The following is a 57,671-nucleotide window of genomic DNA, read 5'->3' as shown; positions in this document are numbered from 1 at the left end:
GAAGCTATCAAAATGGCTCCTCTGGTTGATGCGTTGGCAAAAGACGCGTTTTTTGATGCAAGAGTATGCGTGACCGCGCAGCATCGCGAGATGTTGGATCAGGTGCTGAATTTATTTTCTATCGAGACGGATTATGATTTAAACATCATGAAACCGGGGCAGGGGCTTACGGAAATTACCTGTCGCATTCTCGAAGGATTGAAACCGATACTTGAGTCATTCAAGCCCGATGTTGTTCTGGTTCATGGTGATACTACGACTACAGTTGCCACTAGTCTTGCCGCATTTTATCAGCGGATTCCTGTAGGACATGTTGAAGCAGGTTTGCGCACTGGTGATCTGTATTCTCCGTGGCCGGAAGAGGCGAACAGAACTCTGACCGGGCACCTGGCTATGTATCACTTCGCCCCGACCGAGAATTCTCGACAAAACTTATTACGCGAAAATATCAGCGACAATAAGATTTTCGTCACCGGTAACACTGTGATTGATGCGCTGATTTCTGTTCGCGATCGTGTACTTGCGGATGATGCTTTGCATAGCTCTCTGGCGCAGTGTTATCCGTTTCTGGATAGCAGCAAAAAGCTGATTTTGGTCACTGGCCACCGTCGTGAAAGCTTTGGTGATGGTTTTGAGCGCATTTGCCACGCACTGGCGCAGATTGCCAAAGAAAACAGTGACGTCCAGATTGTTTACCCTGTGCACCTGAACCCGAATGTCAGCGAGCCTGTGACGCGCATTCTTGGCGATGTCAAAAATGTGGTGCTGATTGACCCACAAGAATATTTGCCATTTGTCTATTTGATGAACCATGCGTACCTGATTCTGACTGACTCAGGTGGCATTCAGGAAGAAGCACCGTCACTGGGTAAACCGGTGCTGGTTATGCGTGAAACCACTGAGCGCCCTGAAGCTGTTGATGCAGGCACCGTTCGTCTGGTTGGCACGGATACACAAGAAATTGTTCGCCAGGTTACGCGGTTGTTGAAAGACGAAGATGAATATCAAGTTATGAGTCGGGCGCATAATCCTTATGGTGATGGCAAGGCTTGTGAGCAAATTTTGGCTGCATTGAAAAAGAATCAGGTGACACAACAATGAGTTTTGCAACCATCTCTGTTATTGGTCTTGGTTATATCGGTTTACCAACTGCGGCTGCATTTGCTTCAAAACAGCGAAACGTTGTCGGTATCGATATTAACCAGCATGCTGTAGATACCATTAATCGTGGTTCTATTCATATTGTTGAACCAGACCTGGATAAGGTGGTTAAAACGGCTGTTGAGGGTGGTTTCTTACGCGCCAGTACACAGCCGGTTGAGGCAGATGCTTATTTGATTGCAGTGCCAACGCCTTTTAAAGGCGATCATGAACCTGACATGGTTTTTGTTAAAGCAGCTGCAGAGTCCATCGCGCCTGTGCTAAAAAAAGGCACCCTTGTGATTCTGGAGTCAACTTCCCCTGTCGGCTCCACCGAGCAAATGGCGGGTTGGTTAGCGGATCTGCGTCCTGACCTGACTTTCCCTCACCAGGCTGGTGAAGCGGCAGATATCAATGTTGCCTATTGCCCTGAGCGTGTACTGCCAGGCCAGGTGATGGTTGAGCTTATCAAAAACGATCGCGTAATTGGCGGTATGACCCCAGTTTGCTCTGCTCGTGCCAGCGAACTCTACAAAATCTTCCTTGAAGGCGAGTGCGTGGTGACGAATTCCCGCACTGCTGAAATGTGCAAACTAACCGAGAATAGCTTCCGTGATGTGAATATCGCATTCGCCAACGAGCTATCGCTGATTTGTGCGGCTCAAGAGATCAACGTATGGGAATTGATTCGTCTGGCTAATCGCCATCCGCGAGTCAATATTCTGCAGCCGGGCCCGGGAGTGGGTGGTCACTGTATTGCAGTTGATCCATGGTTTATCGTTGCTCAAAACCCTGAGCAAGCACAGCTGATTCGCACTGCGCGTGAAGTCAACGATGGCAAACCACACTGGGTAGTAAACCAGGTGAAAGCTGCTGTCGCTGATTGTCTTGCTGAAACCGGCAAGCGTGCCAGTGAAATTACCATTGCCTGCTTTGGCCTTGCGTTTAAACCGAATATTGATGACCTGCGTGAAAGCCCAGCCATGGAAATCGCTGAGCTTCTTAGCACCTGGCATAATGGTAAAACGCTGGCTGTTGAGCCAAACATTCACCAGTTGCCGAAAAAACTGGTCGGTAGTTGTGAATTAGCCTCTATTGATGACGCTCTTCAACAGGCTGATGTGTTGGTGATGCTGGTTGATCACCATGCCTTCAAAGCCATTCCTGGTTCGCAGGTTCAGCAAAGCTGGATTGTTGATACCAAAGGGGTCTGGCGCTAGGTTCTGCCCGAGGTTGGTGAAGCCAATGACGACGTGCTCTGTTCCTGTTCACGCAAGAATTGAATCTCTTAACTGGGAGAATCAGTTCTTTGCGGTGAACAGCGCTATCGTTCGTTTTGACGAGGCAGCCTCCTTGCTCACCCCACAAAGCCTTGATGCGTATTCCCGCGTGCAGGCGAAAATCCCCGCTCAACGTACCGATTGGCTTGATGGTTTGCAGCATCTTGGTTTTCAACTGGTTGAAGGGGAAGTCGATCTTGCTCTGCAGCCTGGCATACAAAATGCAGCACCTTCTGTCGAGTTAGCCACAAGCGCTGACATTCCTGTATTGCGGGATTTAGCGGCAAGAATTTTCACACAAAGTCGGTTTCGTGCACCCTGGTATCAACCTGCTGACAGCGGCCGTTTTTACGCACAATGGGTTGAAAACGCTGTGCTAGGCACCTTTGACCATGAATGTCTGTTGTTGAAGAGCAGTGGCGCGATTCAGGGCTTTGTGAGCATGCGCCAACTTAATGAGAGCGAGGCGCGTATTGGTTTGCTGGCAGGACGAGGAGTGGGTGGTCCGTTAATGGATGCCGCACGTTTCTGGTGCCAGCAACGCGGAGTAGAAACGCTGCGCGTGGCTACGCAAACCAGTAATACCGCAGCCCTGCGACGTTATATTCAAAGCGGTGCCAATATTGATAGCACCGCCTTCTGGTTATACAGGTGAAAAAATGATCCCATTTAATGCTCCTCCAGTAGTAGGTACGGAAATCGAATACATGCAGGCTGCGATGGGTAGCGGCAAGCTCTGTGGTGATGGCGGTTTCACCCGTCGTTGCCAGCAATGGATGGAGCATCGCTTTGGCAGCAAAAAAGTACTGCTCACCCCTTCCTGTACTGCATCGCTGGAAATGGCCGCGTTACTGTTGAATATTGAGCCCGGCGATGAAGTGATTATGCCGAGTTATACCTTTGTTTCTACTGCCAACGCCTTTGTGTTGCGTGGTGCAAAAATCGTCTTTGTCGATGTGCGCCCGGACACCATGAATATTGATGAAAAGCTGATTGAAGCGGCAATTACTGAGAAAACTCGCGTGATTGTGCCCGTTCACTACGCCGGTGTAGCCTGCGAAATGGACACCATCATGGCCATTGCGGACAAACATAATCTGTTTGTGGTTGAAGATGCCGCACAAGGCGTGATGTCGACCTACAAAGGCCGCGCACTGGGTTCAATTGGTCATATCGGTTGCTTCAGCTTCCATGAAACCAAAAATTACACGGCAGGTGGTGAAGGTGGCGCGACCCTGATTAACGATCCGTCGTTGATTGAGCGTGCAGAAATCATTCGTGAGAAAGGTACCAATCGTAGCCAGTTCTTCCGTGGTCAGGTGGACAAATATACCTGGCGTGATATCGGTTCAAGTTACTTGATGGCCGATCTCCAGGCTGCTTATCTCTGGGCGCAGTTGGAAGCGGCCGAAAAGATTAACCAGCAGCGTCTGAAGCTGTGGCATACCTATCATGATGCCCTGGCTCCGTTGGCAAAAGCCGGGCGTATCGAACTGCCATCGGTTCCAAAAGACTGCGTGCAGAATGCGCATATGTTTTATATCAAATTGCGTGATATTGAAGATCGCAGCGCTTTGATTGCGTATTTGAAAGAGGCAGAAATTCTGGCAGTGTTCCACTACATCCCACTGCATGACTGCCCAGCTGGTGAGAAGTTTGGTTACTTCCATGGCGAAGATCGTTTCACTACTCAAGAAAGTGAGCGCCTGCTGCGCTTGCCGCTGTTCTATAACTTATCTCCCGCGAACCAACGTACTGTCATTAATACGTTGTTAAGCTTCTTCTCCTGATATGTCGCTCGCTAAAGCCTCAGTGTGGACCGCCGGGTCCACACTGGTAAAAATTGCTGCCGGTTTACTGGTGGTGAAGTTGCTTGCTGTGGCATACGGGCCGAGCGGAGTCGGGCAGGCAGGAAACTTCCGCCAGATGGTTACCGTATTAGGCGTGCTTGCCGGGGCGGGAATCTTCAACGGCGTGACCAAATACGTCGCGCAGTATCACGATCAGCCCGAGCAGTTACGCAAAGTCATCGGTACTTCATCGGCCATGGTATTGGGCTTCTCAACGCTATTGGCGATCATCTTTGTTGTTGCCGCGAAGCCAATCAGTCTGGGCCTGTTCGGGCATGAAAATTACCAGGGATTAGTACGCCTGGTAGCGTTAGTGCAGATGGGCATCGCCTGGGCAAACTTGTCTTTAGCCATCATGAAAGGGTTTCGTGATGCTGCCGGTAATGCGCTGGCACTGATTGGTGGCAGTATCATTGGCGTGATTGCCTATTACCTCTGCTATCGCCTCGGCGGCTATCAAGGCGCGTTGTTGGGTCTGGCATTAGTGCCTGCACTGGTGATCATTCCTGCGGGTGTTATGCTGGTTCGCCGCGAACATGTGCCGCTTAGTTACCTGAAACCGCAGTGGGATAAAGTGTATGCCAGCAGCCTTGGCAAATTCACCATCATGGCGCTAATCACGTCGGTGACACTGCCAGTGGCTTACGTGATGATGCGAAATTTGCTGGCGGCCCACTACAGCTGGGATGATGTCGGTATTTGGCAAGGGGTGAGCAGCATTTCCGATGCTTATCTGCAATTCATCACTGCCTCGTTTAGCGTTTATCTTTTGCCAACGCTTTCGCGCTTAACCAGCAAACATGACATCAGCCGTGAGATTGTTCGCTCCCTGAAGTTCGTTCTACCCGCGGTTGCTCTGGCAAGTTTCACCGTCTGGCTGTTGCGCGACTTCGCGATTTGGCTGCTTTTCTCGCATAAATTTATTGCGATGCGCGATCTCTTCGCCTGGCAGTTGGTAGGCGATGTGCTGAAAGTCGGCTCATATGTGTTTGGTTATCTGGTGATAGCTAAAGCATCACTACGCTTCTATGTTTTGACTGAAATCAGCCAGTTTGCGTTGTTGACTGGTTTTTCACATTGGCTTATACCTGCGCACGGTGCTTTAGGGGCTGCTCAAGCTTATATGGCAACGTATATTATTTATTTCACGCTCTGTTGCAGCGTTTTCCTCATTTATCGTAGACGAGCATGACAACACTGATTCACATTTTGGGATCGGATATCCCGCATCATAACCAAACGGTGCTGCGCTTCTTCAATGATGCTCTGGCTGCCTCAAATCCGCATGCGTGCCAGTTTATGGTGGTTTCGAAGGACGACTCAATTTTGTCCTCTTTTCCGGCGCTTGCCGTGACACTCTATCCAACGAAAAAAGCGTTGGCGCAGGCCGTTGTAGCAGCAGCTCGTGCTAATCGCCAGCAACGCTTTTTCTTCCATGGCCAGTTTAATAGCTCACTGTGGATTGCGTTGCTAACTGGCGGCTTGAAACCGGCTCAGATGAACTGGCACATTTGGGGCGCTGACCTTTATGAGGCCTCAAAAAGCTTCAAATTTCGGGCGTTTTATTTGTTGCGCCGCATTGCGCAGGGGCGAGTGGGGAGAGTGTTTGCTACACGAGGTGACCTGAATTATTTCCATGAGCGCCACCCACAGGTTCCAGGTGAGTTAATTTACTTTCCGACGCGTATGGACCCATCTCTAAATACTCTGGCCAACAGTGAAGAGAAAGTTGGCAAAATGACGTTTCTGGTAGGTAACTCCGGCGATCATAGCAACCAACATATTGCAGCATTAAAAGCGATTCATGCACAGTTTGGTGACTCGGTACGCGTGGTAGTACCGATGGGCTATCCAATCAATAATGACGCTTATATCAATGAAGTTCAGCAGGCTGGACGCGCGCTATTTAGTAAAGAAAATCTCCATATCCTGAAGGAAAGCATGGCCTTTGATGATTATCTGGCTCTTTTGCGTCAGTGCTCGCTGGGCTATTTCATTTTCGACCGCCAGCAAGGTATTGGCACGCTCTGCTTGCTGATTCAGGCAGGTATTCCTTGCGTGCTGAGCCGTAAAAATCCGTTCTGGCAGGATATGACTGAACAGCATATTCCCGTGCTGTTTGCTGGCGATACGTTAAACGAGCAGATCGTTCGCGAAGCGCAGCGTCAACTACGCTTACTGGATAAGCAACAGATTGCTTTCTTTAACCCTAATTATATCGACGGCTGGAAGCGGGCGCTGGACGTAGCATCAGGAGAAGCTGCATGAGTTTGCTAGAGTTTGGCGGTTTATTTGCGGTCTGGTTTTTATCAGTGATGTTCATTGGTATTTTAACGTACCAGGAATTCCGCCGGGTGCGTTTCAATTTTAATGTGTTCTTCTCATTACTATTTCTGCTGACGTTTTTCTTTGGCTTCCCCTTCACCTGTACGCTGGTATTTCGTTTTGGGGTCTCGGTTGTACCGGCAGATGTGCTTCTGCAAGCGCAACTCGCTGCCGTCTGCTTCTATGGTATTTACTATGTCGCCTACAAAACCCGGCTGCGGGAAAAACGAACTACAAAGGTTCGGTGTCAGTTGTTTACTATGAACCGTGTTGAAACTCATCTGACGTGGGTCATGCTGATGGTGGTGGCGTTGGTGAGTGTCGGCATCTTCTTTATGCATAACGGTTTCTTACTGTTTAAGTTGCATTCATATAGTCAGATCTTCTCCAGCGAAGTATCGGGTGTTGCGTTAAAACGTTTCTTCTACTTTTTCATCCCTGCGATGCTGGTTGTCTATTTTCTTAAGCAAGATGGCCGAGCCTGGATGTTTTTCCTGGTGAGCACTGTGGCGTTTGGTTTGCTGACTTACATGATTGTCGGCGGCACGCGCGCCAATATTATCATCGCGTTCGCCATCTTCTTGTTCATCGGTATTATTCGCGGCTGGATCTCGCTGTGGATGCTGGCGGCGGCGGGTGTATTTGGCATCGTCGGTATGTTCTGGCTGGCATTGAAGCGTTATGGGCTTAACGTCAATGGGGAGGAAGCGTTTTACACCTTCTTGTACCTGACTCGCGATACCTTTTCGCCGTGGGAAAATTTGGGATTACTGCTGCAGAATTACGACAAAATTGAGTTCCAGGGTCTGGCACCAATCATACGTGATTTCTATGTCTTTATTCCTACCTGGTTATGGCCTGGCCGTCCGGGGATTGTCCTGAATAGTGCGAACTACTTTACTTGGGAAGTTCTTAACAACCACTCTGGCCTGGCAATTTCACCGACCTTAATCGGTTCACTGGTGGTTATGGGGGGCGTGTGGTTTATCCCATTAGGCGCAGTTGTAGTCGGGCTGATTATTAAATGGTTCGACTGGTTGTATGACCTGGGTAATCGTGAAACCAACAAGTACAAAGCCGCCATTTTTCATAGTTTCTGCTTTGGGGCGATTTTTAACATGATTGTATTGGCACGTGAGGGATTGGACTCTTTTGTCTCCCGTGTGGTGTTTTTCATGGTTATCTTTGGTGTCTGTCTGCTGTTTGCGAAGCTGCTTTACTGGCTATTTGATAGCGCGGGGCTGATACATCAACGTCTACGCCGTTCACCGCAAGTTGTTTCTGGCTCTCAAAATGTATCGCAGGGAATATCATGACAGAACTCACGACTGCCCCTTCTTATACGATTCGTGGCTTGAGCCTACTGGGTTGGCGCGATATGCAGCATGCATTGGATTATCTCTACGCAGGGGGCTCGCTGCGTAGCGGTACGCTGGTAGCGATTAATGCGGAGAAAATCCTTTCTGCAGAACGTGACCAGCAAGTGAGAGTATTAATCGATAACGCAGAATACAAATACGCTGACGGTATTAGTGTGGTGCGCTCGATTCGCAAAAAGTTTGCAGGTGCTGTCGTGTCTCGCGTTCCGGGAGCCGATCTCTGGGAGGCATTAATGCAACGGGCAGGCGGAGAAGGCACTCCCGTTTTCCTGATCGGTGGAAAACCTGAAATACTGGCGCAAACCGAAGCCAAACTGCGTAAGCAGTGGAACGTTAATATTGTTGGTAGCCAGGATGGATACTTCAAAGCCGAGCAACAGCAGGCTCTGTTTGAGCGTATTCGGGAAAGCGGTGCCGCTATTGTCACTGTAGCGATGGGATCGCCGCGGCAGGAGCTCTTTATGCGCGATTGCCGCAAGGTTTACCCTGATGCTCTGTATATGGGTGTGGGTGGAACATACGATGTCTTTACCGGGCATGTGAAACGCGCACCAAAAGTCTGGCAGAATCTGGGTCTTGAGTGGTTGTATCGCTTATTGTCGCAACCGAGCCGCATCACGCGGCAAATAAAGTTGCTGCGTTATCTGGCCTGGCATTACACCGGCCGCCTATAAAACGCCACCAGGTATCTCGTCAAAGTGAGTATTACGGCTGAATTTGGCTGGATAATCATCAGAATGTGCAAAGCGTAACCAAATGCGCATTTTATTTAAATAAGCACTAGACAGCTGACCATGAAGCCCGTAATATCCGACCCCGCAACGGCGCTATGCGCCCGTAGCTCAGCTGGATAGAGCGCTGCCCTCCGGAGGCAGAGGTCTCAGGTTCGAATCCTGTCGGGCGCACCATTGATTGAATGGGGCCAGAGCTGCGGCGGTACTTCTTATTAAGAAGGTGGACCGCGCGAAAAGATTTACAGTGGTGGCTATAGCTCAGTTGGTAGAGCCCTGGATTGTGATTCCAGTTGTCGTGGGTTCGAGTCCCATTAGCCACCCCATTTAATTTAGTGATATTGCGAAGGTGGCGGAATTGGTAGACGCGCTAGCTTCAGGTGTTAGTGTTCTTACGGACGTGAGGGTTCAAGTCCCTCTCTTCGCACCATCTCTAAGTTGAAAGCAGTAAGAAGTGAATGCAGTATTTCGGCGAGTAGCGCAGCTTGGTAGCGCAACTGGTTTGGGACCAGTGGGTCGGAGGTTCGAATCCTCTCTCGCCGACCAAATTTAGAAAAGACCAACCTTCGGGTTGGTCTTTTTGCATCTGTAGTTTATGAGGATGAGAATCTCCGAAGGAGGTTTGAGCCGAGCGAAGCGAGACAACGTTGCTTTAGCAACGGCCCGTAGGGGAATAATCCTCTCTCGCCGACCAATTTCAATAAAGCTCAACCGCAAGGTTGGGCTTTTTTACGTCTGTAGTTTACCGTTTCGTCGATCGGATTAGTTCAGCGAGGCCGACAAAACCGCCAATCTAAAACCTTCGTCTCAAAATCACGACATCGCGATTTTTATTGTCGCTGTTTGGTGACTCTTAACTCATTGATAAAAAATAATAATTCCAAACTTCAATTTAAGTGTCTCTAAAAAGAGACACAACCGAAGAACTACCCTGGTACAAAAATATCCCATCTATTGCTTAAGGAATCTGAGATAACATCATGAATATAAAATGATTCCAGGCTAAGGGTAATTATGAATTCAAACCTGGCATGCATCGTGCAATAATATATCTGTAGATGCTCATTCCACTTCTTATGTTTGCTTCGGCTTCATAAACCAAGGAATGACGCAGAGCCGATTACGGTGCTTATCGTCCACCGACAGATGTCGTCTTTCAGACCTCATCCAACACCATGGACATAACGTTGAGTGAAGCACCACTTAGTTGTCTTAAAGACCTGTTTTGACACCTGCCAATTGGCAGGTGTTTTTTTTTGTGTGAAGGAAATGGGTAAGGGCGACAGTTATCGCCCTTGGGGTGTTATGAATTGGGGTTGTTTTGCAGGGTTAACAGCAGGCCATCACGGCGCATCAAGGCCGCCTCTTCTGGGTTATGCAGACGATCCAGGCAATCAGCCAACCATGCATAATCAAAGGCATCAGGACGCTGTTTGAGTGCTTCACGGAAAGCATCGCTCGCTTGTTGCCATTCGCCGTGTTTCATCAGTAACTGACCGAGTGTGCTATTAAGCAATGGACGATCGCCTTGTGTCTTGATCTGCTGGCGAAGGGCTTTTTCAAGTTGCTCCGGGTTGCCTGATTTCAGACGTGGCATCAGTAATATCAAACGCTCGTCGTACTGGCGTTTCAGGCCATCAAGAATGATTTCCTGTGCCGCATCATGATCGTCACACTCAATAAGATGCTCCGCCATCGCAACCTGTAGCACGGTTTCATGGCGTGTCTTACGGCTTTGATTTTTCCACCAGGCCTTCAGCCCATCGTTACCTTGATCCGCCATTGCTTGATCCATCAAGCCAATCCAGGCCTGTTGTTGCAATGCGGTGCGGTGGACTTCATCACCAACCTGTACTTTGTCCATTGCGGGTAAAGTGTCGAGCAGCGATCCCCATGCACCAGTGCGGACATATGCCATTTCGGCAAGACGTAGCACTTCAGGGTGACGTGGTGCCGTCTCCAGTAACTTATCAACGCCATGGCGGGCAGCATGGTTTTCGTTACGCGCCAGTTGCAGACGCACACGGGTAATTTCAACCGGGAGTTGGTCGCTGTCTGCCAGTTCGGCTGCGCGTTCCAGATGCTGATTGGCACGAATTTCATCGCCACGCTGTTGTGCGGCTTCTGCTGCCAGTAAATAGTTTACGACTGGCTGTTCGGCATGATCGGCATTTTTCAGCATCAGCTTCTCAACTTGCTGATAGTCGCCTTCTGCTAATTTCAGCAGTGCAGCTTTAGTTTGCTTGCGCGCGCGACTGCTTTTACGCCCAACAAACCAGCCACGGGTACGAGCCCCGGTGCGGAAAACACGGCGCAGTATCCATTCAATAGCAAACAGCACTACCATTGTCAGGATCAGGATGATCACCAGGCCAGTGACGCTGGTTTCCACGTTGTAATTATCGGTCTGAATCAACACATAACCCTGATGTCCGGCCAGCATTGGTCCAAGGACGATCCCGGCGATCAACAGTAGGAAGAGTAATAAGACTTTAATCATGCTTATTCTCCCTGAGTTGGTGCAGGCGCTTGTTCAGGCGCGGCAGGTTGTTCAGCAGGAGCGGTTGCGCTCGCTGCAGGCTGGGCAAGCAAATTACGCACCCGGGTCTGCATCAGCTTTTCCAGTAGAGGCTGGCTTTCCAGCGTTTGCGGCACATCCATGTTGATGCTTTGCTGGCTGAGAGAATCCAGCTCATCAAGGAAGGATTTTGTCACGCTGTCGTTGGTGTCGTAATAAGCACGAACCCATGTGGAAACATTCTCCAGCGACTGCTTATACGTTTCGTCCTGGTGGCGAGGAACCGCTTGTGCTGCAACTAACAAACGCGAGCGGATATTTTCACGCAGGTAAACATCCTGGTTTGGTGCCAGAAGCGGAACGGCAGTTTCATCGCGGCGGCGAATAGTAATGAAACTATCCATAAAGTTGTGCCAGCTTTTAGTTAGATTTTGACGCCATTCCGTCACCGTACTGGAAAGCTCGCTGCCGTCGGAATCCATAGGCGTGTCGTCGGTATTGTTGTCTGCCAGACGCAGATTATCGACCTGGTTAGAAAGCTGATTGAGCTTGAGGATAATCCCGTCGTAATCAACCTGAGTAATCGCGGAGAGTGCGGAAATATCGTCTGTCAGCGCACGACGCACGGCAATCAGGCTCGGATCGTTCATATCGGCCAGGCTGGCATCAGCACTCTTCAGCAATGCGGCGGCGGTCGTGACATCCTGATCGCTCCACAATTTCCGCCCGGCCAGTTTCACCAGGAAATCGGATTGTGCTAACAACCAGGTTTTTGCATCGCTGCCGGAAATAGTGGCCACTTTTTGCTGAACTTCGTCAAGCTCGCGCGCCAGATTTGCCTGCTGGCGATCCGACTCCTGGAGTGCAGTTGCCTGCTGCTTGATGGTAGTTTCCAGAGAGGCTTGCTGCTGTTCTTGTTGCTTTTGTAAAGCGGTGAGCTGCGTTGCCAATGCATCGGTGTTGGCATTTTGCGCCGCTGCCTGATGCTTACCATAACTGTAAAGACCGCCACCTAACGCAAGGGCAATAGCAATGGCGATCGCACCCAACGCAATTCCGGCAATACCACTACGATTTTTTTGTGGTGGCTGTTCTGAAAGCGGAGCGCTTTCTACCGCAGGTGTGGTCTCTTCAACCATGGCGGAGTTATTCTGTTGTTCCGTCATTGTGGCGTCCCATATTGTATACCCTTTATTCTTCAAGCTGCGTTGGTGCAACTCGAATTATTTTGGGGGTTGATTTATTGTAACGCGCGAAGCAGCGCGTCATTGTCTGCGTTATCGGCGACCCGAATATCTTGCCAGCCCAAATCCCGGGCAAGGTCTGCCAAACGCTCACTGACAACTAACAGTCGGCAGTGTAGTAACCAGTTTTTTCTATACCATTCCGGAATGAGCGCATAAAGTTGTTGTAGCATTTCACCGCTTGTCACGACCAGCGTTGAAACCCCACGTTCGCGCCAGCGAAAGGCTTCTTCCGTTCCGTCATAAATTCTGGCACTTCTTTGGTAGCATTCGCAGAAAGTCACTTCTGCGCCGCGTTCGGCCAGTGTTTCACCTAACAGTTCACGCCCCCCATTTCCACGTAAAATGAGTGCCCGTTTCCCGGCAACATTCTGTAATTCAGGTAATTGTAGCAAGACTTCCGTTGTTTCCCTGTCTTGCGGATAACGAATCGGCAAATGGCTAACCGTGTGCAACGCTAAGGCAGTCGTACGCCCAATGGCAAACCAGGCAAGATGTGAAGGCCAGGATATGCCGTTTTGGCGTAATTGCGGGTGGGCATAATTTATGACGTGCTGCGATAATACGAACACCAGGTCGCCTTCGTTCAGGCTAGCCAGCATGCCAGGCAGTTTGTCCAACTGCCGGCCGGGGGAAAACTCGATAAGTGGGAAGCTATACGCCACCTGCCCCAGTGCGCGCAGTCTGCTCACTAACTCGTCCCCAGCGGGGGAAGGGCGGGTGACAAGTATTGTCATGCCGGAGCATCTCCGTCATAAACGGCGGCAAGAATCTCACGCGCGCCTTTATCGAGAAGCTCCTCCGCAAGCGAAATGCCCATAACTTCGGCATCTTCTGGCTTACCACGGCGTTCGCCACGCACCAGAATCGAGCCGTCAGGTGCGCCCACTAATGCCCGCAACCATAACTCACCATTATTAAGCTCGGCATAACTGCCAATCGGCACCTGGCATCCGCCCTCAAGGCGCATGTTCATGGCGCGCTCCGCACGAACGCGAATCGCAGTCTCTTCATGATTAAGTGATGCGAGCAGCGCTTGTGTGTGTTCATCATCAAGACGGCATTCGATTCCCACCGCGCCCTGGCCAACTGCTGGCAGAGAAACTTCCGCTGGTAACGCGTAACGGATACGCGATTGTAATTCGAGGCGATTCAACCCGGCGACTGCCAGAATAATCGCGTCGTAGTCACCGTTGTCGAGTTTACCCAGGCGGGTACCGACATTGCCGCGCAAAGAACGAATGACAAGGTCCGGGCGGCGCTCGGCGATCTGACATTGGCGGCGGAGGCTGGAAGTGCCTACTACGCTGCCTGCCGGGAGTGCGTCCAGGCTGTCGAAATGATTGGAGACAAAAGCGTCACGCGGATCGTCACGTTCGCAAATCGTCACTAGCCCTAAGCCTTCAGGAAACTCGACTGGCACATCTTTCATGGAATGTACGGCGATATCCGCACGGCCTTCAAGCAGTGCTAACTCTAATTCTTTGACAAACAATCCCTTGCCGCCGACTTTCGCAAGTGGTGTATCAAGAATGATGTCGCCACGCGTAACCATAGGCACCAGTTCAACCGTGAGCTGGGGATGGCACGCTTCCAGGCGTTGTTTGACATAATGTGCTTGCCAGAGTGCTAATGGACTTTGGCGAGTGGCAATTCTTAATACATTGTCTAACATTGCTAGTTACCGTAATTATCGTCCCTGACCATCCTACCACTCTTCAAGGAAGGCTGTCAGTTTCAACGGGTTTGCGGAAAAGAGGGACATATTTCGTATTATGGAAGATAAAGCCGGTAGGCGGAGCGGAAGTTGGCGCGTAGCGCATCTTTCTTTACGGTCAACCAGCAAGGTGTTAAATTGATCACGTTTCCAGCAATTCTTTGCCTTGTCGTTTATAATAGAGGCAACAACCGGGAAACGGGTTTTTTCGTAATACTGAAACCATCAGGCGATATGTCTTGTACCTCTATATTGAGACTCTTAAACAGAGACTGGATGCCATCAACCAACTGCGTGTAGATCGCGCACTTGCGGCAATGGGCCCTGCTTTTCAACAGGTCTACAGTCTTCTGCCAACATTGTTACATTATCATCACCCGCTGATGCCAGGTTACCTTGAGGGTAACGTTCCACATGGCATTTGCATCTACACGCCTGATGAAACCCAACGCCACTACCTCAACGAACTCGAATTGATGCGCGGCATGCCGCCGCAGAAAACAGAATCTGGTGAATTGCCTATCACGGGCCTCTATACCATGGGCAGCACATCGTCCGTTGGGCAGAGTTGTTCATCCGACCTGGATATTTGGGTTTGTCACCAGTCATGGCTCGATAATGACGAGCGCCAGTTGCTGCAACGTAAATGCAGCGTGCTGGAAAGCTGGGCCGCCTCTTTAGGTGTTGAAGTCAGCTTCTTCCTGATTGACGAAAACCGCTTCCGCCACAACGAAAGTGGCAGTCTGGGTGGCGAAGACTGTGGTTCAACACAACATATCTTGCTGCTCGATGAATTCTACCGCACCGCTGTGCGCCTGGCCGGGAAACGTATTCTGTGGAGTATGGTTCCGGGCGACGAAGAAGATCATTACGACGATTACGTAATGAGCCTCTACTCGCAGGGCGTGCTCACGCCAAACGAATGGCTGGATCTCGGTGGTTTAAGCACCTTGTCGGCAGAAGAGTATTTTGGCGCCAGCCTGTGGCAGCTCTATAAGAGTATCGATTCGCCTTATAAAGCCGTGCTCAAAACGCTGCTGCTGGAAGCCTATTCCTGGGAATATCCGAATACTCGCTTGCTGGCAAAAGACATTAAGCAGCGCCTGCATGATGGCGAGATAGTCTCTTTTGGGCTTGATCCGTACTGCATGATGCTGGAGCGTGTGACGCACTACCTCACGCAAATCGAAGACACTGCGCGTCTGGATTTAGTGCGTCGTTGTTTCTATCTGAAAGTGTGCGAAAAACTGTCCCGTGAGCGTGCTTGTGTAGGCTGGCGTCGTGAAGTCTTAAGCCAGCTGGTAAAGGATTGGGGCTGGGACGAACCGCGTCTGGCGATGCTCGATAACCGTGCTAACTGGAAAATCGACCAGGTTCGTGATGCGCACAACGAACTCCTTGATGCGATGATGCAAAGCTATCGCAACCTGATTCGCTTCGCTCGCCGTAACAACCTAAGCGTCAGTGCAAGCCCGCAAGATATCGGTGTGTTGACCCGTAAATTGTATGCCGCGTTTGAAGCACTGCCGGGTAAAGTCACGCTGGTTAACCCGCAGATCTCTCCAGATTTGTCAGAACCCAATCTGACCTTCATTCATGTGCCGCCGGGCCGTGCCAACCGTTCAGGCTGGTATCTCTACAACCGTGCGCCAAACATGGAATCTATTGTCAGCCATCAACCGCTGGAATATAACCGTTATCTTAATAAGCTGGTGGCATGGGCCTACTTCAACGGCCTGCTGACCTCGCGCACCCGCCTGTTTATTAAGGGCAACGGGATTTGTGATTTGCCAAAATTGCAGGAGATGGTGGCTGACGTTTCGCACCACTTCCCGCTGCGTTTACCTGCGCCAACCGCGAAAGCGTTGTATAGCCCATGTGAAATTCGCCATCTGGCTATCATCGTTAACCTTGAATATGACCCGACTGCTGCATTCCGCAATCAGGTCGTTCATTTCGATTTCCGTAAGCTGGATGTATTCAGTTTCGGGCAGCAACAGCAGTGTCTGGTGGGAAGCGTTGATCTGCTGTATCGCAACTCCTGGAATGAAGTGCGTACCCTGCATTTCAACGGCGAACAATCGATGATTGAGGCGCTGAAAACCATTCTGGGCAAAATGCACCAGGATGCCGCACCGCCAGATAGCGTTGAAGTGTTCTGTTACAGCCAGCATTTGCGTGGGCTTATCCGCACGCGTGTTCAGCAACTGGTTTCCGAATGTATCGACTTCCGCTTGTCGAGCACCCGTCAGGAACCTGGTCGCTTTAAAGCACTGCGTATTTCTGGCCAGACGTGGGGGCTGTTCTTCGAACGCCTGAGCGTTTCAGTGCAAAAACTGGAGAATGCGGTCGAGTTCTACGGGGCGATTTCGCATAACAAACTGCATGGTTTGTCGGTGCAGGTTGAAACTAACCAGCAGGTTCAGTTGCCGCCAGTGGTAGATGGTTTTGCCAGTGAAGGGATCATTCAGTTCTTCTTTGAAGAAGCGAGTGAAGACCACGGTTTCAATATCTATATTCTTGATGAGACCAACCGCGCAGAGGTTTACCACCACTGTGAAGGCAGCAAAGAAGATTTAGTGCGTGATGTCAGCCGTTTCTACTCGTCTTCGCACGACCGTTTCACCTACGGCTCAAGTTTCATTAACTTCAACTTGCCGCAGTTCTATCAGATTGTGAAAGTAGATGGGCGCTCACAGGTGATCCCGTTCCGCACCCAGACTATTACAGCAGCGACACCGACTAATCATGACGATAGCAATGCGCCGCTACTTCAGCAGTACAGCAACAGCTAGCTAAAGCTAACGGGTTCACCCGCTTGCTGTGTGCAAGCTTCTTCAAGTAATGTCCAAAACTCTGCGCCGCTACGGTCACAAATCCATTTGTCGTCTTTCAAGTTAAAATGGTAACCGCCGCTTTTGGTGGCAAGCCATACCTGATGGAGAGGCTCCTGGCGATTGATAATAATCTTGCTGCGATTCTCAAAACTCAGGGTCAGCACGCCGCCGTTGATTTCGCAGTCAATATCGCTATCACCATCCCAGTCATCCAGACGTTCTTCGATTGTTGACCACAGGCCGTCAGCCAGGCGATGAAATTCACTGTCGTTCATATTCGTTTCTCAGTTGTTCTTCTTCACGGCAGTATAGCAACACTCGCGAATAGAAAAGAGTATTGCTTTTCAGGGATCACCTGCGATGATAGAAGGCAGAATAGTGGATTACAGGCATCTCAATAATGAAGAAAATTTTCTGCCCATTAGCACTCGTGCTGGCACTTTTTAGCCTTTCTGGCTGTGGTCTTAAAGGGCCGTTGTACTTCCCTCCTGCGGACGGTAAAACCAAGCCTACATCTCAGGTCACTCCTAAGCCACAGCCGCAATCAACCACGCCAGATCGTAATAATCGTGGTACTGATAACGCACCGACTCAGGTTGTCTACTAGCACATTATTAATAAGTAGCCGCGTATATGGAGCAGAAGATGCAGTTTTCGAAGATGCATGGCCTTGGCAATGACTTTATGGTCGTCGACGCGGTGACTCAAAACGTCTATTTCTCCCCTGAGCTTATCCGCCGTCTGGCCGACAGGCATTTGGGAGTGGGTTTTGATCAGCTGTTGGTGGTTGAACCGCCATACGATCCTGACCTTGATTTCCATTATCGTATTTTTAACGCTGATGGCAGTGAAGTCTCGCAATGCGGTAATGGCGCGCGTTGTTTTGCACGCTTTGTGCGCCTGAAAGGTCTTACCAACAAACGCGATATTCGCGTCAGCACCGCCAATGGCCGCATGGTTCTCAGCGTGACGGAAGATGAGTTGGTAAGCGTGAATATGGGCGAGCCTAATTTCGAGCCTTCTGCTGTGCCGTTCCGCGCAAACAAAGTGGAAAAGACCTATATTATGCGTGCCGCCGAACAAACCATTATGTGTGGCGTCGTGTCGATGGGTAACCCGCATTGCGTGATTCAGGTTGATGATGTGACTACGGCCGCGGTGGAAACGTTGGGGCCAGTGATGGAAAACCATGAGCGTTTTCCTGAGCGTGCAAACATCGGCTTTATGCAGGTTGTAACCAAAGAACACATCCGTCTGCGCGTTTTTGAGCGTGGAGCCGGAGAAACTCAAGCTTGTGGCAGTGGCGCTTGTGGCGCAGTTGCCGTGGGTATCTTGCAGGGAATACTGGCGGAGCAGGTTCGCGTTGAGCTACCGGGTGGCCGCCTTGATATCGCCTGGAAAGGGCCGGGAACGCCGTTGTTTATGACCGGTCCAGCGGCCCACGTCTATGATGGATTTATACATCTATGAAGAATGCCGAGGAACAGCAAGAAGCCGTACTGGAACTGGATGACCGAATGGTGGCGGAGTATCTGCTGCGTCATCCCGATTTCTTTATTCGTAACGCCCAACATGTAGAACAGATGCAAGTGCCGCATCCGGTACGCGGCACTGTTTCGTTGGTTGAGTGGCATATGGCACGTAGCCGTAACCATATCAATTTCCTTGAAGAAAACATGACCTTGCTGATGGAGCAGGCGAGTGCCAACGAAGGTTTGTTCTATCGCTTACTGAAGTTGCAGGGCCGTCTGGCTTCTGCCACTAGTTTGCAGGAAATGCTTAACCGCTTGCACCGTTGGGCGCGCGAAACGGGTCTGGCTGGCGCAAATGTGCGTCTTTTTGCGGACCGTTGGCGGATTGGTGCTCCTTCTGATTTTACCCATTTGGCACTGAATCGGCAGGCTTTCGAGTCGTTGCGTATTCAACGTCTTGGGGATCGTCAGCATTATTTGGGGCCGTTAAATGGCCCTGAATTACTGGTGGTTTTACCTCAGGCGAAAGCCATTGGTTCAGTGGCCGTGTCTCTGATGGGTAGTGACGCAGATTTAGGCGTGCTGGTTTTCAGTAGCCGCGATCCTCAGCATTACCAGGAAGGGCAAGGCACACAATTACTTCACGAACTGGCCCTGATGTTGCCAGACTTGCTGGAGCGCTGGGTCGAGCGAGTATGACGGCCTTCCCACTGCAACCTTTAGTCGATGGCTTTCTGCGCTACCTGAAAGTAGAGCGCCAGTTAAGCCCGCTGACACTGCTCAACTATGGCCGCCAACTGACCGCAATAATCACCCTGGCGGGCGAGATGAACATGAGCACCTGGCAGCAGTGTGATGCCGCCGCGGTTCGTTCAATCACGGTTCGCAGCCGCAAAGCGGGCCTCGGGTCATCAAGCCTGGCATTACGTCTTTCCGCGCTCCGTAGTTTCTTCGACTGGTGTGTCAGCCAGGGTGAGCTCAAAGCTAATCCCGCAAAAGGCATTACTACGCCGAAAGCAGGCCGCCACCTGCCAAAAAATATCGACGTCGATGATGTTAGTCGCCTGCTGGATATCGACATCAACGACCCACTTGCCGTGCGTGATCGCGCGATGCTGGAGGTGATGTACGGTGCTGGGCTGCGTCTTTCAGAGCTGGTTAATATGGATTGCCGCCACATTGATCTGACGACAGGTGAAGTGTGGGTGATAGGTAAAGGTAGCAAAGAGCGCCGGGTGCCCGTGGGGAAATCTGCTGTTACCTGGGTTGAGCACTGGCTTGATCTGCGCGAGCTTTTTGGTCCGGACGACGATGCGTTATTTCTCTCCAAACAGGGGAAGCGTATCTCGACACGTAACGTCCAAAAACGTTTTAGCGAGTGGGGGATAAAACAGGGGCTAAACAGCCATGTGCATCCTCATAAACTGCGCCATTCATTTGCCACGCATATGCTGGAATCGAGCGGGGATCTGCGCGGTGTGCAGGAGTTATTAGGCCACGCCAACCTTTCCACGACGCAAATCTATACCCATCTCGACTTCCAACACTTAGCCTCAGTGTATGATGCTGCGCATCCACGCGCTAAACGAGGGAAATCGTAATGCATTTTTATCGCCCACTTGGGCCTATTGCCGCGCTCACTTTTGATCTCGACGACACGCTCTACGACAACCGCGAAGTGATTATGCGCACCGAGCGCGAATCAATGAGCTTTGTGCAGAACTACCATCCGAAGCTAAACCATCTGCAACGCCCTGATTTTTTGCACATTCGCCATGCGTTGCGCCTCGCAGAACCGGATATTTACCACGATGTCACCGAATGGCGTCGTCGTGCTGTAGAGCAAGCCATGTTAGATGTCGGATTATCAGCGGAAGAAGCCGCCGCAGGCGCACAAGCTTCGATGGAGAACTTTGCCCATTGGCGCAGCCAAATCGACGTGCCGCAAGAAACGCACGACACGTTAGCGAAACTCGCCGAAAAATGGCCGCTGGTGGCGATTACCAACGGTAACGCTGAGCCACATCTTTTCGGCCTCGATCAATACTTTAAGTTTGTGCTGCGCGCCGGCCCTCATGGGCGATCCAAACCATTTAATGATATGTATCATCTCGCAGCAGAAAAGCTCAATGTTCCGCTCGGCCATATTCTGCACGTAGGTGATGACCTGACTACTGATGTTGCAGGGGCTGTTCGCTGTGGTATGCAGGCTTGTTGGATAAATCTGCGCGATGGCGACCTAATGCAGATTGATGACAGCCGCTTATTGCCACATCTGGAAATTTCGCAGTTGGCATCCCTCACCGCGCTGATATAATCTGATTAATTCTGTATAAAATCACAGTATATTTTTATCTCCTCAACGGCGGTGCCAATGGACGTTTCTTACCTGCTCGACAGCCTCAATGACAAACAGCGCGAAGCCGTCGCGGCCACGCGTAGCAACATGCTGGTACTGGCTGGTGCAGGAAGCGGTAAGACGCGTGTATTGGTGCACCGTATTGCGTGGTTAATTAGCGTGGAAAACTGCTCGCCATATTCGATTATGGCGGTGACGTTTACCAACAAAGCGGCGGCTGAAATGCGCCACCGTATCAGTCAGTTGATGGGAACCAGCCAGGGCGGCATGTGGGTAGGTACTTTCCATGGTCTCGCGCACCGCTTGCTGCGTGCACATCACATGGACGCCAACCTGCCGCAGGATTTCCAAATACTGGACAGCGAAGATCAGCTGCGTTTGTTAAAGCGCCTGATTAAAGCCATGAATCTCGACGATAAACAGTGGCCTGCACGGCAGGCAATGTGGTTTATCAACGGCAAAAAAGATGAAGGCCTACGCCCACATCACATTGAAAGTTATGGTAACCCGGTCGAGCAAACCTGGCAAAAAGTGTATCAGGCGTATCAGGAAGCCTGCGATCGCGCTGGGCTTCTGGACTTTGCCGAACTATTGCTGCGTGCTCATGAACTCTGGCTGAACAAGCCACACATTCTTAATCACTACCGCGAACGCTTCACCAATATTCTGGTGGACGAATTCCAGGATACCAACAGCATCCAGTACGCATGGATTCGCATGTTGGCAGGTGATACAGGCAAAGTGATGATTGTTGGTGATGATGACCAGTCAATCTACGGCTGGCGCGGCGCGCAAGTTGAGAATATCCAACGCTTCCTGACCGATTTCCCTGGCGCACAAACCATCCGCCTTGAGCAAAACTACCGCTCAACCAATAACATTCTGAATGCCGCCAACGCCCTGATTGCGAACAACTCAGGTCGTTTAGGCAAAGAGCTGTGGACGGATGGCAGCGACGGCGAGCCAATCTCACTGTATTGCGCATTTAACGAATTAGATGAAGCGCGTTTCGTGGTTAACCGCATCAAAACGTGGCAGGAAGCTGGTGGAGCGCTCGAGCAATGCGCCATTCTCTATCGCAGCAACGCCCAATCGCGTGTGCTGGAAGAGGCGTTATTGCAGGTCGGCATGCCGTACCGCATCTATGGCGGCATGCGCTTCTTCGAACGTCAGGAAATCAAAGATGCGCTCTCGTATCTGCGCCTGATTGCTAACCGCAATGATGACGCAGCGTTTGAGCGCGTGGTTAACACGCCAACGCGTGGCATCGGCGACCGCACATTAGACGTGGTGCGCCAGACATCGCGCGACCAGCAACTGACAATGTGGCAAGCCTGCCGCTTGTTGCTTCAGGAAAAAGCGTTAGCAGGCCGTGCCGCTTCTGCGTTGCAACGCTTCATGGAACTTATCGACGCGCTGGCACATGAAACCATCGACATGCCGCTGCACGTACAAACTGACCGGGTTATCAAAGATTCGGGCTTGATGGTGATGTACGAGCAGGAAAAGGGCGAGAAGGGCCAGACGCGAATCGAAAACTTAGAAGAACTGGTCACGGCAACGCGGCAGTTCAGCTATCAGGATGAAGACGAAGATCTGATGCCATTGCAGGCGTTCTTGTCGCACGCAGCGCTCGAAGCCGGTGAAGGGCAAGCCGACACCTGGCAAGATGCGGTGCAATTAATGACACTGCACTCGGCGAAAGGTTTGGAATTCCCGCAGGTGTTTATCGTCGGCATGGAAGAGGGGATGTTCCCAAGCCAGATGTCGCTCGATGAAGGTGGCCGCCTGGAAGAAGAACGCCGCCTGGCCTACGTTGGCGTAACACGTGCGATGCAAAAACTGACACTGACCTACGCTGAAACCCGCCGTCTGTATGGCAAAGAAGTTTATCACCGCCCGTCACGTTTCATTGGTGAACTGCCAGAAAACTGCGTGGAAGAAGTTCGACTGCGTGCCAGTATCAGCCGCCCGGTCAGCCACCAACGCATGGGCACGCCAATCTCTGAGAATGATTCAGGCTTTAAACTCGGGCAGCGTGTACGCCATGCAAAATTTGGTGAAGGCACGGTCGTTAACCTGGAAGGGAGCGGTGAACACAGCCGTATTCAAGTGGCATTCCCGGGGCAGGGAATTAAGTGGTTAGTTGCTGCTTATGCACGCCTTGAATCAGTATAAATTAGCGAGTTAACTCATCGTTTTTCACGCTTTTGCTACCTTATAAATATCACCATAGTTTATTACTCCATGGTGTCCCGTTGCGTGTTGACGCCATATTTATGGTGGCGTAACATGCGCGCACGATTACGCTAAGAGGACACTCGCCTTGGACACACCCAGTAAATACTGGCTCAATAACCTGTCATCCAGGTACAACTTCTAAGGCTATCCTCGAATGCTGATAGCCTTAGTGGTTGTCGGCGACCTTATATCTCGTATATCCCGTCGCAATGAGTCAGACTTTTTAATGGTCTGAAACCTAGTTAGTTTCTGTCTGTGTGCCAACCGAACTGTCCCTGATATTTTTTGCATTGGGAGTACCGGTCATGCTGAGCGCATTTCAACTGGAAAACAATCGTCTGTCCCGTCTTGAATTAGATGAGACCGATAACCTGAGCAATTCTGTTTGGGTTGATTTGGTCGAGCCTGAAGAGAGCGAGCGTCAGCGCGTGCAAACGGAACTTGGTCAAAGCCTGGCAACCCGCCCGGAACTGGAAGACATCGAAGCATCCGCGCGTTTCTTTGAAGACGAAGACGGTTTGCACATCCACTCATTCTTCTTTTACGAAGATGCTGACGATCACGCGGGCAACAGCACCGTGGCATTTACCATTCGTGAAGGCCGCCTGTTTACGCTGCGTGAGCGTGAATTACCTGCATTTCGCCTTTATCGCATGCGTGCCCGCAGCCAGAACATGGTGGACGGCAATGCGTACGAATTACTGCTCGACCTGTTTGAAACCAAAATCGAACAGCTGGCAGACGAAATCGAAAACATTTATAGCGACCTGGAAAAACTCAGCCGTGTAATCATGGAAGGGCACCAGGGCGATGAGTATGATGCAGCACTTTCAACGCTTGCTGAGCTTGAAGATATCGGCTGGAAAGTCCGTTTATGTCTGATGGATACCCAACGCGCTCTTAACTTCCTTGTGCGTAAAGCGCGTTTGCCGAGCGGGCAGCTTGAGCAGGCTCGTGAAATTCTGCGAGATATCGAATCCCTGTTGCCACACAACGAATCCCTTTTCCAGAAAGTGAACTTCCTGATGCAGGCGGCGATGGGCTTTATCAACATTGAGCAGAACCGCATCATCAAGATCTTCTCGGTTGTATCCGTTGTATTCCTACCGCCAACGCTTGTGGCATCCAGCTACGGGATGAACTTTGAGTTTATGCCCGAGTTGAAACTGAGCTTCGGCTACCCGGCGGCGATTATCGTGATGATCCTCGCGGGCCTGGCTCCATATCTCTACTTCAAGCGTAAAAACTGGTTGTGAGATGAAAACGAGAAGGGAGCCGATTGGCTCCCTTTTTTACTTCTGTGCGACCGCGCGCGCTGCTATCCGCGAGTTTCGTTGCGTATAAATAGCATCCAGAATAAACAGCGCCAGCGCTGCCCAGATAAAACCGAAGGTCAGGAGCTTGTCTTTGCCGACGACTTCACCGTAGAACGTCACCGCCAACAGGAACATTAACGTCGGGCCGATGTACTGGAAGAAGCCCAGCGTCGAGAGGCGCAAACGCGTCGCCGCTGCGGTAAAGCACAGCAACGGAATCGTGGTGACCACACCTGCCGCAATCAACATCAGGTTCAGCGACATCGGGTTTTGCCCCATATGGCTGGTGGAACTATCGGCGATGCCAAACAGGTAAATCGCGGCAATTGGCAGCAGCCACAGCGTTTCAACCAGCATGCCGGTCTGCGCATCCACGGCAATTTTCTTACGCACCAGCCCGTAAAACGCGAAGCTAAATGCAAGGCCAAGAGCGATGATTGGTAGCGAGCCGAATGTCCAAAGCTGAACCAGAACACCACAAGCGGCAAGGCCAACGGCGACCCACTGCATTCTGCGAAAGCGCTCACCGAGGAAAATCATCCCCAATAGCACGTTAACCAGCGGGTTGATAAAATAACCCAGGCTTGCCTCGAGCATGTGGTTGTTATTCACCGCCCAGATGAAGAGCAGCCAGTTACCGCCGATGAGCACCGCGGAGAGTGCCATGGCGAATACCTTTTTGCGGTTCTGACAGGATCTCTTTACCTGAGGCCACTGGCGGCTAAGGCTAATTAACACCACCATAAAGAAGAATGACCAAATCACGCGATGCGTCAGAATTTCATCAGCCGGAACATAGTGGATTAATTTGAAGTAAGCAGGTGCGATGCCCCACATAAAATACGCCGCCAGTGCTAGTAATACGCCCTGACGGGTTTGTTTCGCATCCATGAAAAGAACTCGTTGATGAATAGTGTCCTAATTGTATCAGCAATAATTACATCACCCCACCATGTAGGTAGCGGTCGCACTGGCGATATGCAATTGATCTTCGTTGTGTAATTCCACGCGTGCCACGGCCACTTTGCGGCCTGCACGTAGAAGGGTGCTGCTGGCGGTGAAACGTTGCCCGCGCCCCGGACGCAGGTAATCGACACGCAGGTCGATGGTGCCCATTTTCGACAGTCGCTGGCGCAGTTCTTCCTCGCTGATACTGTCATGGCGAGTCAATGTGCTGCCCACGCACACCAGGCCTGCCGCGACATCCAGCGATGACGCAATCACCCCGCCATGCAAAATACTTTGCGCCCAATTTCCTACCATCATCGGCTGATTGTTGAAGCAAAGCTCGGCGTAGTCCTTCTCGTAACGGATAAGCTCCAGGCCCAGCGCCCGATTAAATGGCATGTGATAAACAAAGATTTCACCGACCAGTTGCAGAGCGGCTTCAGGGGTCAAAAATGGGGTAGACATGGATCATCCTCGATCAATACAAAATCACATACCCTTCGCCCTTCAAGATGCAGGGTTGTTGGCTGCTCTCATTCACCCGAATCACTTACTTGAGTAAGCTCATCGGGATTCATTCGATTGCCGCCTACCTGAATCTTGAAGTAGCTTGGGCATAATGTTAATTAATTGTGTATTTTATGCTTCACAATCGTTGATTGCTACTTTAAGAACTGTAGACCGAGCGTCCAGATTAAGAACTATGTAGAATGTGTCCCTGATAATAATTTGAAACCTTTTCTTTCAGGAGAACACCATTGATGCGCAAGTATCTAGGATGGCTGATGGCGGCATGCCTGCTTCCTTCTATGGCTAACGCAGCTGAAGCGACCATAAAGCAAGTGCATGATAAACCGGCTGTGCGTGGCAGCATCATTGCGAATATGCTTCTGGAACATGACAATCCATTCACACTTTACCCGTATGAAACTAACTATCTGATTTATACGGTGACGGATGATCTTAATAAAGAAGCGATCCGCAGTTATAACTGGTCTGATAATGCCCGGAAAGACGAAGTAAAATTCCAGCTTAGCCTCGCGTTCCCTATCTGGCGCGGCATTCTGGGGCCAAACTCAGTGTTGGGTGGCTCATATACCCAAAAATCCTGGTGGCAGTTGTCCAACAGTGGAGAGTCTTCTCCTTTCCGTGAAACCAACTATGAACCGCAGCTTTTCCTCGGTTTTGCGACCGATGAATCTTTTGCCGGTTGGACATTACGCGATGTCGAGTTTGGTTATAACCACGACTCCAACGGCCGTTCAGACCCAACATCCCGTAGCTGGAACCGTTTATACACGCGTCTGATGGCTGAGCACGGTAACTGGATGGTTGAAGTGAAGCCGTGGTATGTGATTGGCAGCACCGACGATAATCCGGATATCACCAAATACCTGGGCTACTACCAATTACGCGTGGGCTACCAGTTTGGCGATGCGATTCTGAGTATGAAAGGGCAGTACAACTGGAATACCGGCTACGGCGGCGGTGAATTAGGTTTTAGTTATCCGGTCACTAAGCACGTACGTCTATATACCCAGCTTTACAGCGGTTACGGCGAGTCATTAATTGATTACAACTTTAACCAGACACGCTTCGGTGTCGGCGTTATGCTTAACGATCTGTTCTAAAAATTTGGCGGTTTTAGTGGTGTGGAAAGCGTGACACAGGCGGAAGTAATTAATCAGGCAGTACTGGCCAGACAGGTTTTGCAAGATACCTTCGGCTATCAACAGTTCCGCCCGGGTCAGGAAGCCATCATCGAAACGGTGCTGGAAGGGCGTGATTGCCTGGTTGTCATGCCGACCGGCGGTGGCAAATCCCTGTGCTATCAAATCCCCGCATTGGTATTTGGCGGGCTGACGGTCGTTGTCTCGCCGCTGATTTCCCTGATGAAAGACCAGGTTGATCAGTTGTTGGCAAACGGTGTTGCGGCAGCGTGTCTTAACTCCACTCAAAATCGCGAACAGCAACAAGAAGTGATGGCGGGCTGCCGTTCCGGGCAGATTCGCCTGTTATACATCGCACCTGAACGGTTGATGATGGATAACTTCATCGACCAAATCAGCCAGTGGCACTTGTCGATGGTTGCGGTTGATGAGGCGCACTGTATTTCGCAGTGGGGACACGATTTCCGCCCGGAATATGCAGCGCTTGGCCAATTGCGCCAGCGCTTGCCTTCGGTGCCATTCATTGCCTTAACTGCTACGGCTGATGACACAACGCGCGCGGACATTGTTCGCCTGTTAGGCCTGCATGACCCGCTAATTCAAATCAGTAGCTTTGACCGCCCGAACATTCGCTACATGCTGATGGAGAAGTTTAAACCTCTCGATCAGCTGATGCGCTACGTGCAAGAACAACGCGGGAAATCCGGCATTATTTACTGTGGCAGCCGCGCCAAAGTGGAAGACACAGCTGCGCGTTTGCAAAGCAAAGGTATCAGCGCCGGGGCTTATCATGCAGGGCTTGAACACCATGTGCGTGCGGAAGTGCAGGAAAAATTCCAACGTGATGACCTGCAAATCGTGGTTGCGACCGTCGCCTTCGGTATGGGCATCAATAAACCCAACGTCCGTTTTGTCGCGCACTTCGACATCCCACGCAATATCGAATCCTATTACCAGGAAACGGGCCGTGCCGGGCGTGATGGCCTGCCTGCGGAAGCGATGCTATTTTACGATCCGGCTGATATGGCGTGGTTGCGTAAATGCCTCGAGGAAAAACCAGTCGGGCAATTACAGGATATTGAGCGCCACAAACTCAATGCAATGGGCGCGTTTGCCGAAGCGCAAACCTGCCGCCGTTTGGTGTTGCTGAATTATTTTGGTGAAGGTCGCCAGCAATCTTGTGGCAACTGCGATGTTTGCCTCGATCCACCGCGCCGTTACGACGGGCTGGTGGATGCGCAAAAAGCACTGTCCTGTATTTATCGTGTCAATCAGCGCTTTGGTATGGGTTATGTCGTGGAAGTCCTGCGTGGTGCCAATAATCAGCGTATTCGCGAGTTTCAGCACGATAAATTACCAGTCTACGGCATTGGTCGTGACCAGACGCACGAGCATTGGGTCAGCGTTATCCGCCAGTTAATTCACCTCGGCGTGGTGACACAAAATATTGCTCAGCACTCCGCGTTGCAACTCACCGCAGCGGCTCGACCATTCTTGCGTGGCGAAGAACCCTTAATGCTTGCGGTGCCACGTATTGTGGCCATCAAATCGAAATCCAGCCCGAAAGTGTTTGGCGGAAACTACGATCGTAAGCTATTCGCCAAATTGCGTAAGTTACGTAAAGCTATTGCCGACGAGGAGAATATCCCGCCGTATGTGGTGTTTAACGACGCCACGCTTATCGAAATGGCCGAACAAATGCCGATTACGCCTGGTGAAATGCTAGGAGTTAACGGTGTAGGTACGCGTAAACTTGAACGCTTTGGGCGTGAGTTTATGGCACTTATTCGCAGCCATGTTGATGGCGAAGATGAGTAGTAGCCAATACCCTTCATTCTTCAAGCTGCAGGGGTGTTGGCTGCACTCACTTACCCCAGTCACTTACTTATGTAAGCTCCTGGGGATAAGTTCCCTAGCCGCCTACCTGCAACTCGAAGTATTTAGGGTATAGTTATTGTCCAATTAATTATCCAGCGAGCTTTCTTATGTTGACGCTTTTTCTGACCGTAGCGGTATTACACATCGTTGCGCTCATCACCCCTGGCCCGGACTTCTTCTTCGTATCGCAAACTGCCGTTAGCCGTTCCCGCAAAGAAGCCATGATGGGCGTACTGGGTATTACCGGCGGCGTTATGGTTTGGTCTGGCGTGGCTTTGCTTGGCCTGAATCTGATCCTGGAAAAAATGGCCTGGCTGCACAGCATTATCATGGTGGGCGGTGGTTTGTATCTGTGCTGGATGGGTTACCAGATGCTGCGCAGCGCACTGAGGAAAGAGAAGCCTTCCGAGGAATTACCCGCTGTAGAACTGGCACATGGTGGCCGCAGCTTCCTGAAAGGGCTGCTGACCAACCTGTCGAACCCTAAAGCCATTATTTACTTCGGCAGCGTGTTCTCGCTGTTCGTGGGCAATGATGTGGGAAGTGCTGAACGCTGGGGTTTATTTGTGATGATCGCGCTGGAAACCTTTGCCTGGTTTACCGTGGTCGCCAGCCTGTTCGCTATGCCGCAAATGCGCCGGGGTTACCAGCGCCTTGCGAAATGGATTGACGGCACAGCCGGTGCGTTGTTTGCCGGATTCGGCATCCACCTGATTATTTCCCGTTAATTTTTTCTGAGATACCCTAAATAATTCGAGTTGCAGGTAGGCGGCCAGGGAGCAAATCCCCAGGAGCTTACTTGAGTAAGTGACTGGGGTTTGTGAGTGCAGTCAACACCCCTGCAACTTGAAGTATGACGGGTATTAAGCCTGGCGTGCTCCCGCAAGGAGTGCGCCAACCAACATAAATAGCGAACCAAAAACTCTGTTCAATGCCTTCATCTGACGCGGCCCCTTAATCCAGCCTGCAATACGTGTCGCAAGCGTCGCATAGCCAATCATCACAATAATATCGACTACTACCGTGGTCACGCCGAGTACTAAATACTGCACCGCCTGTGGCTCGTGTGGAGAGATAAACTGCGGGAAAAGTGCAGCAAGAAAGACGATGCTTTTTGGGTTTGTGAGATTCACAAAAACCGCGCGCTTAAACAGACGGCTGCGTGGTTGGGTAGTCGCCAGAGTATTCAAGTCCAACGCACCCGCGGCACGCCATTGCTGAATACCAAGCCAGACAAGATAAGCGGCACCCGCCCATTTCAAAATTTCAAAAGCCAGCAACGAGTGTGAGAACAGCGCACCAAGCCCAATCCCAACCAGCACAATATGAATCGCAAGCCCCGTTTGCAGCCCGGCAATCGACGCGGCAGCCCCCCGATAGCCGTGGCTAATGGCGGTGGTCATGGTATTAATTGCCCCGGAACCGGGTGACAGACTCAGAATTAATGTGGTTACGAGATAGGTAAACCACCACTCGATGCTCATGTGAAATTCCCTGATCGAACACTTTTATGCCACAATACGCTATTGTTGATGAGCGTGCTACGAATCACAAAAAAGCGATATGACTCAGCATAAAAATGGATGGTCAAACAGGGAAAACGCCTTTGCGGCTTTCACCACGGGTCCGTTGATGGACTTCTGGCGGCAGCGCGAAGAGTGTGAATTTTCAGGCGTCGACGAAGTGCCGGTACGCTACGTACGCTTTCGCGCGCAGAATCACGATAGGGTCATTGTCGTTTGCCCTGGCCGTATCGAAAGTTACGTCAAATATGCCGAACTGGCTTACGATCTTTTCCATTGCGGGTTCGATATTTTAATTATCGACCACCGTGGGCAAGGGCGTTCCGGACGCATGCTTTCGGACTCGCATCGTGGCCATGTGGCGAAATTTAGCGACTATGTCGACGACTTTGACCGCTTTTATCAGCACGAAGTTGCCAACGGCCCCTGGAGAAAACGCTACGCGTTAGCGCATTCCATGGGCGGCGCGATAATTACGCTGTGGCTTGAGAAAAACTCACAATGCTTTGATGCAGTTGCGCTGTGTGCGCCGATGTTTGGTATCGCCTTGCGCTGGCCTGACTGGATGGTGCGCCATATTCTTGATTGGGCGGAAGGCCATCAGCGTATTCGTGAGGGTTATGCAATCGGAACAGGCCGCTGGCGTGCATTACCATTTAGCGTTAATGTCCTGACCCATAGCCGTGAACGTTACCGCCGCAACCTGCGTTTTTATGCTGATGAGCCAGCATTGCGGTTGGGCGGGCCAACGAATCACTGGGTAAGAGAAGGGATACTCGCAGGAGAACAGGTTTTAGCAGGAGCCACTGCTATCACCACGCCGATTTTTATCCTGCAGGCAGAAGAGGAGCGCGTCGTAGATAACCGTGCGCATGACCAATTCTGTGAGATTCGCGCCGCGGCGGGCCACCCTTGTGAGGGGGAAACACCTTACGTCATAAACGGTGCGTATCATGAGATCCTGTTCGAAAAGGACGATATGCGGACCGAAGCGCTGAATGCCGTCATCGCGTTTTTTGACAGGCATAATTAATCTGAATTTAACACCAGAGGTTCCAAATCCTATGTACCATGTCGTTGCGTCTGACTTAGATGGCACGTTGCTGTCCCCTGATCACACACTCTCCTCGTATGCTAAAGAAACGCTGAAATTGCTCACCGCTGAAGGTGTTCATTTCGTCTTCGCAACGGGCCGCCACCATATCGACGTGGGGCAGATTCGCGATAACCTCGAAATCAAAGCCTACATGATCACCTCTAACGGTGCGCGTGTGCATGATACTGACGGCAACCTGGTGTTCAGCCACGATCTCGACCACGACATCGCGCAGGACTTGTTCGGTGTGGTGCATACTAATCAAGATATCGTGACCAACGTCTACCGTGGTGACCAGTGGTTTATGAACCGCCACCGCCCGGAAGAGATGAAATATTTTAAAGAAGCGGTGTTCAATTACACCCTGTTTGAACCAGGCTTGCTGGAAGCTGATGGCGTCAGCAAAGTGTTCTTCACCTGTGATTCACATGAAAAGCTCCTGCCGCTTGAGCAAGCGTTGCTCGCTCGCTGGGGCGACCGCGTGAATGTGAGTTTCTCGACGCTGACTTGCCTGGAAGTGATGGCGGGTGGCGTGTCGAAAGGTCACGCGCTGGAAGCGGTATCCAAAGCGATGGGCTACGGCCTGAAAGACTGCATTTCCTTTGGTGACGGCATGAATGACGCGGAAATGCTGAGCATGGCGGGTAAAGGCTGCATCATGGGCAACGCCCACCAGCGCCTGAAAGACTTGCTGCCAGAGCTGGAAGTTATCGGCACCAACGGTGATAACGCGGTTCCACATTACCTGCGCAAGATGTTCCTCGGCAAAGACTGATTCGTAATAAACGAGTGGTGGATTAATCACCACTCGTCAACCAAATAAACCAACTTCTGCACATTCCCTTCGCTACAATGAAGCATTAATCTCCCGTAGTAGAGACTTCATCGTGCCGTTACTGATCATCACCACTATTCTGTGGGCCTTCTCTTTTAGCCTGATTGGCGAATACCTTGCCGGGCATGTCGACAGCTACTTTTCAGTGCTGATGCGCGTCGGGCTGGCGGCGATAGTGTTCCTGCCGTTCCTGCGCTTTAAAGGCTATAGCGCGAAAACATTGCTGCTGTATATGCTGGTGGGCGCACTGCAACTCGGCGTGATGTACCTGTTTAGCTTCCAGGCGTATCTCTACCTCACCGTTTCAGAATTCCTGCTGTTTACAGTAATGACGCCGCTTTACGTTACGCTGATTTATGACTTGATCAGCGGCAACAAGCTACGTTGGGGCTACGCATTGAGTGCCGGACTTGCGGTGATTGGCGCGGCGATTATTCGCTACGACAAAGTGAGCGATCACTTCTGGATTGGCCTGATGCTGGTCCAGGCGGCAAACATCTGCTTCGCCATCGGTATGGTGGGCTACAAACGGCTGATGGAAACACGCCCGATGCCGCAACGTTGCGCATTTTCGTGGTTCTACCTCGGGGCGGCAGTCGTGGCTGTAACAGCCTGGTTTGCGCTGGGAAATCCGCAAAAACTCCCAACCACCAACTTGCAATGGGGTATCCTGGTGTGGCTTGGCGTGGTGGCTTCCGGGCTGGGCTACTTTATGTGGAACTATGGTGCGACTCAGGTGGATGCGGGCACGCTTGGTATCATGAACAACGTACATGTTCCGGCGGGGCTGCTGGTTAACCTTGCCATCTGGCAAGAACAGCCTCACTGGCCGAGTTTTATTATTGGTGGGTCGGTGATAATGGCTTCGCTATGGGTACATCGCCATTGGGTCGCTCCGCGTTCTTCACAAACGGCAGATGCTCGCAAGCGTGTGAACGCGTCGAGCGAATAAAGGCTTCCGTCACCGGTTGACGCTGTTCGCCATCGCGCACTGCGGCGTACAACCGGCTCCACAGTCCTTCGCCCAGGGTTTTGGTTATGACCAGACCCTGGCGCTCAACATTTTCCACTACCCAATGTGGCAACGCAGCAATCCCCATGCGGGCTGACACCATCTGAATCAGCAACAGCGTGTTATCGACACTTTTCAGCGATGGGCTGACGCCCGCGGGTTGCAGGAAATGGCGCCAGATATCGAGTCGTTGGCGCTGCACCGGGTAAATCAACAACGTTTCGCTGCTCAAATCTTCCGGTTCAATACGCGTTTTGCTTGCCAGCGGGTGATCCGCTGCCAGCACCAGGCGCACTTCATAATCAAACATTGGCGAATAATGCAGACCGCTGCGCGGCAGGATGTCGGACGTTAATACGATATCCAGTTCGCTTTGTTGCAGAGCAGGCTGCGGGTCGAACGTCACGCCAGATTTGAAATCCAGATCCACCTGCGGCCAGGTTTTGTGGAAGTTTTCCAGCGCGGGCGTGAGCCACTGAATGCAGCTATGGCATTCGATGGCGATGCGCAGCGTGGTCTGGTGGGGTTCATTGCAAGCCTGAAGCGCACGGCTTATCTGCGGCAAAACTTGTTCAGCCAGTTGCAATAGCACCTCGCCCTGCGGCGTAAACCGTAGTGGCTGACTTTTACGGACAAACAGGCGGAAACCCAGGCGCTGCTCCAGATCGCTGAATTGATGGGAGAGTGCCGATTGGGTTTGATGCAACGCGGCAGCAGCAGCGGCTAAAGAGCCGCAATTTCGTAACGCCTGTAGCGTCCGCAGATGTTTGATCTCGATCATGAAAGTCCTTCACTTCGGCATGAGCAAATTGCGCTTGAGGAATATACAGTACCTGTTGATTATAGATGTGTAAACATCTGGACGGCTAAATGCGTCGAATAATGAATATTGAGGAAAGAACATGACGATAAAAAATCACACCCTCGGCTTCCCTCGTGTTGGCCTGCGTCGCGAACTGAAAAAAGCACAAGAAAGTTACTGGGCGGGCAACTCCACTCAGGAAGAATTACTGGCGGTAGGCCGCGAACTACGTGCCCGCCACTGGGAACAGCAAAAAGAAGCGGGCGTGGAATTGCTGCCGGTGGGCGATTTCGCCTGGTACGACCACGTTCTGACAACCAGCTTGCTGCTTGGCAACGTGCCGGCTCGTCATCAGAACGCGGACGGCAGCGTCGATATTGATACCTTGTTCCGTTTAGGCCGTGGCCGCGCACCAACGGGTGAGCCTGCTGCTGCCGCTGAAATGACCAAATGGTTCAACACTAACTACCACTACATGGTGCCGGAATTCACTAAAGGCCAGCAGTTCAAACTGACCTGGACACAGCTGCTGGATGAGGTCGACGAAGCACTGGCGCTGGGCCACAACGTGAAACCTGTGCTGCTTGGGCCAGTGACTTACTTGTGGCTTGGCAAAGTGAAAGGCGAGCCGTTTGACCGCCTGAGCCTGCTACAAGATATTCTGCCGGTTTACCAGCAGGTGCTGGCGGAACTGGCAAAGCGTGGTATCGAGTGGGTGCAGATCGACGAGCCGGCGCTGGTGCTGGAGTTACCGCAAGAATGGCTCGATGCGTTCAAACCGGCTTACGACGCGCTGGCTGGTAACGTCAAGCTGTTGCTGACCACTTACTTTGAAGGTGTGACGCCAAACCTGAGCACCATTACGGCGCTGCCGGTTCAGGGTCTGCACGTTGACTTCGTGCATGGCAAAGATGATATCAATGCGCTGCATCAGCAACTGCCAGCCAACTGGCTGCTGTCGGCCGGTGTGATTAATGGCCGTAACGTCTGGCGTGCCGATCTGACTGAGAAATATCAGCAGTTGCAAGCGATTGTCGGCAAACGTGATTTATGGGTCGCGTCATCGTGTTCACTGCTGCACAGCCCAATCGATCTAAGTGTGGAAACGCGACTGGATGCAGAAGTGAAGAGCTGGTTTGCCTTCGCGCTGCAAAAATGTGCCGAGTTGTCTTTGCTGACCGACGCGCTGAACAGCGGTAACACAGAAAAACTTGTTGAGTGGAGTGCGCCGATTCAGGCCCGTCGCCATTCACAGCGCGTACATAATGTGGCAGTCGGAAAACGTCTTGCGACCATTACGGCGCAAGACAGCCAACGCCAGAACAACTACACCGTTCGCGCGCAGGCTCAGCGTCAGCGCTTTAACCTACCAGCGTGGCCGACCACAACCATTGGCTCTTTCCCGCAAACCACTGAAATCCGTGGACTGCGCCTCGACTTCAAAAAGGGAAATCTTGACGCCAACAACTATCGCACCGGTATCGCAGAACATATCAAACAGGCCGTTGCCGAGCAGGAGCGTTTAGGGCTGGACGTGCTGGTTCACGGTGAAGCCGAGCGTAACGATATGGTGGAATACTTCGGCGAGCACCTCGATGGCTTCGTGTTCACCCAAAACGGCTGGGTGCAGAGTTACGGTTCTCGCTGCGTGAAACCACCGGTTGTGATTGGCGACATCAGCCGCCCGGAAGCAATCACCGTGGAATGGGCGAAGTACGCGCAATCCCTGACTGACAAACCGGTAAAAGGCATGTTGACCGGCCCGGTGACGATTCTTTGCTGGTCATTCCCACGCGAAGACGTAAGCCGTGAAACCATCGCCAAACAAATCGCCCTGGCACTGCGTGACGAAGTGGCAGATCTGGAAGCGGCAGGTATTGGGATCATCCAGATTGATGAACCCGCTCTGCGCGAAGGTTTACCGCTGCGCCGTTCCGACTGGCAGGCGTATCTGGAATGGGGAGTGGAAGCCTTCCGCCTGAACGCTGCCGTGGTGCGTGATGACACGCAGATCCATACGCACATGTGTTACTGCGAGTTCAACGACATCATGGACTCCATTGCCGCGCTGGATGCAGACGTGATCACCATCGAAACCTCGCGTTCCGATATGGACCTGCTGGAGTCATTTAAAGAGTTCGAATACCCGAATGAAATCGGACCGGGCGTGTATGACATCCACTCACCGAACGTACCGAGCGTGGAATGGATTGAAGCATTGCTGAAGAAAGCGGCGGAAAGCGTTCCGGCAGAGCGCTTGTGGGTCAACCCGGACTGCGGCCTGAAAACCCGTGGCTGGCCGGAGACTCGCCAGGCACTGGCGAATATGGTGAAGGCTGCGCAGAATTTGCGTAAAGCTTGATAAAGTAAGAAGAGGGGGAATCATTTCCCCCTTAATTAACTGCATTACCTGCTTGCACTAAATCGTTCAAACCACGCCAGCATCCGCACCCAGCCATCCTTTGCCGATTCAGCATGATAGCTCGGGCGGTAGTCCGCATTAAAAGCATGGCCCGCTTCCGGGTAAACGATAATTTCTGCGTTGGCATTAGCGGCACGCAACGCATGGCGCATTGTTTCGACAGTATCCTGTGGAATTCCCGTGTCCTGCCCGCCATAAAGCCCAAGCACGGGCGCATTCAAATTGACTGCGATGTCGGCTGGGTGATGCGGGGAGTTTAATGTCTTTTCGCCCACTAATTTTCCATACCAGGCCACAGCTGCTTTCAACTGTGGATTGTGTGCGGCATACAGCCACGTTATACGGCCACCCCAACAAAATCCTGTCATCATCAAACGATGTGCATCACCACCGTTTCTTGCCGCCCAATTGGCGACGTGATCAAGATCCGCGAGCACCTGTGCATCGGGTACTTTTGAAACCAGCCCGCTGAACAGGGTAGGGATATCGGCATAATCATTGGGATCACCCTGGCGGAAATAGAGCTCTGGCGCGATAGCCAGATACCCTTCCAGCGCCAGGCGACGGCAGACATCGCGAATATGCTCATGCACGCCGAAAATTTCCTGCACTACAATCACGATGGGTAAAGGGCCTGCGGCATCTTTTGGCCTGGCGTGATAAGCAGGCATGTTTTCGCCCTGCGTAGGAATTGAGGTTTCCCCTGCATGAATAGCATCATCTGGGGTATGCAATGCGGTTGACGCAAGAGGGCAGGCCGCTGGCGCAAAATGCCCGCCCGGTGATTTACCTGTATGTTCTTCTTTCATTGGCATTCTCCTTACCAGAATTAGCGCAGTGCGATAACTATAGCTTTTCCCCGTTATTCTTCGAGTGGCTGCTGGATTGTTTAGTCGCACTCATCTCAATATCAGAACTACGAGCGCCACCCCTTTAAATGTGATTTTCATCACTATTGCAGTTGAAAATAATGTAACTTGTTTGATTCAAAGTGAAATGCGTCACGAAATTATTTGTGAGGGTTCTGTACAGTACCCCCATAGCAATGTAAGCCAACCTATTCAACGCAGGAGTTTGTTATGTCCAAGTCTGATGTTTTTCACCTCGGCCTCACTAAAAGCGATCTGCAAGGGGCAACACTTGCCATCGTCCCGGGCGATCCTGAGCGAGTTGAAAAAATCGCTGTGCTGATGGACAAGCCGGTCAAATTGGCTGCCCACCGTGAATTTACTACCTGGCGTGCTGAGTTAGACGGCAAGCCAGTAATCGTCTGTTCCACCGGTATCGGTGGTCCATCAACCTCTATCGCGGTGGAAGAATTGGCGCAGTTGGGTATTCGTACTTTCCTGCGTATCGGGACTACCGGTGCAATTCAGCCGCATATCAATGTTGGTGATGTTCTGGTGACAACTGCTTCTGTGCGCCTTGACGGTGCCAGCTTGCACTTTGCTCCAATGGAATACCCGGCAGTGGCCGATTTTGCGTGTACTACCGCACTGGTTGAAGCGGCGAAGTCTATTGGCGCGACCACACACATTGGTGTGACTGCATCTTCCGATACCTTCTACCCAGGCCAGGAGCGTTACGACACCTTCTCAGGCCGCGTAGTTAACCGCTATAAAGGCTCCATGGAAGAGTGGCAGCAGATGGGCGTGATGAACTACGAGATGGAATCCGCAACACTGCTGACCATGTGTGCAAGCCAGGGTCTGCGTGCAGGTATGGTTGCAGGTGTGATTGTGAACCGTACTCAGCAAGAAATTCCTAACGCTGAAACGATGAAGAAAACCGAAAGCCATGCGGTTAAAATCGTTGTAGAAGCAGCTCGTCGCCTGATCTAGTCCCCCAAAGCCGGTGCAAGCCGGCTTAATTTTTACGCTTTGCGTAACGTCTCGCAGTAAACTCCTTTTCATCTGGACATTTATACAGCACAATTTTATTTTGCTGATGCCTGGTATGACTTTGTGGGAGTGACTGTGGATATTTCTATTTTATTCGGGCTCGGTATTGCACTGGTTGGGGTGCTGACTGGTTGGTTGCTGGCAAGTTTGCGAGCGGCTGGGCTGCAATCCGCACTGCATGAAGAACAAAGAGAAATCTACGGAGAACTGACTGCTGCACGGCAGGAGTTACAGCAAAACCAGCACTGGAGAGAAGAATGCGAGCAACTCAACCGTGAGCTGCGCACTCAGCTTGAAATTAACAGTGCCCAAGAAGCCGATATCCGCGAACTCTCGACGCTGCTTGAACAAACTCGTCTTAATGCAGATGACAAACATCGCCAGATGCTCAACAGTGAGCAGCGCCTCAGTGAACAGTTTGAAAACCTTGCCAATCGCATCTTTGAAAACAGCGGCCGTAAAGTTGAAGAGCAAAATCGCCAAAGTTTGAATGGCTTGCTCTCGCCACTGCGCGAACAACTGGATGGTTTCCGCCGCCAGGTTCAGGAAAGCTTTGGCCAGGAAGCTCGCGAACGCCACACGCTAACCCACGAAATTCGTAACCTTCAGCAGCTTAATGCTCAGATGGCACAAGAGGCACTGAACCTCACCAAAGCCCTGAAAGGGGACAATAAAACCCAGGGAAACTGGGGTGAGGTTGTACTAACACGTGTGCTGGAAGCCTCCGGCTTACGCGAAGGGTATGAATACGAAACCCAGGTAAACATTCAGCTAGAAAATAACAGCCGCATGCAGCCGGATGTCATTGTGCGCCTTCCACAAGGCAAAGATGTGGTTATCGACGCCAAAATGACGCTGGTGGCCTATGAGCGTTACTACAACGGTGACGACGACGTAACTCGTGAAATCGCCCTCAACGAGCATATTGCAGCAGTGCGTAACCACATTCGCATGCTGGGCCGCAAAGACTACCAACAGTTGCCTGGGCTGCGGTCGCTGGATTATGTACTGATGTTTATCCCCGTAGAGCCCGCATTTTTACTGGCGATTGACCGCCAGCCGGAACTTATCAGTGAAGCACTCAAGAATAACATCATGCTGGTTAGCCCGACCACGCTGCTTGTGGCGTTAAGAACGGTTGCCAATTTGTGGCGTTATGAGCATCAAAGCCGGAATGCGCAACAAATTGCCGAACGCGCAGGCCGCCTGTATGACAAAATGCGCCTCTTTGTGGATGATATGTCGGCGATTGGTCAAAGCCTGGATAAAGCGCAGGATAATTATCGACAGGCGATGAAAAAACTCTCTACCGGGCGCGGAAATATTCTGCTCCAGGCTGATGCGTTTCGTGGTCTGGGTGTTGAGGTTAAACGTGAGATTAATCCAGATTTAGTCGAGCAGGCCAGACTTGAAGACGGCGATAACACCGAGCGCCATGAGCATGAAAACGACGAAGAAAAGAACACGGACAACAGTTTAGAGAACCGACGAATCGTCGGTGAGCGTTGAGCTTCGGTTAAACCCTGCAGCTTGAGGCATAGGGCTTTAGGCCCCATTCTGTTACACTTCACAAACATTTTTTGGACAAGCAGGCATTGAGATGGTTGAAGAATCCCAGGAAACAACACACTTTGGCTTTCGCACTGTAGCGAAGGAACAGAAGGCCGATATGGTCGCTAATGTGTTCCACTCTGTAGCCGCAAAATACGACGTAATGAATGACTTAATGTCATTTGGCATCCATCGTATATGGAAGCGTTTCACCATTGATTGCAGTGGTGTTCGTCGTGGTCAGCGCGTACTGGACTTAGCAGGCGGAACCGGCGATTTAACCGCTAAGTTCTCTCGACTGGTTGGCGAAACAGGCGAAGTGGTTCTGGCTGATATCAATGACTCAATGCTGAAAATGGGGCGCGAAAAACTGCGCAACATCGGTGTGGTTGGCAACGTGAACTACGTTCAGGCTAACGCTGAAGCCCTGCCATTCCCGGATAACTTTTTTGATTGCATCACCATCTCTTTCGGTCTGCGTAATGTGACAGACAAAGAGAAAGCGCTGCGTTCAATGTATCGCGTATTAAAACCAGGTGGCCGCCTGTTGGTTCTGGAATTCTCTAAACCGATTATTGAACCACTGAGCAAAGCTTACGATGCGTACTCCTTCCACATTTTGCCACGAATCGGTGAAATTGTTGCGCAGGATGCGGAAAGCTACCGTTATCTGGCTGAGTCTATTCGCATGCATCCTGATCAAGAAACATTGAAAGCGATGATGGAAGATGCGGGCTTTGAAAATACTACCTATTTCAATCTGACCGCTGGCGTAGTTGCTCTGCACCGTGGCTATAAATTCTGACAGGGAGTTCGTGATGCCTTTTACACCTCTGATGACTGCTGGGATTGAAAGTGTCCTTAATACCTTTCTCTGGCGTGACCGGGGATTAAAAGCGGCACGTCAGCGCTTGATGGGCAAGGTGTTACGCGTCGAGCTTAAAGAGTTCTCTTCGCCTCTCGTTTTGGTCTTTAGCGAACAGCAAATTGATGTGCTGGGCCAATGGGAAGGTGACGCTGATTGTGTGGTGAAAACCGCTCTGAGCACCTTGCCAAAATTGCGCGACAGGCAGCAGCTTACGGCGCTGATTCGTAGCGGTGAGTTGGAAGTGGAAGGCGATCTTCAGGTCGTTCAGAATTGGGTTGCGTTGATGGACCTTGCTGAATTTGACCCGGCAGAATTGTTGGCTCCGTATATTGGCGACATTGCTGCGGAAGGCATCGGTAAGGTGATTCGCGGCGGCAGTAAGTGGCTAAAAAAAGTCTTTACCCGTAACCAACAATACCTTTCAGAAGCGATAACTGAAGAGTGGAAGATGGCTCCTGGGTCGCTGGAAGTCGCGTGGTTTGCCGAGGAAACGGCAGCAGTCGAACGCAATGTTGACGCACTCGCTGCGCGACTGGACAAACTGGAGAACAAATGACGCCTGGAGAAATGCGCCGCCTCTATTTCATTATCCGCACTTTCTTGAGTTACGGTCTGGATGAACTGATTCCCAAAATCCGCCTGACACTGCCATTGCGCTTTGGACGCAAGCTGTTGTTCTGGATGCCAAATCGTCATAAAGACAAACTCCTCGGTGAGCGTTTACGCCTGGCATTGCAGGAACTGGGGCCGGTGTGGATTAAGTTTGGGCAGATGCTTTCAACGCGTCGTGACCTTTTCCCACCGCAAATTGCCGATCAACTGGCGATGTTGCAGGACCGCGTTGCACCGTTTGATGGGGCATTAGCCAAAAAACAAATCGAACAAGCGATGGGAGGGCTTCCCGTAGAGGCCTGGTTTGACGATTTTGAAATCAAACCGCTCGCGTCAGCTTCCATTGCCCAGGTACATACTGCTCGCCTGAAAGAGAATGGGCGAGAAGTGGTTATCAAAGTTATTCGTCCGGATATTTTGCCGATCATCAAAGCGGATATGAAACTAATCTATCGTCTCGCACGATGGGTACCGCGTTTGCTGCCTGATGGCCGCCGTTTGCGCCCGCTTGAAGTTGTGCGCGAATATGAGAAGACCTTAATTGATGAGCTAAATCTGCTGCGCGAATCGGCAAACGCCATTCAGTTGCGCCGCAATTTTGAAGGTAGCTCGATGCTGTATGTACCGGAAGTGTTCTCTGACTATTGCAGTCAGGACATGATGGTGATGGAGCGAATTTACGGTATTCCCGTTTCTGATATTGCGATGCTTCATAAGCAGGGCACCAACATGAAACTGTTGGCAGAACGCGGAGTGCAGGTCTTCTTCACCCAGGTTTTCCGTGACAGCTTCTTCCACGCGGATATGCATCCAGGTAATATTTTCGTCAGCTATGAACACCCTGAAGACCCGCAATACATTGGTATCGACTGCGGTATTGTGGGTTCGCTCAATAAAGAAGATAAACGCTATCTGGCTGAGAACTTTATCGCCTTCTTTAACCGTGATTACCGCAAAGTTGCTGAACTGCATGTGGATTCAGGTTGGGTACCACCAGACACGAATGTTGAAGACTTCGAGTTTGCCATTCGTACCGTTTGCGAGCCTATCTTTGAAAAGCCATTAGCGGAAATTTCCTTTGGCCATGTGCTGCTGAACCTGTTCAATACGGCGCGTCGCTTTAATATGGAAGTGCAGCCGCAGTTAGTTTTGCTGCAAAAGACGCTACTTTACGTTGAAGGGCTTGGAAGGCAGCTTTATCCGCAACTGGATTTGTGGAAAACCGCTAAACCTTTCCTGGAAGATTGGATCAAAGATCAGGTGGGTATTCCTGCGCTTATCCGTTCGTTTAAAGAAAAAGCACCGTTCTGGATAGAAAAAATGCCAGAACTGCCAGAACTGATGTACGACAGTTTGCGCCAGGGTAAACAATTACAGCACAGCGTTGATAAAATAACGCGAGATTTACAACGCAATCAGGTACGTCAGTCGCAATCGCGCTATCTGTTTGGGATTGGCGCTACGCTAATGCTAAGCGGGACTTTATTATTGATTAACAAACCAGAATGGGAATTTATGCCCGCCTGGTTGATGGCTGGGGGGATTGTGACCTGGCTGATTGGCTGGCGGCGCTCAACCTGAGTTGTTTTTAATCGTTTTTAACAGACAACGTGCGGTACAATATGCACCGTTATTCTTTTTATCATTATGACTCTGAGGCAACACTATGGGTGGTATCAGTATTTGGCAATTGTTGATCATTGCCGTTATCGTCGTTCTGCTGTTTGGTACCAAGAAACTGGGTTCTATCGGTTCTGATTTGGGCGCATCCATTAAAGGCTTTAAAAAAGCGATGGGTGATGATGAAGACAAAGAGAAAGATAAATCCGTTCAGGATGCTGATTTCACGGCGAAAACACTCGCTGATAAGCAGCCTGGCGAAGTGAAGAAAGACGAAGCAAAGAGCAACGATAAAGAGCAGGTGTAAACCGTGTTCGATATTGGTTTCAGTGAGTTGCTACTGGTATTCGTGATTGGCCTGATTGTTCTCGGGCCACAACGTTTGCCTGTGGCAGTTAAAACGGTTGTCGGGTGGGTTCGTGCTTTGCGTTCGCTTGCGGCAACTGTGCAAAATGAACTGGTCCAGGAACTGAAAATCCAGGAGCTGCAAGACAGCCTGAAGAAGGTTGAAAAGGCGAGCATGGATAATCTCACTCCAGAGCTAAAGGCATCAATGGATGAGCTGCGTCAGGCTGCAGAGTCAATGAAACGCTCGTACACTCAGGAACCCGAAAAGGGGAGTGACGAGGCTCATACCATCCATAACCCATTGATAAAAGATGCCGAGGACAGCCACGACGGTGTGACTCCAGCCACTGCAGCACACCAGGCCAGTGCGCCCGATCAGGCTCCATCCGTTGAGCCTGAAATAGTTCCTGCACCTGCGGCAGTTTCTGACGAGTTGATCCAGCCTCAGATTAAACCCGTGGCAGAACCAGTCAAAATACCAGCGTCTTCTCAACCTTCGAGTGATAAACAGTAAACATGGCCGTAGAAGATACCCAACCGCTTATCAGCCATCTGATTGAGCTACGCAAGCGACTATTAAATAGCATTATCGCTGTGCTGGTGATTTTCCTGGCACTGGTTTACTTTGCCAACGACATTTACCAAATCGTCTCCGCCCCGCTTATCAGCCAGATGCCAGTAGGCTCGACGATGATTGCTACCGATGTTGCATCACCGTTTTTTGCGCCTATTAAACTGACGATTTATGTCTCGGTGTTCTTGTCAGCACCGGTCATTCTTTATCAAATCTGGGCATTTATTGCGCCTGCGCTTTATAAACACGAGCGCAAACTGGTTATGCCACTGCTGTTCTCCAGCACAATGCTGTTTTATATCGGCATCGCTTTTGCCTATTTCGTGGTGTTCCCTCTAGCGTTTGGGTTCCTGACGAAAACCGCTCCGATAGGGGTCGTGATGTCTACTGACATAACGAAATACCTCGATTTTGTCATGGCATTGTTTATGGCATTTGGTGTGGCTTTTGAAGTACCGGTAGCGATTATTCTGCTGTGCTGGATGGGTGTAACCAGCCCGGAAGCGTTAAAGAAAAAGCGCCCGTATATTCTGGTTGGTGCATTCGTGGTTGGCATGCTGTTGACTCCGCCGGATGTATTTTCGCAAACACTACTGGCAATTCCGATGTACTGCCTGTTTGAAGTCGGCGTGTTCTTTTCTCGTTTCTATGTCGGTAAAGGGCGTAGAAGAGGTGAAGAAGACCCGGAAGATGCTCCAGAAGCAGAAGACCAACACTCTAATAAAGAGTCATAATTTCAGGCCGCCCATCAGGGCGGTCGTCGTTTGGAAGGCGCTATGTTTGATATCGGTGTAAATCTTACCAGCCCACAGTTCGCGAAAGACCATGCAGAAATTGTTGCTCGCGCGCATTCAGCGGGAGTCAGCGGCATGTTGCTGACCGGCACGAACCTGCATGAAAGCGAGCAAGCTTTGTTACTGGCACAACAGTATCAAGGGTGCTGGTCTACCGCCGGTGTTCACCCTCATGATGCCAGCCAGTGGCAAGACGAAACGGCAGAGGCCATTCGCAAACTTGCTGGTGCTTCTGAAGTGGTAGCAATCGGCGAGTGTGGCCTGGATTTCAATCGTAATTTCTCAACACCAGCTGAACAAGAGCGTGCTTTTACCGCACAACTGGCCCTTGCGGCTGACCTGATGATGCCGGTATTTTTACACTGCCGTGAGGCACACGAACGTTTTATTGATCTGCTCGACCCATGGCTCGATAAATTGCCCGGTGTGGTGCTGCATTGCTTTACCGGTACAGAAAATGAAGCGCGTGAGTGTCTGGCGCGTGGGCTTTTCATCGGCGTGACCGGTTGGGTGTGCGATGAACGCCGTGGCCAAGAATTACGTGAATTGCTACCGGTGATCCCAGCACATCAACTACTGCTGGAAACCGATGCCCCCTATTTGTTACCGCGGGATCTAAAACCAAAACCTGCTTCCCGCCGGAACGAACCCTGTTACTTGCCGCATATCCTGAACAAGGTGGCTCAATGGCGTGGAGAAGATCCCGCCTGGCTTGCGCAAGTAACAGATGACAATGCCCGCCGTCTTTTCCGGTTGGCTTAAATCAGGAGAAAGTAAATGAGCTATGCATTTCCCGGTACGTTTCCTGGCCGCCGTATGCGCCGCGTCCGTCGTCACGATTTCAGCCGCCGCCTGGTGAGCGAAAATCAATTAACGGTTAATGACCTTATCTACCCTGTGTTTGTGATGGAAGGTCAGAACCGTCAGGAAGAAGTGGCGTCAATGCCGGGCGTTTACCGCATGACTATCGATTTGCTGCTCAAAGAAACGGAAGCCGTTGCGAAGCTGGGTGTGCCGGTGCTGTCCCTGTTCCCGGTCATCGAGAGCGCAGGAAAGTCGCTGCATGCTGAAGAAGCTTATAACTCGAACGGGCTGGTTCAGCGTGCGGTTCGTGCACTGAAAGATGCCGTGCCGGAACTGGGTCTGCTGACCGACGTTGCGCTTGATCCATACACCACTCACGGTCAGGACGGCGTGATTGATGCAGACGGTTACGTTATCAACGATATTACGCGTGAAATTCTGGTGCGCCAGGCGTTGTCTCATGCAGAAGCCGGGGCTGAAATCATCGCGCCAAGTGACATGATGGATGGTCGTATCGGGGCGATTCGCGACCAGCTTGAGCTGGATGGTTTCGTGAATACCCAGATTATGTCTTATGCCGCGAAATACGCATCGTGCTATTACGGCCCGTTCCGTGACGCAATTGGCTCATCCGGCAACCTGAAAGGTGGCAATAAAAAGACCTATCAGATGGACCCGGCCAATAGCGATGAAGCTTTGCAAGAAGTCGCTCAGGATTTGCAAGAAGGCGCAGATATGGTGATGGTGAAACCAGGTATGCCGTATCTGGATGTGGTTCGCCGCGTGAAAGACACCTTTGGCGTGCCAACTTTTGCCTACCAGGTTTCCGGTGAATATGCGATGCATATGGCGGCGATTCAGAACGGCTGGTTGGCAGAAAAGCCGGCTATCATGGAGTCGTTACTGTGCTTTAAACGCGCAGGTGCTGATGGTGTGCTGACGTACTTCTCGAAGCGTGTCGCGCAATGGTTGCATGACGAGCAAATGCAGCGCTAGAGTCAAAATATAGGGCCAGCAATCGCTGGCCCTATTTTACGTCTTTTTGAAATCTGTATTCTTCACGCTCTGCATCACTTGTTTATTCAACAAGTTGAGCAGCAGCATAGAGCGGGCTTCTCCGTCTGGTTCGCTAAAAATCGCCTCCAGACCTTCGAATGCCCCTTCGGTTATCACCACGCGATCGCCTTCGTACGGCGTATCCGGGTCCAAAACGTTCTCCGGGGTGTGGCTGATGAGCTGCTCAATCACATCACTCGGTACAGTAGCCGGCAGGCTGCCGAAACGAACGAAATGGCTGACGCCACGCGTAGAGTTTATGGTTGTGGTATGAATATTTTCAGGGTCAAACCGGACAAACATATAGTTTGGGAACAATGGTTCATCGACCGCAGTGCGTTTGCCTCGAACGATCTTTTCAATTTTGATCATCGGGGTAAGGCAATTCACTTCCTGACGCTCGAGATGCTCTTGCGCCCGTAGTAATTGACCTCGTTTGCAGTACAACAAATACCAGGATTCCATAGTGTCTCTTTTCCTCATTAACCGAGGAAGAATAGCAAAAGGCCGTTATCAGGGATAGACGGCTCAGGTATAACCAATCACTGATTGGTCATCAGATAAGCATTTACGCGTTATTAACAAAAATACAGCATGCTGTGCATGAAGCCCGTATAATGACCGCCAAATCCTGACTACGATTAATTGCATGAAATACCACGACCTACGCGACTTTCTGGAACTACTCGAACAACGCGGTGAGCTAAAGCGTATCGCAATGCCAGTCGATCCGTACCTGGAAATGACTGAAATTGCCGATCGTACTTTGCGCGCCAATGGCCCTGCGCTGCTATTTGAGAACCCTAAAGGGTATGACATGCCAGTGCTGTGCAACCTGTTTGGCACGCCAAAACGTGTCGCGATGGGGATGGGGCAGGAAGATGTGTCGGCGCTGCGCGAAGTGGGTAAATTACTGGCCTTCCTGAAAGAGCCGGAGCCACCGAAAGGTTTCCGCGACTTGTTCGATAAGCTGCCACAGTTTAAACAAGTTCTGAATATGCCGACTAAGCGCCTGCGTAACGCCCCTTGTCAGGAACAAATCTTTGAGGGTGATGAAGTCGATTTGACGCGCATCCCTATCATGCAATGCTGGCCGGAAGATGCAGCACCTCTGATTACCTGGGGTTTGACGGTAACGCGTGGCCCGCATAAAGAGCGCCAGAATCTGGGCATTTATCGCCAGCAGCTTATTGGTAAAAACAAACTGATTATGCGTTGGCTGTCGCATCGCGGCGGCGCACTTGATTTTCAGGAGTGGTGTGCGGAACATCCGGGTGAGCGTTTCCCTGTTTCTGTAGCCTTAGGCGCAGATCCTGCCACTATTCTTGGCGCTGTAACGCCGGTGCCTGATACGCTTTCCGAATATGCGTTTGCTGGTTTGCTGCGCGGCACAAAAACGGAAGTCGTGAAGTGTATTTCCAACGATCTCGAAGTGCCTGCCAGTGCGGAAATTGTGCTTGAAGGTTATATCGAGCCAGGTGAAATGGCACCGGAAGGGCCATATGGTGACCACACGGGTTACTACAATGAAGTAGATGACTTCCCGGTATTTACCGTGACGCATATTACCCAGCGGCAGAATGCGATTTATCACTCAACTTACACCGGACGTCCACCGGATGAACCTGCGGTTCTGGGTGTGGCACTTAACGAAGTGTTTGTGCCGATTTTGCAGAAACAATTCCCGGAAATTGTCGATTTTTATCTGCCGCCGGAAGGCTGCTCTTATCGCCTTGCGGTTGTCACCATCAAGAAGCAATACGCTGGCCATGCTAAGCGCGTGATGATGGGAGTCTGGTCTTTCCTGCGACAGTTTATGTACACCAAGTTTGTCATCGTTTGTGATGATGATGTCAACGCGCGTGACTGGAACGATGTAATTTGGGCCATCACCACGCGTATGGACCCGGCGCGTGATACCGTACTGGTAGAAAACACGCCAATTGATTACCTGGATTTTGCCTCGCCGGTTTCCGGTCTTGGTTCAAAAATGGGACTGGATGCCACCAATAAATGGCCTGGGGAAACCCAACGTGAATGGGGTCGTCCTATTAAGAAAGATGCAGAAGTATGCGCGCGTATTGATGCAATCTGGGATGAGCTGGCTATTTTCGACGACAGTAAAAACGCCTGAGTGGCGGATTTTACGGTTTTGCATTATTGACCCGACAGAGGGGAAGCATGACAACCTTAAGCTGTAAAGTGACCTCGGTAGAAGCGATAACCGACACGGTATATCGCGTTCGATTACTGCCGGAAGCGAAGTTCTCCTTTCAGGCCGGGCAGTATTTGATGGTGGTGATGGATGAGCGCGACAAACGTCCGTTCTCCATGGCATCCACGCCGAGCGACCACGAGTTTATCGAGCTGCACATTGGCGCGTCAGAGATTAATCTGTACGCCATGGCCGTGATGGACCGTATTTTGAAAGAAAAAGAGATCGTTGTTGATATTCCACACGGCGATGCCTGGCTGCGCGACGATGAAGATCGTCCGTTGATTCTGATTGCTGGCGGTACCGGCTTCTCTTATGTGCGTTCAATTTTGCTGACGGCGCTGGCGCGTAATCCACAACGTGAAATCGCGATTTACTGGGGCGGCCGTGAAGATAAACATCTTTATGACCTGTCTGAGCTGGAAGCGCTGTCCGTGGTTCACCCAAATCTGCGTGTTGAAGCGGTTGTTGAACAACCTGAAGCAGGTTGGCGTGGGCGTACTGGCACTGTGCTGACTGCGGTGATGCAGGATTACGGAACGCTTGCAGGGCACGATATCTATATTGCCGGGCGTTTTGAGATGGCGAAAATTGCCCGCGACTTGTTCTGCAATGAACGTAGTGCACAGGTTGATCGTATGTTTGGCGATGCGTTTTCGTTTATCTAAAGATACCCGTCATACTTCAAGCTGCATCTTTGTTGACTACGTTCACTCACCCGAATCACTTACTCATGTAAGCTCATCGGGACTCGTTCTCTTGTCGCCTTGATGCAACTCGAATTATTTTGGGTATAAATAAAAAACCCGCCCCTGACAGGCGGGAAGAACGGCAACTAAACATTTTTTCTGCAGCCCTGGCGCACTAGCACCAGGGACTTTGAAAAATTTTCTTAATAACGTGATTAAACACGTTCAATAACAGTGGCAATACCTTGACCCAATCCGATGCACATCGTGGCGAGACCAAACTGCGCATCGCGACGTTCCATCAGGTTTAACAGCGTGGTGCTAATGCGCGTACCGGAACAACCCAGCGGGTGACCCAATGCAATTGCGCCGCCGTTCAGGTTAATCTTCTCGTCGATCTTATCCATCAGACCCAGATCTTTAATACATGGCAGGATCTGTGCGGCAAAGGCTTCGTTCATCTCAAACAAGTCGATATCGGAAGCACTCAGACCGGCTTTTTTCAATGCCAGTTGTGATGCCGGAACCGGGCCGTAACCCATGATTGACGGGTCGCAGCCAACGACAGCCATCGAACGCACGTAAGCACGAATCTTCAGGCCAAGCTCTTTGGCGCGTGATTCGCTCATCAGCAACATGGCTGAAGCACCATCGGAAAGGGCAGAAGAGCTGCCCGCAGTTACGGTGCCGTTGGCCGGGTCAAACGCGGGTTTCAGCGCTGCCAGACCTTCAACTGTAGTTTCCGGGCGAATCACTTCATCGTAATCAAAACGTTTGAGCACGCCGTCTGCGTCATGACCGCTGATCGGTAGAATTTCATTTTTGAAATGACCAGCTTCTGTCGCAGCCCATGCTCGTTGATGTGAACGAGCAGCAAACTGGTCCTGCATCTCACGGCTGATGCCATGCATACGCGACAACATCTCGGCGGTTAAGCCCATCATGCCCGCTGCTTTTGCAACGTTACGGCTCAGGCCTGGATGGAAATCCACGCCGTGGCTCATCGGCACATGGCCCATGTGTTCCACGCCGCCAATCAGACACGCATGCGCATCACCGGTTTGAATCATACGAGCTGCATCATGCAGCGCTTGCATCGAAGAACCACACAGGCGGTTTACGGTTACAGCCGGGACCGAATGTGGGATTTCTGCCAGCAATGACGCGTTACGCGCGATATTAAAACCTTGCTCCAGCGTCTGCTGCACGCAGCCCCAATAAATGTCATCAAGTGCTGCGGCTTCTAATGCCGGGTTACGTGAGAGAATCCCACGCATCAAATGGGCGGAAAGATCTTCTGCACGCAGGTTACGGAACGCACCGCCTTTTGAACGGCCCATCGGGGTGCGGATGGCATCAACAATTACAACCTTTTCCATGATCACTCCTCAGGCACTTTTCAGGTCACTGGCTGGGCGCGCGGCTTCAACCGGTGGATAGTACGGCTCATTACGGGACGCTTTTATACGTAAACCATCTGGCACCTGGTATAGCGGGCCGAGATGTTCATACTGCTGAGCCATATCGAGATATTTGGCGCTGCCAATGGTGTCCAACCAGCGGAAGGCACCGCCGTGGAATGGAGGGAATCCCAGGCCGTAAACCAGAGCCATATCAGCTTCTGCCGGGCTTGCGATAATGCCTTCTTCCAGGCAACGTACCACTTCGTTGACCATTGGGATCATCATGCGGGCAATGATCTCTTCGTCGCTGAAGTCGTGGCGTGGTTTGCTGACATCAGCCAGCAGGCTGACGGTTGCTTCATCCTGCTCTTTACGTGGTTTGCCTTTGCTGTCTTGTTTGTAGCGATAGAAACCCTGCTGGGTTTTCTGGCCATAACGGCCTGCATCAAACATCGCATCAACGGCATCGCGATAATCTTTCTGCATGCGCTGTGGGAATCCTGCTGCCATCACCGCCTGCGCGTGGTGCGCGGTATCAATACCGACCACATCCAACAGATACGCCGGACCCATTGGCCAACCGAACTGTTTTTCCATCACTTTGTCGATTTGACGAAAATCGGCACCGTCGCGCATTAACTGGCTAAAGCCTGCAAAGTATGGGAACAGAACGCGGTTAACGAAGAAGCCCGGGCAGTCGTTCACCACGATTGGCGTTTTGCCCATTTTGCTCGCCCACGCCACCACTTTCGCGATGGTTTGCTCAGACGTTTTCTCGCCGCGAATCACTTCCACTAATGGCATGCGATGCACCGGGTTGAAGAAGTGCATACCGCAGAAGTTTTCCGGGCGCTTCAGGCTGTTTGCCAGTTCGCCAATCGGAATAGTCGAGGTGTTCGACGCCAGCACGGTATCCGCGCGCACTTTATCTTCCACTTCGGCAAGAACCGCTTTCTTCACTTTCGGGTTTTCAACTACCGCTTCAACGACCACATCGACACGCTCAAAACCGGCGTAATCGAGCGTTGGATGAATGGTGGCAATCACTCCCGCCAGCTTCATGCCGTCGATTTTTCCGCGTTCCAGCTGTTTGTTCAGCAGCTTGCTGGCTTCGTTGATGCCCAGCTCCAGCGACTTCTCGTTAATATCCTTCATTAATACCGGCACGCCTTTCCAGGCAGACTGGTAAGCAATGCCGCCACCCATGATCCCGGCGCCAAGAACGGCTGCCTGTTTCGGGGTTTCGGTATTTTTGGTCAGCTTCTTCGCCTGACCTTTTATGTATTGGTCGTTAAGGAAAATACCGACCAGCGCACGGGCCTCATTAGAACGCGCCAACGGCACGAAACTTTGAGTCTCAAGTTGTAATGCTTCGTCACGGCCCATTCTCGCCGCGGCTTCAATGGTTTTTACTGCCGTCATCGGGGCAGGGTAGTGCTTACCGGCAATCTGCATCACCATGCTCTTAGCAATGGTGAAGCTCATGGTGGCTTCGATCTTGCTCAGTTTCAGGGGTTGCAGCTTCGGTGCGCGTTTGGCTTTCCAGTCCAGATCGCCATTAATTGCCTGGCGCAGTATCGCCAGTGCGCCATCGCGCAGTTTTTCAGTTTTAACGACACCATCAACTAAACCGAGTTTTTGCGCTTCAACCGCGCCGACATCTTTCCCGGCGGTGATAATTTCCAGCGCGCTGTCAGCACCCAGTAAACGTGGCAGACGTACAGAACCACCGAAGCCTGGCATGATGCCCAGTTTGGTTTCTGGCAGGCCGATGCGGGTATCAGGTGTGGCCAGACGGTAATCTGTTGCCAGCACACATTCACAGCCACCGCCAAGGGCATAACCATTAACTGCCGAAATGGTCGGGACCGGTAAATCTTCCAGGCGATTGAAAACGCTGTTGGCGAATTGCAGCCAGTGAGTCAGTTGTTCCGCAGGAACCAGGAACAGCGACAGGAATTCGGTAATATCTGCACCGACAATAAACGCTGCTTTATTGGAACTGAGCAGTAGGCCTTTTAACTGCGGCTGCTTTTCCAGCACATCCAGCGCGTGCCCGAGGCTCGCAACGGTCGCGGTGTCGAGTTTATTCACTGAGCCGGGTGCATCGAATACCAATTCTGCGATGCCATCTTCCAGCCAGTCGAGATGTAAGGTTTCACCTTGGTAGAGCATGTCAGTCTCCTGAATCCAGCAATGGGATCTGGTCGTACCAGATGGAGAGGAGTGTGGAATTGATGTTAATGAAATGCAAATAACTCTTTAAATATTTGCAAAGATGATCACAGCCACTGGAAATAAGTTCGCAAACTTTACGGTGTGCTAAGATGCGTGGCGTTCAGTTTATGAAAAAAACAGAAGGGTAAATCATGGATTCACTGGCCTCACTTTATAAAGATCATGTGGCAACTTTGCAGGAACGCACCCGCAATGTTCTGGCGCGTTTTAATCTCGACGCGCTGTTGATTCACTCGGGCGAGCTGGTCAACGTCTTCCTCGATGATCATCCGTATCCGTTCAAAGTTAACCCACAATTCAAAGCCTGGGTTCCGGTGACACAAGTGCCAAATTGCTGGCTGCTGGTGGATGGTGTCAACAAACCGAAACTGTGGTTCTACTTGCCGGTTGATTACTGGCACAACGTTGAGCCGCTGCCAGAATCCTTCTGGACTGACGAAATTGAAGTGATTGCTTTGCCAAAAGCAGATGGCATTGGCAGCCAATTGCCTGCTGCACGTGGCAATATCGGTTACATCGGCCCAGTACCAGAGCGTGCCGTGCAGCTTGAAATTCAGGGTGCTAACGTCAACCCTAAAGGAGTGATTGATTACCTGCATTACTATCGCTCTTATAAAACAGATTATGAATTGGCGTGCATGCGTGAAGCGCAGAAAACCGCAGTGGTTGGCCATCAGGCAGCTCATGAAGCCTTCTTGTCTGGAATGAGCGAGTTCGATATCAACCTAGCTTATTTGACTGCAACCGGACACCGCGATACCGATGTGCCATATGGCAATATTGTGGCGCTCAACGAACACGCAGCAGTTTTGCATTACACCAAATTAGATAATCGCGCTCCTGCGGAAATGCGTAGCTTCCTTTTAGATGCTGGTGCGGAATACAACGGCTATGCGGCTGATTTAACACGTACCTGGTCGGCTAATAGCGACAATGATTATGCTCAATTGGTGAAAGACGTTAACACCGAGCAACTTGCGTTAATTGACACCCTGAAAGCGGGTGTGCGTTACACCGATTACCATATTCAGTTCCATCAACGTATCGCGAAGCTGCTGAACCGCCATAAGCTAGTAACGGGCATTAGCGAAGAAGCGATGGTAGAAACCGGTATTACTGGGCCATTTATGCCACACGGTTTAGGCCACCCATTGGGTCTGCAGGTTCATGATGTCGCTGGCTTCATGCAGGATGACACCGGTACGCACCTTGCTGCCCCTTCTCAATATCCGTATCTGCGCTGCACGCGTATTCTGGAACCGCGTATGGTTCTGACTATCGAGCCGGGCATTTACTTCATTGAATCTTTACTCGCGCCGTGGCGCGAAGGCCAGTACAGCAAACACTTTGACTGGCAGCGTATTGAAGCAATGAAACCTTTCGGTGGCGTTCGCATTGAAGACAACGTGATTGTTTATGAAAACAGTGTTGAAAACATGACGCGTGATTTGAAACTGGCGTAATGGATAGCTGGCTGATTCCTGCTGAGTCCGTCACGTTCAGTGAGGAAATCAAGAAAAGTCGCTTTATTACACTGGTCGCGCATACGACTGGTGTAATAGAGGCGAAAGCGTTTCTTGAAAAAACACGTTCTGAACACCCGGATGCCCGGCATCATTGCTGGGCCTGGGTGGCTGGTGCGCCGAATGACTCGCAGCAGTTAGGCTTTTCTGATGATGACGAACCCGCAGGCACTGCTGGAAAACCAATGCTTGCCCAGCTTATGGGAAGTGGTATTGGTGAAATTACCGCTGTAGTCGTTCGCTACTCTGGCGGAATCAAACTCGGAACAGGCGGTTTGGTGAAAGCCTATGGCGGTAGTGTGCAGGCGGCACTAAACCAATTGCCTACGGTGCTCAAAGTTCCGTTAACCGAATATACTTTGCAATGTGACTACGCACAGCTTGCCGGAATCGAAACTCTGCTCAAGCAGTACGACGGCATTGTGATGCAAAGTGATTTTCAAGCATCTGTATTATTATGTGTGGCATTGCCACAAGCAAAATTCGCTGATTTTTCAGTCAGACTTGCTGATTTTAGCCGCGGTGCATTGCATTTATTGCCGGCTGAATAATAATTCCCTCTCGTTATTTTTTGATAGTTAAGGAAGCGGCTGAAATGCATTTTCGCGCCATAACCCGAATCGTTGGTCTGTTAGTTATTCTTTTTTCCGTGACCATGATTATTCCAGGGTTGGTAGCTTTAATTTATCGCGATGGTGCTGGCCGAGCTTTCACCCAGACTTTCTTCGCAGCGTTACTCATTGGTTCTTTTTTGTGGTGGCCTAACAGGCGACAGAAAAGCGAGCTCAAACCTCGAGAAGGGTTTCTGATCGTCGTATTGTTCTGGACGGTGCTGGGGAGTGTGGGGGCGTTGCCCTTTATTTTTGCGGAACAGCCTAATCTCACTATTACCGATGCGTTCTTTGAATCATTCTCGGGCTTAACCACCACCGGGGCGACGACACTTGTTGGGCTGGATACACTCCCACACGCGATTTTGTTTTATCGGCAAATGCTGCAATGGTTTGGCGGTATGGGGATTATTGTTCTCGCTGTGGCCATTCTGCCAATTCTGGGCGTGGGTGGCATGCAGTTATATCGCGCTGAAATGCCGGGGCCACTTAAAGATAACAAAATGCGCCCGCGTATTGCTGACACCGCAAAAACACTGTGGCTCATTTATGTCTTGCTAACGGTTGCTTGTGCACTGGCGCTTTGGTTTGCGGGTATGCCTGCGTTTGACGCGATAGGCCACAGTTTTGCGACGATCGCCATTGGTGGATTTTCTACTCACGATGCCAGTATCGGCTATTTCGATAGCCCAACGATTAACACTATTATTGCCATCTTCTTACTGATCTCCGGTTGTAACTATGGCCTGCACTTCTCTTTATTAAGCGGGCGTAATTTAAAAGTCTATTGGCGCGACCCTGAGTTCCGTATGTTCATTGGCGTGCAACTGACGCTGGTGGCTATCTGTACCCTCGTATTGTGGTTCCATAATACTTACCAGACGGCACTGTTAACGCTGAATCAGGCATTCTTCCAGGTTGTCTCAATGGCGACAACTGCGGGATTTACTACAGACAGCATTGCACGCTGGCCTCTGTTCTTACCTGTGCTGTTACTGTGCTCTGCTTTTATAGGCGGCTGTGCTGGTTCAACGGGTGGTGGCCTCAAGGTCATTCGTATCCTGCTGTTATTCAAGCAGGGTAACCGCGAACTTAAACGCCTGGTGCACCCAAATGCGGTGTATAGCATTAAGCTTGGGAACCGTGCGTTACCAGAACGTATCCTTGAAGCGGTATGGGGATTCTTCTCTGCTTATGCACTGGTCTTTATCGTCAGCATGCTCGCCATCATCGCGACTGGCGTGGATGACTTCTCGGCCTTTGCTTCCGTCGCAGCAACATTAAATAACCTTGGCCCAGGGTTGGGTGTTGTGGCAGACAACTTTGCCAGCATGAATCCTGTGGCGAAATGGATACTGATTGCCAACATGCTGTTTGGCCGTCTTGAAGTGTTTACCTTACTCGTACTGTTCACGCCAACTTTCTGGCGAGAGTAACCGGAGCCTGCAGTGAGAACTTTGATTCTGTTTTCGACCCGTGATGGTCAAACTCGCGAGATTGCTTCTTATATAGCATCTGAGCTGAAAGAGCTGGGCGTAGAGAGCGATGTGGTTAATCTGCATCGCACCAAAGATATTGCCTGGGATAACTATGAGCGCGTCGTTATTGGCGCGTCTATTCGGTACGGACATTTTCATTCATCAGTTGCGGCGTTTGTGAAGAAGCATCAGCAAGTGCTGAACAACATCCCAAGCGCTTTCTTTTCCGTAAACTTGGTTGCACGCAAACCAGAGAAGCGTTCACCACAAACCAACTCTTATACGCGTAAGTTCTTGCTGACCTCGCCGTGGCAACCAAAACACTGTGCAGTGTTTGCTGGTGCGCTGCGTTACCCGCGTTATAGCTGGTACGATCGCATGATGATTCGTTTGATTATGAAGATGACAGGCGGTGAAACGGATATTAGCAAAGAAGTTGTTTATACAGATTGGCCTCAGGTGGCGCGTTTCGCCCGCGAAATCGCTCGCTTAAACGTCAAATAGTGTCCAAAACACCCGTTTTGATGAAAAAAGATGCGCTCAGTCATTTATTTGCAATAAACACTTGTCAGCTTCCAGAAAATCCCTATACTGCGCCTCCACTGACACGGCACAACGGCTTACAAACCGGCTCGTCAGCCAGATGAAAAGCGAAAATAAACGCTTGACTCTGAAAGAGGAAAGCGTAATATACGCCACCTCGAGTTAGCAAGCGAAAGCGTCTAACTCACTGCTCTTTAACAATTTATCAGACAATCTGTGTGGGCACTCGCAGGATTGATATCTCAGAT

53 protein-coding genes, 4 tRNA genes and 1 other RNA gene (1 of these 58 running past the window's edge) are annotated in these 57,671 nt (G+C 51.1%); 45 read left to right on the top strand and 13 right to left on the bottom strand.

The window, feature by feature from the left end:
• The 13 genes from wecB to GC128_RS21135 all read left to right on the top strand — a co-directional run.
• Window positions 1-1,101, top strand: partial view of a non-hydrolyzing UDP-N-acetylglucosamine 2-epimerase gene (gene wecB / locus GC128_RS21195; RefSeq protein WP_151995961.1) — the 3' portion only. Its footprint begins 33 nt before the window's first position; only the last 1,101 of its 1,134 coding nucleotides appear in the window; its start codon lies beyond the left edge, outside the window; the stop codon is at window positions 1,099-1,101.
• Window positions 1,098-2,360 carry a UDP-N-acetyl-D-mannosamine dehydrogenase gene (gene wecC, locus GC128_RS21190; protein ID WP_151995960.1) on the top strand — a complete coding sequence of 421 codons (1,263 nt, stop codon included), beginning with the start codon at window positions 1,098-1,100 and terminating at the stop codon, window positions 2,358-2,360. Before wecB ends, wecC begins: the two co-directional genes overlap by 4 nt.
• A 25-nt stretch (window positions 2,361-2,385) precedes the next feature.
• Window positions 2,386-3,075: a dTDP-4-amino-4,6-dideoxy-D-galactose acyltransferase gene (rffC, locus tag GC128_RS21185; RefSeq protein ID WP_151995959.1), complete on the top strand. Its 690-nt coding sequence runs from the start codon at window positions 2,386-2,388 to the stop codon at window positions 3,073-3,075.
• A gap of 4 nt (window positions 3,076-3,079) precedes the next feature.
• Window positions 3,080-4,210, top strand: a complete 1,131-nt coding sequence (gene rffA, locus GC128_RS21180; protein ID WP_151995958.1) for a dTDP-4-amino-4,6-dideoxygalactose transaminase — start codon at window positions 3,080-3,082, stop codon at window positions 4,208-4,210.
• A 1-nt stretch (window position 4,211) separates the two neighbouring features.
• A complete protein-coding gene (gene wzxE / locus GC128_RS21175; RefSeq protein WP_151995957.1) occupies window positions 4,212-5,462 on the top strand; it encodes a lipid III flippase WzxE in 1,251 nt (416 codons plus the stop codon).
• Window positions 5,459-6,538 carry a TDP-N-acetylfucosamine:lipid II N-acetylfucosaminyltransferase gene (locus tag GC128_RS21170; RefSeq protein WP_151995956.1) on the top strand — a complete coding sequence of 360 codons (1,080 nt, stop codon included), beginning with the start codon at window positions 5,459-5,461 and terminating at the stop codon, window positions 6,536-6,538. The genes wzxE and GC128_RS21170 overlap by 4 nt, the downstream gene beginning before the upstream one ends.
• Window positions 6,535-7,911, top strand: coding sequence for an ECA oligosaccharide polymerase (wzyE, locus tag GC128_RS21165; protein WP_151995955.1), 1,377 nt, complete (start codon window positions 6,535-6,537; stop codon window positions 7,909-7,911). The genes GC128_RS21170 and wzyE overlap by 4 nt, the downstream gene beginning before the upstream one ends.
• Window positions 7,908-8,648 (top strand): lipopolysaccharide N-acetylmannosaminouronosyltransferase, encoded by a 741-nt coding sequence (gene wecG, locus GC128_RS21160; RefSeq protein WP_151995954.1) that lies wholly within the window; start codon window positions 7,908-7,910, stop codon window positions 8,646-8,648. Before wzyE ends, wecG begins: the two co-directional genes overlap by 4 nt.
• Window positions 8,649-8,805: 157 nt before the next feature.
• Window positions 8,806-8,882: transfer RNA gene (locus tag GC128_RS21155), tRNA-Arg, on the top strand.
• Window positions 8,883-8,955: 73 nt separating this feature from the next.
• A tRNA-His gene (locus tag GC128_RS21150) sits at window positions 8,956-9,031 on the top strand.
• A 17-nt stretch (window positions 9,032-9,048) separates the two neighbouring features.
• Window positions 9,049-9,135 (top strand) — tRNA-Leu (locus GC128_RS21145).
• Between the two features lie 39 nt (window positions 9,136-9,174).
• Window positions 9,175-9,251, top strand: a tRNA-Pro gene (locus GC128_RS21140).
• A gap of 35 nt (window positions 9,252-9,286) precedes the next feature.
• A non-coding RNA gene (locus GC128_RS21135) (RtT sRNA) lies at window positions 9,287-9,399 on the top strand.
• 609 nt (window positions 9,400-10,008) lie between these two features.
• On the opposite strand, the gene hemY is transcribed toward GC128_RS21135, so the two are convergent.
• The 4 genes from hemY to hemC all read right to left on the bottom strand — a co-directional run bounded on the left by hemY (window position 10,009) and on the right by hemC (window position 14,142).
• On the bottom strand, window positions 10,009-11,205 hold the full coding sequence (gene hemY, locus GC128_RS21130) for a protoheme IX biogenesis protein HemY (RefSeq protein ID WP_151995953.1): 1,197 nt from the start codon (window positions 11,203-11,205) through the stop codon (window positions 10,009-10,011).
• A gap of 2 nt (window positions 11,206-11,207) precedes the next feature.
• Window positions 11,208-12,389: a uroporphyrinogen-III C-methyltransferase gene (gene hemX, locus GC128_RS21125; RefSeq protein WP_151995952.1), complete on the bottom strand. Its 1,182-nt coding sequence runs from the start codon at window positions 12,387-12,389 to the stop codon at window positions 11,208-11,210.
• 74 nt (window positions 12,390-12,463) lie between these two features.
• On the bottom strand, window positions 12,464-13,204 hold the full coding sequence (gene hemD, locus GC128_RS21120) for a uroporphyrinogen-III synthase (RefSeq protein ID WP_151995951.1): 741 nt from the start codon (window positions 13,202-13,204) through the stop codon (window positions 12,464-12,466).
• Entirely contained in the window at window positions 13,201-14,142 is a 942-nt protein-coding gene (gene hemC, locus GC128_RS21115; RefSeq protein ID WP_151995950.1) for a hydroxymethylbilane synthase, read from the bottom strand. Before hemC ends, hemD begins: the two co-directional genes overlap by 4 nt.
• Before the next feature lie 281 nt (window positions 14,143-14,423).
• Here hemC and cyaA point away from each other — a divergent pair, with 281 nt between their 5' ends.
• On the top strand, window positions 14,424-16,979 hold the full coding sequence (cyaA, locus tag GC128_RS21110) for a class I adenylate cyclase (protein ID WP_151995949.1): 2,556 nt from the start codon (window positions 14,424-14,426) through the stop codon (window positions 16,977-16,979).
• Here cyaA and cyaY read toward each other — a convergent pair.
• Complete coding sequence (gene cyaY, locus GC128_RS21105; protein ID WP_151995948.1) at window positions 16,976-17,296, bottom strand: iron donor protein CyaY; 321 nt, start codon at window positions 17,294-17,296, stop codon at window positions 16,976-16,978. The genes cyaA and cyaY overlap by 4 nt on opposite strands.
• 125 nt (window positions 17,297-17,421) lie before the next feature.
• Between cyaY and lptM the strand changes: the two genes are divergently transcribed.
• The 8 genes from lptM (at window position 17,422) to corA (ending at window position 24,349) form a co-directional block, all read left to right on the top strand.
• Entirely contained in the window at window positions 17,422-17,628 is a 207-nt protein-coding gene (lptM, locus tag GC128_RS21100) for an LPS translocon maturation chaperone LptM (protein WP_151995947.1), read from the top strand.
• 38 nt (window positions 17,629-17,666) lie between these two features.
• Window positions 17,667-18,491 (top strand): diaminopimelate epimerase, encoded by an 825-nt coding sequence (gene dapF / locus GC128_RS21095; protein WP_151995946.1) that lies wholly within the window; start codon window positions 17,667-17,669, stop codon window positions 18,489-18,491.
• Window positions 18,488-19,192, top strand: a complete 705-nt coding sequence (locus GC128_RS21090) for a DUF484 domain-containing protein (protein ID WP_151995945.1) — start codon at window positions 18,488-18,490, stop codon at window positions 19,190-19,192. The genes dapF and GC128_RS21090 overlap by 4 nt, the downstream gene beginning before the upstream one ends.
• Entirely contained in the window at window positions 19,189-20,094 is a 906-nt protein-coding gene (gene xerC, locus GC128_RS21085; RefSeq protein ID WP_151995944.1) for a tyrosine recombinase XerC, read from the top strand. The genes GC128_RS21090 and xerC overlap by 4 nt, the downstream gene beginning before the upstream one ends.
• Window positions 20,094-20,810, top strand: coding sequence for a 5-amino-6-(5-phospho-D-ribitylamino)uracil phosphatase YigB (gene yigB, locus GC128_RS21080; protein ID WP_151995943.1), 717 nt, complete (start codon window positions 20,094-20,096; stop codon window positions 20,808-20,810). The genes xerC and yigB overlap by 1 nt, the downstream gene beginning before the upstream one ends.
• Window positions 20,811-20,867: 57 nt before the next feature.
• Window positions 20,868-23,030, top strand: coding sequence for a DNA helicase II (gene uvrD / locus GC128_RS21075; protein ID WP_151995942.1), 2,163 nt, complete (start codon window positions 20,868-20,870; stop codon window positions 23,028-23,030).
• 148 nt (window positions 23,031-23,178) lie between these two features.
• Window positions 23,179-23,235, top strand: coding sequence for a YsgD/CorL family protein (gene ysgD / locus GC128_RS23335; RefSeq protein WP_367597360.1), 57 nt, complete (start codon window positions 23,179-23,181; stop codon window positions 23,233-23,235).
• A 163-nt stretch (window positions 23,236-23,398) separates the two neighbouring features.
• Window positions 23,399-24,349: a magnesium/cobalt transporter CorA gene (gene corA / locus GC128_RS21070; RefSeq protein ID WP_034461684.1), complete on the top strand. Its 951-nt coding sequence runs from the start codon at window positions 23,399-23,401 to the stop codon at window positions 24,347-24,349.
• A gap of 36 nt (window positions 24,350-24,385) precedes the next feature.
• Here corA and rarD read toward each other — a convergent pair whose 3' ends face one another.
• Entirely contained in the window at window positions 24,386-25,300 is a 915-nt protein-coding gene (gene rarD, locus GC128_RS21065) for an EamA family transporter RarD (protein ID WP_151995941.1), read from the bottom strand.
• Window positions 25,301-25,351: 51 nt separating this feature from the next.
• A complete protein-coding gene (locus GC128_RS21060; RefSeq protein ID WP_064515204.1) occupies window positions 25,352-25,822 on the bottom strand; it encodes a thioesterase family protein in 471 nt (156 codons plus the stop codon).
• Window positions 25,823-26,118: 296 nt separating this feature from the next.
• Here GC128_RS21060 and pldA point away from each other — a divergent pair, with 296 nt between their 5' ends.
• The 3 genes from pldA (at window position 26,119) to rhtC (ending at window position 29,633) form a co-directional block, all read left to right on the top strand.
• Complete coding sequence (gene pldA / locus GC128_RS21055; RefSeq protein WP_151995940.1) at window positions 26,119-26,988, top strand: phospholipase A; 870 nt, start codon at window positions 26,119-26,121, stop codon at window positions 26,986-26,988.
• A gap of 30 nt (window positions 26,989-27,018) precedes the next feature.
• On the top strand, window positions 27,019-28,845 hold the full coding sequence (gene recQ, locus GC128_RS21050) for an ATP-dependent DNA helicase RecQ (RefSeq protein WP_151995939.1): 1,827 nt from the start codon (window positions 27,019-27,021) through the stop codon (window positions 28,843-28,845).
• Between the two features lie 167 nt (window positions 28,846-29,012).
• The gene (rhtC, locus tag GC128_RS21045) at window positions 29,013-29,633 is read left to right on the top strand and encodes a threonine export protein RhtC (RefSeq protein ID WP_151995938.1); all 621 of its coding nucleotides are present in this window, start codon (window positions 29,013-29,015) and stop codon (window positions 29,631-29,633) included.
• 135 nt (window positions 29,634-29,768) lie between these two features.
• On the opposite strand, the gene rhtB is transcribed toward rhtC, so the two are convergent.
• Entirely contained in the window at window positions 29,769-30,389 is a 621-nt protein-coding gene (gene rhtB / locus GC128_RS21040; protein ID WP_151995937.1) for a homoserine/homoserine lactone efflux protein, read from the bottom strand.
• 79 nt (window positions 30,390-30,468) lie between these two features.
• Here rhtB and pldB point away from each other — a divergent pair, with 79 nt between their 5' ends.
• The 3 genes from pldB (at window position 30,469) to GC128_RS21025 (ending at window position 33,311) form a co-directional block, all read left to right on the top strand.
• On the top strand, window positions 30,469-31,461 hold the full coding sequence (gene pldB / locus GC128_RS21035) for a lysophospholipase L2 (protein ID WP_151995936.1): 993 nt from the start codon (window positions 30,469-30,471) through the stop codon (window positions 31,459-31,461).
• Window positions 31,462-31,492: 31 nt separating this feature from the next.
• A complete protein-coding gene (gene yigL / locus GC128_RS21030) occupies window positions 31,493-32,299 on the top strand; it encodes a sugar/pyridoxal phosphate phosphatase YigL (RefSeq protein ID WP_151995935.1) in 807 nt (268 codons plus the stop codon).
• A 112-nt stretch (window positions 32,300-32,411) separates the two neighbouring features.
• Window positions 32,412-33,311, top strand: a complete 900-nt coding sequence (locus tag GC128_RS21025; protein WP_151995934.1) for a carboxylate/amino acid/amine transporter — start codon at window positions 32,412-32,414, stop codon at window positions 33,309-33,311.
• Here GC128_RS21025 and metR read toward each other — a convergent pair.
• Window positions 33,199-34,152, bottom strand: a complete 954-nt coding sequence (gene metR / locus GC128_RS21020) for an HTH-type transcriptional regulator MetR (protein ID WP_151995933.1) — start codon at window positions 34,150-34,152, stop codon at window positions 33,199-33,201. The genes GC128_RS21025 and metR overlap by 113 nt on opposite strands.
• 121 nt (window positions 34,153-34,273) lie before the next feature.
• On the opposite strand from metR, the gene metE reads away from it, so the two are divergent.
• A complete protein-coding gene (metE, locus tag GC128_RS21015) occupies window positions 34,274-36,535 on the top strand; it encodes a 5-methyltetrahydropteroyltriglutamate--homocysteine S-methyltransferase (RefSeq protein WP_151995932.1) in 2,262 nt (753 codons plus the stop codon).
• A 44-nt stretch (window positions 36,536-36,579) separates the two neighbouring features.
• Here metE and GC128_RS21010 read toward each other — a convergent pair whose 3' ends face one another.
• The gene (locus tag GC128_RS21010; protein WP_151995931.1) at window positions 36,580-37,404 is read right to left on the bottom strand and encodes a dienelactone hydrolase family protein; all 825 of its coding nucleotides are present in this window, start codon (window positions 37,402-37,404) and stop codon (window positions 36,580-36,582) included.
• 270 nt (window positions 37,405-37,674) lie between these two features.
• Between GC128_RS21010 and udp the strand changes: the two genes are divergently transcribed.
• The 10 genes from udp to hemB all read left to right on the top strand — a co-directional run bounded on the left by udp (window position 37,675) and on the right by hemB (window position 46,663).
• Window positions 37,675-38,436: a uridine phosphorylase gene (udp, locus tag GC128_RS21005; RefSeq protein WP_034461657.1), complete on the top strand. Its 762-nt coding sequence runs from the start codon at window positions 37,675-37,677 to the stop codon at window positions 38,434-38,436.
• 135 nt (window positions 38,437-38,571) lie between these two features.
• Complete coding sequence (rmuC, locus tag GC128_RS21000) at window positions 38,572-40,005, top strand: DNA recombination protein RmuC (RefSeq protein ID WP_151995930.1); 1,434 nt, start codon at window positions 38,572-38,574, stop codon at window positions 40,003-40,005.
• Between the two features lie 91 nt (window positions 40,006-40,096).
• Window positions 40,097-40,852: a bifunctional demethylmenaquinone methyltransferase/2-methoxy-6-polyprenyl-1,4-benzoquinol methylase UbiE gene (gene ubiE, locus GC128_RS20995; protein ID WP_034492146.1), complete on the top strand. Its 756-nt coding sequence runs from the start codon at window positions 40,097-40,099 to the stop codon at window positions 40,850-40,852.
• Window positions 40,853-40,865: 13 nt separating this feature from the next.
• Window positions 40,866-41,471, top strand: a complete 606-nt coding sequence (gene ubiJ / locus GC128_RS20990; protein WP_151995929.1) for a ubiquinone biosynthesis protein UbiJ — start codon at window positions 40,866-40,868, stop codon at window positions 41,469-41,471.
• A complete protein-coding gene (gene ubiB / locus GC128_RS20985; RefSeq protein ID WP_151995928.1) occupies window positions 41,468-43,108 on the top strand; it encodes a ubiquinone biosynthesis regulatory protein kinase UbiB in 1,641 nt (546 codons plus the stop codon). The genes ubiJ and ubiB overlap by 4 nt, the downstream gene beginning before the upstream one ends.
• A gap of 85 nt (window positions 43,109-43,193) precedes the next feature.
• A complete protein-coding gene (tatA, locus tag GC128_RS20980) occupies window positions 43,194-43,454 on the top strand; it encodes a Sec-independent protein translocase subunit TatA (RefSeq protein WP_034492140.1) in 261 nt (86 codons plus the stop codon).
• 3 nt (window positions 43,455-43,457) lie between these two features.
• A complete protein-coding gene (tatB, locus tag GC128_RS20975; protein WP_151995927.1) occupies window positions 43,458-44,009 on the top strand; it encodes a Sec-independent protein translocase protein TatB in 552 nt (183 codons plus the stop codon).
• A gap of 2 nt (window positions 44,010-44,011) precedes the next feature.
• On the top strand, window positions 44,012-44,803 hold the full coding sequence (gene tatC, locus GC128_RS20970) for a Sec-independent protein translocase subunit TatC (RefSeq protein ID WP_151995926.1): 792 nt from the start codon (window positions 44,012-44,014) through the stop codon (window positions 44,801-44,803).
• Between the two features lie 42 nt (window positions 44,804-44,845).
• On the top strand, window positions 44,846-45,625 hold the full coding sequence (gene tatD, locus GC128_RS20965; protein ID WP_151995925.1) for a 3'-5' ssDNA/RNA exonuclease TatD: 780 nt from the start codon (window positions 44,846-44,848) through the stop codon (window positions 45,623-45,625).
• A gap of 15 nt (window positions 45,626-45,640) precedes the next feature.
• A complete protein-coding gene (hemB, locus tag GC128_RS20960; protein ID WP_151995924.1) occupies window positions 45,641-46,663 on the top strand; it encodes a porphobilinogen synthase in 1,023 nt (340 codons plus the stop codon).
• Window positions 46,664-46,699: 36 nt separating this feature from the next.
• Here hemB and rfaH read toward each other — a convergent pair whose 3' ends face one another.
• Window positions 46,700-47,188, bottom strand: a complete 489-nt coding sequence (rfaH, locus tag GC128_RS20955) for a transcription/translation regulatory transformer protein RfaH (protein ID WP_151995923.1) — start codon at window positions 47,186-47,188, stop codon at window positions 46,700-46,702.
• Window positions 47,189-47,372: 184 nt separating this feature from the next.
• On the opposite strand from rfaH, the gene ubiD reads away from it, so the two are divergent.
• Together ubiD and fre are read left to right on the top strand one after the other, a co-directional pair.
• A complete protein-coding gene (gene ubiD, locus GC128_RS20950) occupies window positions 47,373-48,857 on the top strand; it encodes a 4-hydroxy-3-polyprenylbenzoate decarboxylase (RefSeq protein WP_151995922.1) in 1,485 nt (494 codons plus the stop codon).
• A 47-nt stretch (window positions 48,858-48,904) separates the two neighbouring features.
• Complete coding sequence (gene fre, locus GC128_RS20945; RefSeq protein ID WP_151995921.1) at window positions 48,905-49,606, top strand: NAD(P)H-flavin reductase; 702 nt, start codon at window positions 48,905-48,907, stop codon at window positions 49,604-49,606.
• Window positions 49,607-49,842: 236 nt separating this feature from the next.
• Here the strand turns inward: fre and fadA are convergent, their stop codons facing one another.
• Entirely contained in the window at window positions 49,843-51,006 is a 1,164-nt protein-coding gene (gene fadA / locus GC128_RS20940) for an acetyl-CoA C-acyltransferase FadA (RefSeq protein ID WP_151995920.1), read from the bottom strand.
• A 9-nt stretch (window positions 51,007-51,015) separates the two neighbouring features.
• Window positions 51,016-53,205, bottom strand: a complete 2,190-nt coding sequence (gene fadB / locus GC128_RS20935; protein WP_151995919.1) for a fatty acid oxidation complex subunit alpha FadB — start codon at window positions 53,203-53,205, stop codon at window positions 51,016-51,018.
• A 194-nt stretch (window positions 53,206-53,399) separates the two neighbouring features.
• Here fadB and pepQ point away from each other — a divergent pair, with 194 nt between their 5' ends.
• From pepQ to hemG, 4 genes are read left to right on the top strand one after another with little or no spacing between them, the layout of a single operon-like run.
• On the top strand, window positions 53,400-54,731 hold the full coding sequence (gene pepQ / locus GC128_RS20930) for a Xaa-Pro dipeptidase (RefSeq protein WP_151995918.1): 1,332 nt from the start codon (window positions 53,400-53,402) through the stop codon (window positions 54,729-54,731).
• Window positions 54,731-55,342, top strand: a complete 612-nt coding sequence (locus GC128_RS20925; protein ID WP_151995917.1) for an IMPACT family protein — start codon at window positions 54,731-54,733, stop codon at window positions 55,340-55,342. The genes pepQ and GC128_RS20925 overlap by 1 nt, the downstream gene beginning before the upstream one ends.
• A 44-nt stretch (window positions 55,343-55,386) precedes the next feature.
• Complete coding sequence (gene trkH / locus GC128_RS20920) at window positions 55,387-56,838, top strand: Trk system potassium transporter TrkH (RefSeq protein ID WP_034461629.1); 1,452 nt, start codon at window positions 55,387-55,389, stop codon at window positions 56,836-56,838.
• Between the two features lie 12 nt (window positions 56,839-56,850).
• Window positions 56,851-57,384 carry a menaquinone-dependent protoporphyrinogen IX dehydrogenase gene (hemG, locus tag GC128_RS20915; RefSeq protein WP_151995916.1) on the top strand — a complete coding sequence of 178 codons (534 nt, stop codon included), beginning with the start codon at window positions 56,851-56,853 and terminating at the stop codon, window positions 57,382-57,384.
• Window positions 57,385-57,671 lie beyond the last annotated feature (287 nt).

This window comes from Buttiauxella massiliensis (assembly GCF_902500225.1).
Lineage (GTDB): Bacteria > Pseudomonadota > Gammaproteobacteria > Enterobacterales > Enterobacteriaceae > Buttiauxella > Buttiauxella massiliensis.
This window is presented reverse-complemented; position numbering and strand designations above follow the sequence as displayed.

What these genes read in the sequence shown, in the direction of transcription:
- lptM (WP_151995947.1), top strand. Translation starts at nt 17,422, where the DNA reads ATGAAGAAAATTTTCTGCCCATTAGCACTCGTGCTGGCACTTTTTAGC.
- hemB (WP_151995924.1), top strand. Translation starts at nt 45,641, where the DNA reads ATGAGCTATGCATTTCCCGGTACGTTTCCTGGCCGCCGTATGCGCCGC.
- ubiJ (WP_151995929.1), top strand. Translation starts at nt 40,866, where the DNA reads ATGCCTTTTACACCTCTGATGACTGCTGGGATTGAAAGTGTCCTTAAT.
- fadA (WP_151995920.1), bottom strand. Translation starts at nt 51,006, where the DNA reads ATGGAAAAGGTTGTAATTGTTGATGCCATCCGCACCCCGATGGGCCGT.
- corA (WP_034461684.1), top strand. Translation starts at nt 23,399, where the DNA reads ATGCTGAGCGCATTTCAACTGGAAAACAATCGTCTGTCCCGTCTTGAA.
- wzxE (WP_151995957.1), top strand. Translation starts at nt 4,212, where the DNA reads ATGTCGCTCGCTAAAGCCTCAGTGTGGACCGCCGGGTCCACACTGGTA.
- metR (WP_151995933.1), bottom strand. Translation starts at nt 34,152, where the DNA reads ATGATCGAGATCAAACATCTGCGGACGCTACAGGCGTTACGAAATTGC.
- GC128_RS21060 (WP_064515204.1), bottom strand. Translation starts at nt 25,822, where the DNA reads ATGTCTACCCCATTTTTGACCCCTGAAGCCGCTCTGCAACTGGTCGGT.
- hemY (WP_151995953.1), bottom strand. Translation starts at nt 11,205, where the DNA reads ATGATTAAAGTCTTATTACTCTTCCTACTGTTGATCGCCGGGATCGTC.
- fre (WP_151995921.1), top strand. Translation starts at nt 48,905, where the DNA reads ATGACAACCTTAAGCTGTAAAGTGACCTCGGTAGAAGCGATAACCGAC.
- wzyE (WP_151995955.1), top strand. Translation starts at nt 6,535, where the DNA reads ATGAGTTTGCTAGAGTTTGGCGGTTTATTTGCGGTCTGGTTTTTATCA.
- rfaH (WP_151995923.1), bottom strand. Translation starts at nt 47,188, where the DNA reads ATGGAATCCTGGTATTTGTTGTACTGCAAACGAGGTCAATTACTACGG.
- dapF (WP_151995946.1), top strand. Translation starts at nt 17,667, where the DNA reads ATGCAGTTTTCGAAGATGCATGGCCTTGGCAATGACTTTATGGTCGTC.
- GC128_RS21090 (WP_151995945.1), top strand. Translation starts at nt 18,488, where the DNA reads ATGAAGAATGCCGAGGAACAGCAAGAAGCCGTACTGGAACTGGATGAC.
- yigB (WP_151995943.1), top strand. Translation starts at nt 20,094, where the DNA reads ATGCATTTTTATCGCCCACTTGGGCCTATTGCCGCGCTCACTTTTGAT.
- uvrD (WP_151995942.1), top strand. Translation starts at nt 20,868, where the DNA reads ATGGACGTTTCTTACCTGCTCGACAGCCTCAATGACAAACAGCGCGAA.
- ubiB (WP_151995928.1), top strand. Translation starts at nt 41,468, where the DNA reads ATGACGCCTGGAGAAATGCGCCGCCTCTATTTCATTATCCGCACTTTC.
- yigL (WP_151995935.1), top strand. Translation starts at nt 31,493, where the DNA reads ATGTACCATGTCGTTGCGTCTGACTTAGATGGCACGTTGCTGTCCCCT.
- pldA (WP_151995940.1), top strand. Translation starts at nt 26,119, where the DNA reads ATGCGCAAGTATCTAGGATGGCTGATGGCGGCATGCCTGCTTCCTTCT.
- ubiE (WP_034492146.1), top strand. Translation starts at nt 40,097, where the DNA reads ATGGTTGAAGAATCCCAGGAAACAACACACTTTGGCTTTCGCACTGTA.
- tatA (WP_034492140.1), top strand. Translation starts at nt 43,194, where the DNA reads ATGGGTGGTATCAGTATTTGGCAATTGTTGATCATTGCCGTTATCGTC.
- udp (WP_034461657.1), top strand. Translation starts at nt 37,675, where the DNA reads ATGTCCAAGTCTGATGTTTTTCACCTCGGCCTCACTAAAAGCGATCTG.
- cyaY (WP_151995948.1), bottom strand. Translation starts at nt 17,296, where the DNA reads ATGAACGACAGTGAATTTCATCGCCTGGCTGACGGCCTGTGGTCAACA.
- hemC (WP_151995950.1), bottom strand. Translation starts at nt 14,142, where the DNA reads ATGTTAGACAATGTATTAAGAATTGCCACTCGCCAAAGTCCATTAGCA.
- hemD (WP_151995951.1), bottom strand. Translation starts at nt 13,204, where the DNA reads ATGACAATACTTGTCACCCGCCCTTCCCCCGCTGGGGACGAGTTAGTG.
- rffA (WP_151995958.1), top strand. Translation starts at nt 3,080, where the DNA reads ATGATCCCATTTAATGCTCCTCCAGTAGTAGGTACGGAAATCGAATAC.
- rhtB (WP_151995937.1), bottom strand. Translation starts at nt 30,389, where the DNA reads ATGAGCATCGAGTGGTGGTTTACCTATCTCGTAACCACATTAATTCTG.
- GC128_RS21010 (WP_151995931.1), bottom strand. Translation starts at nt 37,404, where the DNA reads ATGAAAGAAGAACATACAGGTAAATCACCGGGCGGGCATTTTGCGCCA.
- GC128_RS20925 (WP_151995917.1), top strand. Translation starts at nt 54,731, where the DNA reads ATGGATAGCTGGCTGATTCCTGCTGAGTCCGTCACGTTCAGTGAGGAA.
- metE (WP_151995932.1), top strand. Translation starts at nt 34,274, where the DNA reads ATGACGATAAAAAATCACACCCTCGGCTTCCCTCGTGTTGGCCTGCGT.
- tatC (WP_151995926.1), top strand. Translation starts at nt 44,012, where the DNA reads ATGGCCGTAGAAGATACCCAACCGCTTATCAGCCATCTGATTGAGCTA.
- pepQ (WP_151995918.1), top strand. Translation starts at nt 53,400, where the DNA reads ATGGATTCACTGGCCTCACTTTATAAAGATCATGTGGCAACTTTGCAG.
- hemX (WP_151995952.1), bottom strand. Translation starts at nt 12,389, where the DNA reads ATGACGGAACAACAGAATAACTCCGCCATGGTTGAAGAGACCACACCT.
- wecG (WP_151995954.1), top strand. Translation starts at nt 7,908, where the DNA reads ATGACAGAACTCACGACTGCCCCTTCTTATACGATTCGTGGCTTGAGC.
- tatD (WP_151995925.1), top strand. Translation starts at nt 44,846, where the DNA reads ATGTTTGATATCGGTGTAAATCTTACCAGCCCACAGTTCGCGAAAGAC.
- fadB (WP_151995919.1), bottom strand. Translation starts at nt 53,205, where the DNA reads ATGCTCTACCAAGGTGAAACCTTACATCTCGACTGGCTGGAAGATGGC.
- wecC (WP_151995960.1), top strand. Translation starts at nt 1,098, where the DNA reads ATGAGTTTTGCAACCATCTCTGTTATTGGTCTTGGTTATATCGGTTTA.
- rffC (WP_151995959.1), top strand. Translation starts at nt 2,386, where the DNA reads ATGACGACGTGCTCTGTTCCTGTTCACGCAAGAATTGAATCTCTTAAC.
- ubiD (WP_151995922.1), top strand. Translation starts at nt 47,373, where the DNA reads ATGAAATACCACGACCTACGCGACTTTCTGGAACTACTCGAACAACGC.
- trkH (WP_034461629.1), top strand. Translation starts at nt 55,387, where the DNA reads ATGCATTTTCGCGCCATAACCCGAATCGTTGGTCTGTTAGTTATTCTT.
- xerC (WP_151995944.1), top strand. Translation starts at nt 19,189, where the DNA reads ATGACGGCCTTCCCACTGCAACCTTTAGTCGATGGCTTTCTGCGCTAC.
- rhtC (WP_151995938.1), top strand. Translation starts at nt 29,013, where the DNA reads ATGTTGACGCTTTTTCTGACCGTAGCGGTATTACACATCGTTGCGCTC.
- pldB (WP_151995936.1), top strand. Translation starts at nt 30,469, where the DNA reads ATGACTCAGCATAAAAATGGATGGTCAAACAGGGAAAACGCCTTTGCG.
- rarD (WP_151995941.1), bottom strand. Translation starts at nt 25,300, where the DNA reads ATGGATGCGAAACAAACCCGTCAGGGCGTATTACTAGCACTGGCGGCG.
- GC128_RS21170 (WP_151995956.1), top strand. Translation starts at nt 5,459, where the DNA reads ATGACAACACTGATTCACATTTTGGGATCGGATATCCCGCATCATAAC.